Consider the following 41,151-nt stretch of genomic DNA (forward strand, 5'->3'; position numbering starts at 1 on the left):
TCGTCTCATCCGACGCCGCCAGACCGTCCGCCAGACTCAACTGACCCAAAACACGATCCGCCATCCCGAATCTCCCTGCTCCAACCTTCACCACAGAATCACCGTTCGGCTTCTGTGCAAAGGTCTCACAAGGGGAGAAGGGAGAGCGCTGGCATTCCGCGCTTCGGCCAATCTCGAATGTCCGCGATTTGCGTGACGATGGTGCTGGACGGAGCGCCAAGGCTGGGTAATCTCGCCCCATGCCGCATCAGCCCGTTGCTCCGACCAAACGTCGTTTCGCCCGCTCGATGCGCCGCGAGCCAACGGAGGCGGAGGACCGCCTGTGGCACGAACTGCGCGGGCGCAGGCTCGATCGCATCAAATTCCGGCGTCAGGTTCCTGTCGGCAAATTCATCGCCGATTTCATTTGCGCCGATCGTCGAGATCGACGGCTGCCAGCACGCGGATTCGGACTATGATCGGGAGCGAGCAGCCGAATTGAAGGCGAGGGGCTTTCGCGTGCTGCGCTTCTGGAACGACAACGTGCTGCGGGATTTGAACGCCGTCTGCGACACCATCATCGCTTATGTCCGCGATGAGAGTTTGCAGCCGTGGCGGTAGCGCGGTCTTGCCTTCTCCCCCTGTGGGAGAAGGTGGATTGGCGCGCAGCGCCAAGACGGAAGAGGGGTGTTGGCCGGAGTGCTGTCAGCGTCAAGTTGGAGCACCCCTCATCCGACCGAGCTTCGCTCGGCCACCTTCTCCCACAAGGGGAGAAGGGAGAGCGCGGCTTTTACGCCTCTACATATTCCGCCAGGCTGACGCCTTTGGGCACATCCAGCCCATCGGCACGCAAGCCTTCGATATGAAAGCGTATCGCGTCACGAATTTCGGTTTCCACTTCAGGCACCGTCGCACCGGTCGCGATGCAGCCGGGTAGGTCCGGCACGTAAGCGGAAAAATTGTTTCCAGCTTTTTCGATCACCACCGCGTAACGCATGTCATCACTCTATTGGTCGATGTCTGAAATGTCGGACTTGACGCGATATCCCTTTTTCTGAGCCTCTTTCAGAAAATCTATCACCACTCTTGGAGGACGGCGCTTCTCTCCCGAAGCCTTTCGCTTTGCTGCTTGAACTCTCTCGAACGCAATCTCAGCCGCCTGCAAACTCACTTGAAAGCGATCAGAGATCTCTTCAGGATCGTTTGCATCCCAGGCTAGTTTAGTGGGTATCAGAAAGTACGAGGCGAATATATTCGCCTCACTTTCCTCTGTTCGTTCTTTAAAAGTCACATATACGCCTTTGTCGGGATTTCGGCGGCGCCGACCTTCGTGGCCGAGAAAATAGTGGCCAAGTTCATGAGCAATGGTGAACCTCGCTCGGGGTCGGCCGGCCTTGATATCATTAAGCACACTCTCTCGAGCGACGAGTGTGCCCGTCTCGTCATCCATCGTCGCTTCGTTATCACCCAACTCATCATCAAGAGCACAACGAAATGAAAAGCGTTTTGCGTTTTGTTGAAGCCTTTCGAGCGCGCAATGCATATCAAATGCGAAAACATTGTCCATGTTTAGCTTCTCACGAACAAAATTGGCTCGTTTTTCGATAGTTTCTACCGACAAGTCAGACATATTTGTCACCGCCAGTTCAATATCAAAAAGTACTAAACGTCGCTGCCTGTCTGTTTCCGATCGACTGGAATCGGCCACCTCGCAGGTTAGCAAGAGCTAAATGATTTGTGCTTCGGGGTCTAGAGGAAAATCAATATGTAGAAGGAAATTTAAATTCAGCACCACATGTAGTGCGTTCCTTTCGAGGATGGTCATGTGCGGCACTGCTGTGACAGGACAGTAGCCCATGTTCCATGCTCATGGATCGGCCCGGTCGAGCGGCCGGGCCGAGGTCTTCCGAGACTCCTATTTTCTTTTCCCACCTTTGTTAGGCGCTTGTGTAAGCGCCGATGCGGCAACGGATTTGACCGCTTTTGGTGTGCTCGGGTTACTCAGAAGCTTGGAAGCTTTAGAGGCAACCGGTTGCGAGGTACGTTCGTTACGAGCCATTTTGATCTCCGATCGTTGGCTATATGGCCTCAGCTACCTCGACTTAGAGCCCCGACTCCCCATATAATGTCCTTGCTACAGGAGAGGGGATTTCGGTCTCTTCGCCCCGCGTGAGCTTAGGCTATTCGCGGTATCCAAAGCCGGCCCGCGCGGGTCGGCTTTGGTGTTTTTCAGGTGTAGCGCATAAAGCTTCCTTTATGTGTTTTCTCGTTTTGTTCTACTTTGTACTTTCGGCCCGATCTTGCGACCGGGCCGTTGCGTTCTAGCGCTGCAGATTGTCCTCAGCTGCACCCGCTCGTAGCCCCACAAGTATCGCACTTCTCACAAGTCCCGTTTCGCACCATCGTAAAATTCTGGCACTCGGAGCAGGAATTGCCGGTGTAGCCCTGGAGCAGCGATTTGGCGCGGCGGTCGGCGGCTAGCTTCTTCGCCTCGGCCGCCTCGAGGGCTGCGGCGTCGGTGAACAGCGCCGCCGTGGCGTCTGAAGCCTCGGCAGCAGCGCCCGCTGCCTCCTCGAAGGCGATGTCCTCGATCAGCTCCTTTGCCCGCTCCTCGAAGTCGCGCTTGTAGGCGGTGGCTTCGTCGCTGGCCGGCTTCAGCGCCAGCACGTTGGAGCCGGAGAACGCCGTCGGCGCGGAGCGGGCACTGGTCGAGCCCGAACCGGCAAAACCCTTCGGATCGTTGCCGCTCACCCTCGACACCAGTTTCACCGGCGAGGCACCGCGGGTCAGGCCCTTGGAAACGGCGTCGGTCTTGCCTTCGCTGATGCCGCGGCCAAGTGCGGTGTTGGAGAAGTCCGACTGGTCGACATGGGCGAGGTCGTTGCGGCCGAGATAGGAGATGGCGAGCTCGCGGAACACGTAGTCGAGGATCGACGTCGCGCTCTTGATGGCGTCGTTGCCCTGCACCATGCCGGCCGGCTCGAACTTGGTGAAGGTGAAGGCGTGGACATATTCGTCGAGCGGCACGCCATATTGCAGGCCGAGCGAGATGGCGATGGCGAAATTGTTGAGAAGGCCGCGCAGGGTCGCGCCCTCCTTGTTCATGTCGATGAAGATCTCGCCGAGACGGCCATCGTCATATTCGCCGGTGCGCAGGAAGATGGTGTTGCCGCCGATCTTGGCCTTCTGCGTGTAGCCCTTGCGGCGAGACGGCAGCTTCTCCTGCTCGCGCGAGACGCGCTCGATGATGCGCTCGACGATCCGCTCGGTGATCTGTGCCGCGCGTGCCGCCGCCGGTGCCGCGATCAGCTGCTCGACGGCATCGTCCTCGTCGTCTTCGACGTCGGCAAGCAGCGAGGCATTGAGCGGCTGGGAGAGCTTCGAGCCGTCGCGATAGAGCGCATTGGCCTTCAGCGCCAGCTTCCACGACAGCATGTAGGCGCCCTTGGCGTCTTCCACCGTCGCGTCGTTCGGCATGTTGATGGTCTTGGAAATGGCGCCGGAGATGAAGGGCTGGGCCGCCGCCATCATCTGGATGTGGCTGTTGATCGACAGCGAGCGCTTGCCGATCTTGCCGCATGGGCTGGCGCAGTCGAACACGGGCAAATGTTCTGCCTTCAGGAACGGCGCGCCTTCCAGCGTCATCGCACCGCAGACATGGATGTTGGCGGCCTCGATGTCCTTCTTCGAGAAGCCAAGCGCCGGCAGCATCTCGAACGAGAAATCGTTGAGCTGCTCGTCGGTGAAGCCAAACGTCTCCTTCACCCAGTCCGCACCCAGCGTCCACTGGTTGAAGACGAACTTGATGTCGAAGGCCGACTTCAACGCTGCGTTAAGTGCCGCGATCTTGTCGTCGGTAAAACCCTTGGCCTTGAGCGAGCCGGGATTGACGGCAGGCGCCTGGTTCAGATTGCCGTGGCCGACCGCATAGGCTTCGATCTCGGCGATCTGGCTTTCCGAATAGCCGAGCGTGCGCAACGCTTCAGGGACGGCGCGGTTGATGATCTTGAAATAGCCGCCGCCGGCCAGCTTCTTGAACTTCACCAGCGCGAAGTCGGGCTCGATGCCGGTGGTGTCGCAATCCATCACCAGGCCGATCGTGCCGGTCGGTGCGATCACCGTCGCCTGCGCATTGCGGTAGCCATGCTCCTCGCCGAGCTCGATGGCGCGGTCCCAGGCAGCCCTGGCGTGGGCGGCAAGCTCCGGCTGCTTCAGGTCGGAGGCGACCAGCGGCACCGGATTGACGGCGAGCTTCTCGTAGCCGTCTTTGTCTCCGTAAGCAGCACGGCGATGGTTGCGCATGACGCGCAGCATGTTCTGCGCATTGCGGTCGTAATCGGGGAAGGCGCCGAGCTCGGCGGCCATTTCGGCCGAGGTGGCATAGGCCGTGCCGGTCATGATTGCCGTGAGTGCTGCGCAGATGGCGCGGCCCTCGTCGGAATCATAGGGAATGCCCGAGGTCATCAGCAGGCCGCCGATATTGGCGTAGCCGAGGCCGAGCGTGCGGTATTCGTAGGAGAGCTTGGCGATCTCCTTCGACGGGAACTGCGCCATCATGACGGAAATTTCCAGCACCATGGTCCACAGCCGAACCGTATGCTCGTAGGCTGATATGTCGATGGTGCCGTCGGCGTTGCGGTAGGGCAGCAGGTTGATCGAGGCCAGGTTGCAGGCGGTGTCGTCGAGGAACATGTATTCCGAGCACGGGTTGGACGCCCGGATCGCACCGGCCGAGGCGCAGGTGTGCCAGTCATTCATCGTCGTGTTGAAGTGGAGGCCCGGATCGGCCGAAGCCCAGGCGGCATAGCCGATCTTTTCCCACAGATCCCTGGCCTTCAGCGTCTTCAGCACCTTGCCGTCCTTGCGTGCGGTGAGGTGCCAGTCGGCGTCCTCTTCGACGGCGCGCAGGAAATCGTCCTTCAGCGAGACCGAATTGTTGGAGTTCTGGCCCGAAACGGTGAGGTAGGCATCCGAATCCCAGTCGGTGTCGTAGGTCTTGAACGACATCGAGGTGTAGCCCTGCTTGGCGAATTGGATGACGCGATAGATGTAGTTCTCCGGCACCCCGTCCTTCTTGGCCAGCTTGATCTCGCGCTTCAGCGCGGTGTTGATCGCCGGGTCGAAGCAATCGTCGTCCTGGCCTTCACAATTGATGCAGGCCTTCATGATCGCTTCGAGGTGCTTCTTCACGATCTTGGAGCCGGTGACCAGCGAGGCGACCTTCTGCTCCTCATTGACCTTCCAGTCGATGAATTCCTCGATATCGGGATGGTCGGCGTCGACGATGACCATCTTTGCGGCGCGGCGCGTCGTGCCGCCCGACTTGATGGCGCCCGCCGCGCGGTCGCCGATCTTCAGGAAGCTCATCAGGCCGGACGAGCGGCCGCCGCCGGACAGTTTTTCGCCCTCGCCGCGCAGGAACGAGAAGTTGGAGCCGGTGCCGGAGCCGTATTTGAACAGGCGCGCTTCACGCACCCACAGGTCCATGATGCCGCCTTCGTTGACGAGATCGTCCTGCACGCCCTGGATGAAGCAGGCATGCGGCTGCGGATGCTCGTAGGAAGACTTCGACTTGGTCAGCTTGCCGGTGAACGGGTCGACATAGAAGTGGCCCTGGCTGGGGCCGTCGATGCCGTAGGCCCAGTGCAGGCCGGTGTTGAACCATTGCGGCGAGTTCGGCGCGACGCGCTGGGTGGCCAGCATATAGGCGAGCTCATCGCGGAAGGCGCGCGCGTCTTCCTCCGACTTGAAATAGCCGCCCTTCCAGCCCCAATAGGTCCAGGTGCCGGCGAGGCGGTCGAAGACCTGGCGGGCGTCGATCTCGGAGCCGTAGCGCTCGGCCTCGGGCAGTTTTGCCAGTTCGGCCCCGTCGGCGACGGAGCGCCACAGGAAGGAGGGGACGTCATTCTCCTCGACCTTCTTCAGCCGCGCGGGCACGCCAGCCTTGCGGAAATATTTCTGCGCCAGGATGTCGGCGGCAACCTGGCTGAACTGCGCCGGCACATCGATATTGTCCAAGCGGAACACCACCGAGCCATCCGGATTCTTGATCTCCGAAAGCGCCTTGCGGAATTCGATCTCCGCATAAGCCGACTGCCCCTGCTTGGTGAAACGACGCTCGATGCGCATTGGTCCTATCCTTTGTGTCTACATATAGCGCTTTTCCCAGGGGATTTCTGCCCCTTTCTGAAACGCGCATGTCCGCCGTCTGCCGGCGTTCGAAAACGGCCGGCTCCTTTTCACAGCCTCCGCCCGCCCTGTTGGTCGAACTCCTTGCGAAGTAGCCGTCCAACGCGCCGACGAACCCTGCGGATCCCTCAAGACTGAAACTTTTTTGCGACTCCCTCAATCGAGGGAACTTCACACTATCTAGCGTCGAACCTACCTGCAAACACTAAATATAGTGTTAACAGACAATTTATTCCAGTCCGACATTTTTCCCTTTCGCCCCCAAAGACCCCACAATCGCAACGCTTCCGCCAGCCTCGTAACCAGGCGGAAATGCGGCCAAAACGCACATAATCCGGGAAAAAGACCGGGCTCAGAACTTTCCGGTCGCGCTCTCAACAGGAGCGCATGGCCTATAAAAGGCGACTCGTTTTGCGCCGTCAAGGATTCGTTTGCGTAGCTTTTATGACCCCAACATCTTGTGTGTCACACATGTGGATAACGGGGATAGAAAGTGGCGCGGAGGGTTTCGATTTTTACCCGCGCAATGCGCGGGTGGCGCGACCAGGTCTCGTTCAGGAGAATTGGTGCGGGTCGGCACAGAAATAGGCGATGATCTGGCAAAGGTCCGGCTCGTTGACCATGCGCACTGCCTCGGCGGGGCTGACCCATTTGCGGGTGCGCGAGCGCTTTTCCTTCCACCGGTCGGCGATCTTGTCGACCTGCAGCGGAAATACCAGGACTTCGCAAGGCACTTCCTCGCCTGAAGACAATGCCTTGGCATAGAAGTAGCGGCCGGCTTCGTGGTGGGAGATCGTGCCGCGCAGTCCGGCTTCCTCGCCGGCCTCGCGTGCCGCCGCTTCGCAAAGCAGTTCCTTCGCCTCAGGCCAGCCCTTGGGAAGCACCCAGCGGCCGGTATCGCGGCTGGTGATCAGCATGATCTCGATGCCATGCTTGGTATCGCGCCAGGGCAGTGCTGCAACCTGCAGGCGGCACGGCGCTGTGCCGAAGAGCCGCTGGACCCTTTCGGCCAAATGGTTGTGCGTTGCTGGCGTCGTCAACATCGGAGAAGCTTGCCCCAGCCTCCAGAATCATCTGCCGTCTCGTGAATCTTACGGCTAATCATGGGCAATAAAAGTAAAAAACCTCATACGCACTGGTTAACCACGCCAAGAGGCGTCGATTCAGGAAATATCGTGCGCCGCGGCATGCTTTCAAGAAGTGGTCGCCGGCAAGAAGTGCTCGCCTGGCTGTTCCAGGAGAAAAGGCAGTTGCCGCGAATCAGCCGACGTGGTCGTCGGCGATCGGCTTCTGGTAGGTGAAGCCCATGTCCCACGGAAAATAGATCCAGGTGTCCTGGCTGACCTCGGTGACGAAGGTGTCGACCAGCGGCCTGCCTTTCGGCTTGGCATAGACGGTGGCGAAATGCGCCTTGGGCATCATGGCGCGCACGATGCCTGCGGTCTTGCCGGTGTCTGTGAGGTCGTCGATGATCAGCACGCCGGCGCCGTCATCGGCGAGCAGCGCCGGCGTGACCTCCTTCAGCACCTGCAGCTGCCCCTGGCTGGCGTAGTCGTGATAGGAGGCGACGCAAACCGTCTCGATGACCCGGATGCCGAGTTCACGCGAGATGATGGCGGCCGGAACCAGGCCGCCGCGTGTGATGCAGACGATCGCTTTCCATTGGCCTTTGTTGGCGCCGGCAAGCCGCCAGGCGAGCGCACGCGCGTCGCGGTGGAACTGATCCCAGGAGACTGGAAAGGCCTTTTCGGGAAGGGACATTTTTCTGCGCACTCCGCAGCGCGCGAGATCGCGCGCAGACACTTGAGGGAATGCGCGCGGAATTAACTGGATAGCCTAGGTGTTGGCAAGTGGCGCAACCTCCAGTCCGATCGGCACAGCCACTTCCGGCGTCAGCACAGAAGTCGCGGCCGCGATCGCCCGCTTCACATCCTGCTCGCTGGTGCGCCAGTTAACCACGCTGACGCGCATGGCGCGAAGGTTGCGCCAGGTCGTGCCGGAGAAGAAGGCTTCGCCAGTGGCATTGATTTTTTGAATCGTTTCGTCGGTAAAAGCATCGTTTTCCGCAGGTGAAGCGCCAGGCCGAGTGAACCTGAGCAGCCCTTGATTGAGCGTTGGCCTTGCAAGGATCTCGGCGCCCGGCAGTTCGCCGATCCCCTCGACGATGCTGGCGCAATGCGCGCAGCAGCGATCAACCAAAGCCTCCATGCCGCTGCGGCCGAGTTGCTTGAGGGCAGCATAGGCGGGAACGCCACGCGCGCGGCGAGAGTATTCCGGGTTCCAGTCTGACTGGTCCCGCGCAATTGTGGTCGGCGCGACATAGGATGCGCTCGATGTCATGGCAGTGCGATGTGCTTCCCGGTCCGCGACGATGGCGATACCGCAATCGAAAGGAACGTTCAGCCATTTGTGGCCGTCGGTCGCCCAGCTATCCGCCAGTTCCACGCCGTCCAGCAGGTGGCGGTACGTTCGGCTGGCGCGTGCGAATAGGCCGAAGGCACCGTCGATGTGAACCCAGGCGCCGGCTGAATGCGCCATCGATATCAACTCCCTGAACGCGTCACAGGCGCCGATGTTCAAGTCGGCGGCATTCAGCACCAGCATGGTCGGTGTGGAACTGTCGGAAAGCGCGCCGTCGAGAACCGCAGGAGAGACGCGTCCATCCCCGTCCGTTTTCAACTGATCAATAGCCTTGCGGCCGATCCCCAGAAAGCGCACCGCGCGGTCTACGGTGACGTGTCGCTGGTCGCTCGTCAGCACCCTGATCCCCGGCGCGCCAATCAGCCCGTCCTCTTCCACGTTCCAGCCGACGCGCCTCAGCAGCGCCGCGCGTGCAGCCGCAAGGCTGGTCATATGCGCCATTTGGCAACCGCTGGTGAACGCAAAAGAGGCGTCTCGCGGCAGGTCGAGCAACTCCTTGATCCATTCGCCGGCTGTTTCCTCGATCACGGCGGAGGCCGGACTGGAGGCATAGACGGTCGCGTTCTGATCCCAGGTGGTTACCAGCCAGTCGGCCGCCAGTGCGGATTCCAGGCCGCCGCCAATCACCCAGGCAAAGAAGCGTCCGCCTGCGCTGCCATGCATCCCGGGGCCGGCATCCCTGGCAAGTGCTTGAACCACTTCCTCTGCACTGCTGCCTTCGTATGGCAGTGGGCCGGCAAAAGACCGTTTGAGATCCATAAGACTGGCCGTTGCAGCCACCGAACGTTCATCCAATCCGTCGATCCAGGCTCGTGCTGCACGGTAGGCAAGATCTAGCGCCGTGTTCATTGAGTGGGTTCCTCAAGCGGTGTATTTGCCCATGCCCAGACGCAGCTAGCCGGTCACCATGCCGGCTGTGCAATTGGTTTTACTCAGTTTGGCCAAGGCTGATTGCTCCGACAAACGAAAAGGACTTACACTCGACATCAACGAAATTGGCGAATTGGGGCTTGCCACTCATGCCGAACCACGCACGCTTTGGGCCGGATTCGGGCGTTCTGTTGGGGCTGGACAACTCTCTCCTGCGTACTCTGATGGCGGTTGTCGACACAGGCAGCTTCGTCGGTGCTGCCCGAACAGTGCACCGGACGCCATCTGCCATCAGCATGCAAATGAAACGGCTTGAAACGCAGATCAGACAGCCGATCTTTGTGCATCAAGGGCGCTCGATAATGTTGACGCCAGCAGGTGAAGCGCTTCTGACCTACGCGCGGCGCGCTCTTGGAATCGCCGAAGAGGCGATAGTGCGATTCAATCGCCTGTCGCAGGGACGCGCTGTGCGGCTGGGAATGACGGACGAATATGCAGTTGCGTTCCTTCCCTCGGTTCTCGCCAGCTATACAGCGGCCTATCCGTTGGTGGAGATCAGCGTGACGTGTCGCACAAGCAGCACGATGTCGCGGATGCTGGATGAGGGCGAACTGGATGTCGCACTGGTGACGGCTGGCGCGACGGGTCGAACTGGATCGCCCGACACGGCCATCCATAGAGATCGGCTTGTGTGGGCAGGCCTTGCGCATGGAACCGCCCATCTCCGTCGTCCGCTGGCTGTCGCCGCAGGTCCAGCGAGTTGCATTTGGCGGAAGTCAGCCATCGACGCGCTCGACGCAGCCGGCATCTCTTATCAGATCGCTTGTACAAGTGAGAATCTCGCGGGCCAGCTTGCGTTGGTGGTGGCGGGGCTGGCAGTCGCGCCGTTACCGATTGCAACCTTATCGGGAGAACTGGTGCCGTTTGGGCCTGAGCAAGGCCTTCCGTCGATTGGTTACTATGACGTGGCCTTGCGGCGCAGCCCTCATGCGCCCGATGACCTGACTTCCACCGTCGTTGACCATGTCGGGGCGTATTTCGCCGCGCGCCAGAGTTCTTGATCTACGCTTCTTACCGCGACAGGAAAGCTGCCACCGGCACCGTGCGCAGCACCGTGCGCGTGACCCCGCCGAACAGAAGCTGGCGCAGCCAGGAATGGCTGTAGGCGCCAAGCACGAGCAGGTCGGCGCCGGTTTCGGCAATCCTGGTCTGGATCACGTCGTCGACCGAATGGCCGCCCGATTGCAGCACCGAGACGCTGACCGTGGCGCCATGTCTGGACAGGGCGGCGGCGATTTCGGCGCCGGCCGCCTCGGGAGCCGCGTCAAGCGTATCCGGCGGGTCGATGACGACAATATCCGTCTTCTCGGCCTCGATGATGAAGGGCAGGGCGTCGAAGGCGGCCCGCGCGGCTTCCTTGCTGCCGTTCCAGGCGAGCAGCACATGCTTGAAGCTGGTGACGAGCGGGCCCGAATGGGGCACGACCAGCACCGGCCGGCCGGCGTCGTAGACCAGCGTGTCGACGTCGGCGCTCGGATCGCCGCCGGACTCGCGCTGCGCGGCGATGATCAGATCCGCGGTGCGAACGGTTGGGATGCCGGTCAGCGCGCTATCTCCGGAAAAGCTCTCGAGGCTGCGCCACTCGAAAGACAGGCCGGAATCTTCGATATGCCTGAGGAAAACCGCCCGCAATTTTTCAGCACGCTCCTTGTTCATGTCGGCTGAAACCTGCAGGAACTCGGTGTCGGGAAAGCCGGTGGCCGAGGTGTAGGGGACGGGAAGCGCTTCGGCATGAATGCCGATGAGATGGCTCTGGAACTTATCGGCAAGCGGAATGGCGCATTCGAGCACGCGCTCCGCATCCTGTTCGTTCTGCAGTATGGCGACGATGGTCTTGAATCGCATGGTAATCCCTCATTTTACGGCGATCGAAACTCGCCCGCGAGAAACGTTACAGCACCATGCTTGGTTCCGGCCTAATGCATGTCGCCCAAAAGCATGCCCTCGGGCGTGAACCGAGGGTGCGCAGCGGTTTTGGGATAACGACATGCATAAAAACAAGAACCTAAAGAGCGTCGCATGGATCCTCTCAGACGCGACGCGCTATAGATCAACTGACCGCGCTGGCGAGGCCTGCGACCATCGCCTCGACATCGGCGCGGGCGGCGTCCAGCGCTTCCTGGCTGCGGGCACGCACGACCAGCTCCGTCCAGAACTTGCCGTCGCCATATTTCGGATAGGACCCGATGATTGTATCCGGATGCGCCTTCTGAATGTCGCCCAGCGGTCCGCCGACCAGCCCTTCGCCGAACGGACAGTGCACCGTGGCCGACAGCATAATTGTGCCGGCCTTCAGCGTCGGCACCACATTGTCGAGCATCGCCTGGAAAATCGACGGCACGCCGGCCATGACATGGACGTTGCCAATACGAAAGCCCGGCGCGATGGACACAGGATTGTCGATATGGTCGGCACCGCGCGGCATCCGCGCCATGCGCTTGCGCGCCTCGGTGTATTCGATGCCGCGCGCGGCGTAGCTCGCTTCCAGCATGGCATAGGCTTTGGCGTCGTATTCGCAGGGCACGCCGAAGGCCTTGGAGATCGCGTCCGCGGTGATGTCGTCATGCGTGGGGCCGATGCCGCCGGTCGTGAAGACATAGGTGTAGCGGGCACGCACGGCATTCACCGCGGCGATGATCTCGTCTTCCTCGTCGGGAACGATGCGCACCTCCTTCAGGTCGATGCCGATCGCCGTCATGATATCGGCGAGGTGGCCGATATTCTTGTCCTTGGTGCGGCCGGACAGAATCTCGTCGCCGATGACGAGCATGGCGGCGGTGACGATTTCGGGCATGGGAGGCTCCGGCAAAAGGTCACCTGAGGCAGACAGGATCGCCTCAGGTAGAGAGGGTCGCCTGAGATAGCGCGGCGGATGGCCGGCGGCAATGCCGTCCGAACGACGGATCCACCTGTGCCATCTCCCTTGAGCGCGCGTTCGCAGGCTGATCTCGACAGGCGGGCACGTCGCCGATCTCGCGTTGCTCAAAACTGCCGAAGCATCCCAAACCTCTTCACGCACTGGTCACAAAAAGGTGTCGAAGCTTGCGCGCCTTAACGACCTTTTCATCGGAACTTCGAGCCGGCTGATGGATTCTTTGGCGGTCGCACGAAGTCGACATCTGCAACCACATGGAATGGAGTAGTCTCTTTATGCTTACCAAAATTCTCGCAGCCTCGGTCTTCACGATTGGCCTCGCCACGTCCGCAATGGCGCAATCGTCGGATGTTTTATCCAATAGCCCAGCTCCCACGAACCCAGTTCCCACCAACGAAGAGCGGATGACCGCTGATCCCAGCGCCACCGGCAGCATCAATGGCGACGCCTCGGGTCTGAACATCCAGGGCAACCCCGGCCCGGTTGGACCTTGCGCCTCAAACTCGCCAGGACCCGACGCCAACGCCCGAATGAACGTCAACGATCAGTACTGCGGCAAGTAATCAGCCCACGACCGGACCGGCCGGCAGGATGCTCTTCAACGGGCATCCGCGGCCGCCGGGACCGAGGCAGCGCGCTATTCCTTCACCGCGCCAGTCATCGACGAAACGTAGTGCTCGACAAAGAACGAATAGAGCACGACCACCGGCAGGGAGCCGATCAGCGCTCCGGCCATCAGCGCTCCCCACTCATAGACGTCGGAGCGGACAAGCTCCGTGAGCACCCCGACCGGCACAGTCTTGTTTTCGGACGACTGGATGAACGTCAGGGCGTAGATGAATTCGTTCCATGACAGGGTGAATGCGAATATCCCGGCCGAAATCAGTCCGGGCACCGACAGCGGCAGCACGATCTTGGTGAGGATCTGCCACCGGCTCGCCCCGTCAATGAGCGCGCATTCTTCCAGTTCGAACGGGATGGAGCGGAAGTAGCCCATCAGCAGCCACGTGCAGAAGGGCACCAAGAAGGTCGGGTAGGTGAGGATGAGCGCGAAGGGCGTGTCGTAAAGCCCAAGGTTGAACACCATCACCGACAGCGGGATGAACAGGATCGAGGGCGGCACGAGATAGGCGAGGAAGACCGCGAGGCCGACCTGCCGCGCCCCTGAAAACCGCAGCCGCTCGATCGCATAGGCCGCGAACACCGCAGCCAGGAGCGACAGGAAGGTGGCGGCGGTGGAGATGATGATCGTGTTGAGCAGCCAGCCCGGATAGGACGTGTCGAACAAGAGATAGCGGATGTGCTCCAAGGTCGGGTGCACGACCCAGAACGGGTTGAAATTGGCGTAGTCGGTCATCTCGAGATTGGGCTTAACCGCCGTGATCGTCATCCAGTAGAACGGGAACAGCAGCACGATCACGAACACCAGCAACGGCAGATAGACCGTCACCACGCGCCGCGGCAGGCTCTGAAGGTAGCCCATGCCGCCTTCGTCGAGTTCCGGACGTTTCGTCTTCTTGGTCGTGGCCATGTCAGTCTCCGCCGCCCTGCTGCCATTTGCGGCGTTGCAAGCCGAAATAGCTGAACAGGATCGCCGCCAGCAGGAACGGGATCATGGCGACCGCAATCGCGGCGCCCTCGCCAAGCTGGCCGCCCGAAATGCCGCGTTGAAAGGACAGTGTCGCCATCAGATGGGTGGCATTCACCGGTCCGCCACGGGTCAGCACGTAGATCAGCTGGAAATCGGTGAAGGTGAACAGCACCGAAAACGTCATGGTGATGGCGATGATCGGCGTCAGCAGCGGCAGCGTCACAAAGCGGAACAATTGCCAGCGGCTGGCGCCATCGAGCGTGGCGGCCTCGTAAAGCGACTGGGGAATCGTCTGCAGGCCGGCAAGCAGCGTGATGGCGACGAACGGAATGCCGCGCCACACATTGGCCGCGATAACCGAAGCGCGCGCGTTCTCCGGATCGCCGAGGAAATTGATGCGATGGTCGATCAGGCCCATTTCCATAAGTGCCCAGGACAGGATGGAGAACTGCGAATCGTAGATCCACCAGAAGGCGATGGCCGACAGCACCGTCGGGACCACCCACGGCAGCAGGACGATGGCGCGGAAGAACGATTTGAAGGGAAGGTTTTGATTGAGAATAAGCGCCAGCCAGAGGCCAAGCGCGAACTTCAGGATCGAGGCGCTTATCGTGTAGAGCAAGGTGTTGAAGACGGAGAGCCAGAAGACGGCGTCATCCCACAGATATTGATAGTTTTCGGTGCCTATGAAGATACCGGGGCGGCCGATGCGGGCATCGGTGAAGCCGAGCCAGACGCCGAGCCCGAGCGGATAGGTCAGGAAGACCAGCAGCAGCGCTGCCGCCGGCAGCATGAAGCCGAAGCCAAGCGCGTTCCGGCTGTCGGCCAAGAGCGACAGGCTCCGCGACAGGATCGACGGACGCGGCTGAACGGCAGCGGACGACACGGCCATGGGACGGCTCCTCATAAGGTCTGGTGGCATGGTGGCCTGAGTGGCCGCCACGCGATTTCAGGAACCAGACCGGGCAGCGCGGTTGCGCTGCCCGGCTCGGCTGTGATCAAACGCGATAGTACCGGTTTGCGCGCTTCTCCGCCTCTTCCATCGCCTCCTGGGCCGTCGCCTGGCCCGTCACGGCCTTGGCGAACATGTCCACCAGGACATAGTCGGCCATGGTCGCCGCCGAGGCATAGCCGAGCGGCCCGGCATAGCCATTGGGACGCAGCGTCGCCGAGGCCTTGGCGTAAGCGGCATTGTTCGGGTCGGCCGTCCACACCGGATTGTTGTCGAAGGCTTTGAGCGTCTGGCAGCAGTAGCCGGCCGAGGAGGTGATCCACTCCGCCATTTGCTGCTCCTCGAACATGAACTGCAGATAGGCTTTGGCCGCGTTGGGGTAGGGTGTGTAGTCGAAGATCACGGCCGTGGTCACCTGGAACAACTCGACCGATTTTCCGACCGGACCGATCGGCAGGCTGGTCGTGCGCATGTCCTTGGCGATTTCAGCCAGTTTCGGATCATTGTCCTTGTTGGTCTTGGCCGTGTTATACACGGAAATGCCATTGGCGATGACGCCCAGTTCGCCGGCCAGGAAGGCGCGGTTGTTGTTCACGTCGAGCCAGCTTTCGGTGCCGGGGATGAATGTCTTGTAGAGTTCCTGCGCGTATTCGATCGCCTTGAGGGTCTCGGGGCTGTTGATCGCCACCTTTCCGCTCTCGTCGACCATCTGGCCGCCGTGGCTCCACAGCAGCCAGTGAGCGTAGTTGTTGCCGTCGCCAACGCCATGGCCGTGCGTGAAGCCGGCCGGATGTCCCTTCGCCTGCAAGGCCTTGCAAAGCTCGAGGAAGCCTGCAGTGTCCTTCGGAAACTCAGAGAAGCCGGCCTCCTTCACCCAGCTTTCCCGATAGACGATGGCATTGCCGATGGTGGCGAGGGGCAGGCCGAGGAATTTTCCTTCCCGCGTCGCATATTGCTTTGGTCCGTCGTGCCAGCCGCCGTATTTCGAGCCCAGATACTCACCCAGTTCCGTGACGTCGTGCAGCTTGTCGGGGTACTGGTGCGGGTCGTCGAACCAGACCAACATGAGATCTGGACCGGAGCCGACATTGGCGGCGACCGCCGCCTTGGGGCGAATGTCCTCCCAGCTTTCCTTGTCGACGCGGACCTCCACACCTGTCGCCTCGGTGAACCGCTTGGTGTTGGCCAGCCATTGATCCTCATCGCCCTGCACGAAGGGCGACCAACGCAACATCCGCAGCTTCGCGCCGTCTTCGGGCTTGTACGTCAACTCCTCCTGGGCAAAGGCGGCAGAGCCGACGAACCGGCTTCCCAAGGCTCCCGCCGCCACGCCGGCGGTCGTGCGGATCACGTCACGTCTGGTGAATTTCATGCTCGTTTCCTCCTGTTATTCGTTGCCGTGGTTCTTACTGTTCGCTGCGCGTCTTGAATCGCTTTCCGGTCTCGCCGTGGAAGAGATGGATGAGGCCGGGCTCGGCCGTGAGGCGTATGGTCTCGCCCGGCGCGAAGGAATGGCGCTCCCGGAAATTCGCGACGATCTCTTCGCCGCCAGCCGTCCGGCCGATGAGCTGCAATTCGGACCCTGTCGGCTCGACCACCGCGACCGTCACCGGAATGCCCTGGTCGTCGGACAGCCGCAAATGCTCGGGCCGTATTCCCAGCACCACCGGCTCGCCACTGCCGATGGACAGTGCTGTGGCCAATGGGACTGAAATCCCGCCGGAGCCGCGAAACGACGGTGAGCCGCCATCGGTTGTGATTTCGCCCCGCAGCATGTTCATGGCGGGCGAGCCGATAAAACTGGCGACAAAGAGATTATCCGGCCGGTCGTAGAGTTCCAACGGCGGCCCGATCTGCTCGACGATGCCATCATGCATGACCACGATCTTGTCGGCCATGGTCATGGCCTCGATCTGGTCATGGGTGACATAGACGGTCGTGGTCTTCAGGCGCTGGTGCAATTCCTTGATCTCGGCGCGCATCTGCACCCTGAGCTTGGCGTCGAGATTGGACAGCGGCTCGTCGAACAGGAAGACCGCCGGATCGCGCACGATCGCCCGGCCCATGGCGACGCGCTGGCGCTGGCCGCCGGAAAGCTGCCGGGGATAGCGTGCCAGCAACGGCACCAGTCCCAGGATTTCGGCGGCGCGCTGGACGCTAGCACTACTCTCGGCTTTCGCGACGCCCTTGAGCATGAGCGAGAACGCCATGTTCTCTGCGACGGTCATGTGCGGGTAGAGCGCGTAGTTCTGGAAGACCATGGCGACGTCGCGTTCTTTTGGCGCAACGTTGTTGACGACACGCTCGCCAATCGCGATCTGGCCGCGCGAAATCTTTTCCAGGCCGGCAATCATCCTGAGAAGCGTTGATTTTCCGCAGCCCGACGGTCCGACCAGCGTGACGAACTCGCCATCGTCTATATCCACGCTGACGCCGTGGAGAATCTCGACGGTTCCAAATGATTTGTAGACATCGCCAATCGCGACAGACGCCATCGATTTCCTCCCGAATGCTTCCTGCGACGTCTTCGAAGGAAACCGCTTTCCTAACTGGCCCGCGGCAGCTCCCAAGCTCCTCCCTGGTCACGCGCGATGATGAAACGGTAGCGCTACCAGACCGCCCTGTAAAGCGGCTGCGTGGCAAGCGCTCTTCTTCGTCGCACCTGATCGTGAGCGTTCCCAACGGGACTGAGATTCGTCATGTCCGGGATCGGAGCAAGAGAATAACTTGCCAAGCCCCAGCTCCCAAAACCGAAGGTGCGAGAAGCCATCAGCAACGACGCCAGCCTAATCGGAAACTTCGGTTTGCGGCCGGTCCCGGCCATCGGCGAGCTCGTCGTGCCATTTGCCGTCGGCGTCCTCGTACTGGATGCCGTCCGTGGTGCCGGCGACCTGCTGTTCGGCCGAAGCGATCTCGGCGGCGCGCAGCGCGTCCTCGTGAGTAGGAAACGTTTCCGAGAATGTCGCGCCGACCTTGTAGGCCCAGCCCCCGTCATGTTCGACGATCTTGTAGGTCAGCTTCGCCATGAAATCCTCCGGTGGAAAAAGCTCCGTCTGCTCAATGCAGTTTGTCTTCGGGCAGTTTGCGTTCGGGCAGCTTGCCGTCGGACAATCTCTCGTCGGGAACCAGCACGTCCGATTCCTTCGCGGCCTCGACCAATGCCCGGCGCGCATCCGCTGTCGAACGATAACCCTCCAGCACTTTTAGGCAAGTGTCGAGAGCATCGCGATGCCGAGGACCACGATTGAGTGGCCAGACCGTCATCAGGCACTCCGCTGCTTCCTGGGTGCTACGGATCTCACGGTATTTGCCGACATGGCCAAGCTCGACCACGACCGGCTTTTCAAAAGGCTTGTTGTCCATCATCGCCGGCAACGCGGAGCGACCGATTTGGTTGCAACGCCTCGGCGCAAAGGTCTCAAGTGCCGCGATTAATGGGGCCGCGGTCATTGGGGCCGCAGCCAGTGGAAACGGGGCGGTCAGCCCGCCGCCTTCATCCAGTGCTGCATCGTCGTCACCGAGCGGGCAAGCTGCGGCGCCGGGTGGATCTTCTCGCCGAATGTGGCCGCGGCGCGCCACGCCCAGCGCGGGTCGGCCAGGAAGGCGCGGGCCAGAGCCACCATGTCGGCACGGCCTTCGGCGACGATCGCCTCGGCCTGCTTCGGATCGTCGATCAGGCCGACGGCCCGCGTCGGGATGCCAGCGCCCTTGCGCACGGCTTCCGCCAGGTGCACCTGGTAGCCCGGGCCTGTCGGCAGCTTCTGCAACGGCGAATTGCCGCCGCTCGAGCAGCAGAGATAAGCGACGCCCTCCGCCTTCAGCGCCTTGACCACTTCGATCGCGTCCTCGACATCGAAGCCGCCATCGACCCACTCCTTGACCGACAGACGCGCCCCAAGCATCAGCTTGGGGACGGCTTTTCTCACCGCCTTTGCGATCTCGACGACAAAACGCATGCGGTTTTCCAGCGAGCCGCCCCAGCGGTCGGTGCGCTGGTTGGAAAGCGGCGACAGGAACTGGAAGATCAGATAGCCATGGGCTGCGTGCAATTCGATGAAGTCGAAACCGGCACGTTCGGCCCGCCTTGCCGCATCAGTGAAGCGTTCGATGATGTGCAGGATCTCCTCATCCTCCAGCGCCCGCGGCACCTGCCAGCCCGTGTCGTAAGCTATTGCCGAGGCAGACACGATCGGCCACGGGTCCTGATCGGCCTTCAGCGGTCCGCCGCCTTCCCACGGTTTCTGGTTGGAAGCCTTGCGGCCGGCATGGGCAAGCTGCGTGCCGAACCTGGTGCCGGGGGCGGCGACGCGCTTGGCGGCATCCAGCGCGCGCCGGGCGGCTGCCTCGTTGTCGTCGGAATAAAGGCCGAGGCAGCCATGCGAGATGCGGCCGCGCCGCTCGACGTCGGTCATCTCGACGGTGACCATGCCGGCGCCGGACATCGCCAGGTTCATCCAGTGGTACAGGTGCCAGTCGCTGGCGGACCCGTCATCGGCGGAATACTGGCACATCGGCGCCACCGCGATGCGGTTGGGAAAGGTGAGGCCGTCAAGCGTGATCGGCTGGAAAAGGGATGTGGTCATCAAAAAACTCCGGGGAGGGGTTGTCGCTATTTAGGCAGTGGATTGCGCCTGCGCCATACACGAGGCGGTGAAGCGCGCCTCTGGACCAATGGCTGCCGGGATTGCGCAAAGGCCGGTTCGCGGTTAGCGCATGACCCCGAAAATCAATTCCGATTTTCGGAAAGGATCATGCGCAGATCAAAAGTGCTACAGCGTCCTTTGCGCGTCCAAGAGGACGCGCGGCGCTGTAGTCCTCGCCACCGACAGCACGGAGTTCACCATGGAAGACCGCATTCGCATCCGTTCGGAGGAAGTCCTTTCCGATGACTGGGCAGTCCTGAAAAAGACCGTCCTCGATTATCGCCGGCGTGACGGGCAATGGGAGACGCAGATCCGCCAGACCTACGATCGCGGCGACGGGGCGGTGATCCTGCCTTACGATCCCGAGCGCTCGACGGTTCTGCTCGTGCGGCAGTTCCGCTATCCGGCCTACGTCACCGGCCACCGCGAGCCGCTGATCGAGGCCTGCGCCGGCCTGCTCGATGAACACGATCCGGAAACCTGCATCCGCAAGGAGGCGGAAGAGGAACTGGGCTACCGGCTGAAGGACGTTGAACGGCTGTTTGCGCCCTATATGAGCCCTGGCAGCGTGACCGAGCGGCTTTGGTTCTTCATCGCGCGCTACTCGCCCGCCGACCGCATCTCGGACGGCGGCGGGGCGCCGGAAGAAGGCGAGGACATCGAGGTTCTGGAAATGCCGCTCGATGAGGCTTTGGCCGGCATTTACGACGGCCGCATTATCGATGCCAAGACGATCATCCTGATCCAGCATCTGAAGCTGAACCCGATCCGGGCCTGACCCGTGCCGGAACCTGGACGCCGCGAAGGGGCGCGGCAAACATGAGCGCCGGAAAGCTGGGTTCGCTGAAGCGGGTTGGCGCGAAGGCGCTGCTGCTGATCCTGAATGTCGCGCTGCTGGTCAGCTACCGGCGCCTGACCCAGCGTTTCTCCGAAAGGATGCGGCATCTGCCCAGTTTTGCTGCCCCGGCGACCTTCACGGAAAAGATCCATTGGCGCAAGATTTTCGACGACGATCCGCGGTTTGCGATTGTGCTCGACAAGCTGAAAGCCAAGGAATTCGTCCGGGATCGGCTTCCCTGGCTGCTTGTCCCGGCGGTGCTGTGGCGCGGCGACGACCCGCGCGAAATCCCCTTCGTCGAATTGACGATTCCATACATCGTCAAATGCAATCACGGCTGCAACATGAATGCCGTCGTTCCGGACCCCGCAACCGCCGATCGGGACGCGATCATTGCCGAGATGTCCAGGCACCTCGCCGAGACCTATGGCAGCCGCAAGCTGGAGCGCGGCTATGCCCACATCAAGCCGCAGGTTTTCGTCGAGACGCTGATCGGCAGGGATCAGGGCTACCAGCCGGTCGACTACAAGTTCAACGTGATTGCCGGCCGTGTCGCCTTTGTCGTGGTCACGTCTTTCCGCTCGACGGTGCGGAAGACGGCACTTTTCGATCGCGACTGGCGCCGGCTGGCAGTCGTCCAGGGCGGCATCGACGCGTCGCTGGAAATTGCCCGGCCGCAAAGCTTTTCGCGCATGGTCGAGGCTGCCGAGATACTGGGCGGCGAATTCGACATGATGCGAGTCGATTTCTACGAAGACGGCGGAGAGCCGGTGTTCGGCGAGTTCACGATCTATCCCCGCAGCGGCCTGCAGCAATTCGACCCGCCGGCTTTCGATCGTGAACTGGGCGCGCGCTGGGATATTGCGGCGTCCGGCTATCTGAGCCGCCCGTCGAGCAGGTTTGCGCGCCGCTACAGGGCCGTGCTTGTCGCTGCCGGCCGCATCTGAAACAGAGCGACGGTTTCTTCGCGGTCCAAATCCACGGCACGAGGCGGCGGGCGAATATATGGGTGATGGAAACCCGTGTAGCAGAGAAACCCGCATCGCATCGCCGGCTTCGGTCAGCCGGGACCCGCCGGTCATTCCGAATTCAGGGTTCGCTTTGGCCGACGTAGCGTTGCACGAGTTCTTTCCAATCGGGATGATGGGTCACCGTCAGGACGGCGCGGTTGATGTCCTCCATGAGCGGGCTGCCGCTTGGAATGGCGATCGCGTAGTCGCGGACCGCCAGGGTTTGCGGCAGGATAAGCAAGTCGTTCCACTGGTATTCCTGGATCATGTGTCCAAGGATGGCGCGCTCCACCACCAGCGCCTCCACTTCACCGCGCTTGAGCGCCTTGCTGGCCTGAATCAGGAAAGGGTAGGTCTGCACCTTCAGGCCCTGCGCCTTGGTCCACAACTCGCCGGCTGTACCCGCCACTGTTCCCACACGGGCTCGCGGCAAGTCTTCGGGACCGTCAACGCTGCTCTTCAGGCGGCCAACGACCAAAGACGAGGCGAGCGTCGCCGAAAAGGTGGCGATGCAGAAAATGCTGGTGAACATCCAGACAAGAGCGATGGCGCGGCCGCGCCAGGTGATCGGCGTCTTGTCGCCATAGCCGGTCGTCGTCATCGTCACGGCGGCCCACCAGATGCCATCGCCAATGCCCTGCATCATGCGGGGATCAAAATGGCCGGGATTGCGGCGTCGCTCGATCAGCCACAACGACGTGCCGACAAGCAGCAGTAGACCCACGAGGCCGCCGATTGGAACAAGCAACTGCCAGGTAAACAGCCTGCGCAGGGTCGCCAGGATACCGGCGGTTGGCTCGCTGCGCACCGCGACACCAACGCCCGCGGCGAAGTAGGCATGCGAGAAATCGAAGCGCGCCTCACCGTCCGTCGTGACCGGCATGGCGGCGACCACCAGATCGATTTGGCGGGTCTGCAAGGCCTGGACCATGGCATCGGGATCATAGTCGAACTCGCGGAATTCATAGCCAAGGTTCAATTGCGAGGCCACTTTTTGCCAGAGCTCGATGCTCAGGCCGCTCCATACGCCATCATCGCCGCGCGATGCAAAGGGTGGCACCCGCATCGTGCCGACGACGAGCTTGCGTACGCGGAAATCCTCGACCCGCGGCTCGGCGAGCGCCGGCATGGAGAATGCCCAGGCGAGCACGCCGACCACCAAACCGACGACCCGGCGCGCGCTCATGGTTCGCCCGCCGCGATCTCGACATAGCCGGCGCGCTTCACCAATGCCTGTCCGGCGGGGCCGGTGCAGTACGCGATGAACGAGGCGGCAAGTCCCGACGGCGTCCCCGGATTGATCAAAAGCAAGGCGCGTGTCAGCGGGTAGGTGCCTGACCACACCGTATCGGCGCTCGGCAAGACCGAGGAAGATTGGCTGCGGATGGCCAGGACATGGACGCGGTCCGAGGCATTGCGGAGCGCTCCGAGGCCGGTGTATCCGATAGCATTCGGCTGCGCGGCGACCTCGGCGACAATGGCCTCGTTTGTTGGCAATTCCTTTGCCACACCCTCCCTTTGTCCTTTCAATACCCGCTCGGCGAACACCTCCTCGGTTCCAGACCCTTTGGCGCGGGCAAGTGGTTGGATCTCGCCGGGGCCGCCGCTGAGCTCCCGCCATTGCGATAAATCTCCGGACCAGATGGCGCGGAGCTGATCGACATCGATTTCGCGCAGCGGGTTGGTTCGGTGCACGACGATAGCAACGCCGTCCAGCGCCAGCTCGAACTGCGTCAGATCGATACCTTTCGCGGTTGCGAACCCAATCTCCTTCGGCGACAGTGGCCGTGAGATCATGCCGATATCGATCATGCCGTGGAGCAGCGCTGCCATACCGTCGCCGGAGCCGCCGCCGCGTACGATGATGTCGGCCTCGGGGTTGTCGGCCATGAATGCCTCGGCGCAGACCGTGACGACCGGCCGCATCGTTTCGGAACCCATTATTTGCAGTGAACCGCCAGCAACCGGCCCAGATGCCGGCCCAAAAGCCGGCATTGCCCGGTTGCCGTAGAAATACCAGGCGGCCAACGCAACGATGATGGCCGTCACAACGGACGATGCCGCGACCCACGCGACACCCGGTCTCGTGTTGATTGGCGGTTCCAGTCTTTGCCCCCGATCAGCGAAATGTTGGTCGCGTGTTCGGAAACTGCACCGGGACAGGTGTCAGTTTGGTGACATAGAGCCAAGCTGGCTCTTGTTTACCCCCGACCAGCCCAGTTGAGATCGCCAGCCGCGGGCCGTTCAACGAGAAATTCGTTGGTCGGCGCGATGGCGCTCACAACAGGCCGGCCGCTATCACATTCCAAACGGTCCGGGCACTGCCGGCTCGCGAAGCCATAATACAATCTGGTGCGGACGCCGGGAATCGAACCCGGATAGCCGTAGCTGAGGGATTTTAAGTCCCTTGCGTCTACCAATTCCGCCACGTCCGCAGGCCAGTCCTTTTCAGACGCCAGCCAAAGGCCGTCAAGCCATCTTCTGCCATCGCTGAAACCTGGTACAAAAAACCCGCCTTGACGGCGGGCCGTTGGCGCAATCAGCACCGCGCCCACATAGCTGCCGTCACCGAGCCAGCTCCAACCACCCACAGAGATTCAAACAAGATCGCTGGAACTATTTCGCAGCGGCTGAGTTTCGGACTAAAGTTACTGGAACCCCGAACATGGCAGAGTTTGACACAGGACGAGGGAAGTCTGTTGCCAAGGCCGTACGGCAATTGATCCGTTCCGAAGATAATCGCCGGCATTTACACGACGTGCTAAATCTGGCTGTCGACCTCCGGCTACCCAGCACTCTTGCCCCATTACTTGAGGCGCTTGATCAGACTGGGCGGGAATCATTTCCGCAATGCCGTAGGCCAAACGAGCGGTGACCGGGTAAAACGCGCTAAATCTTCTCCTCTATCCATGGCTCCACCCCCATGGCTCAACGCTACGACATTGAGAAGACACCTGAAGGCACCTGGGACATCATCGATGTGTTCACTGGCCTGCCGGTTGTCGAGGTGGGCGTCCCCTTGATCGACATGCCGATCGAAGAGGCCGACGATCTGGTCGAGCTTCTCAACTGCCGCGACAGGGAACAGCGGCAGGATACTTAACGGCCGGCGCCGAAACAAAAAACCCGCCTCGGCGGCGGGTCGTTGGCGCAAATCAGCACCATGCCGAAATCAATAGCATAACTGCCGTCACAAAGCAACGAATCGCGACCTCGCAACGAGACGCGAGAATCACAATCGATGTGAAGGCCGAGGAGCGCTCAAGCAATCCGCTGATCTCGCTGGTCAAAATCCGCGCGGCTTGGCACAGTCGGGAAAACAGGAGTCCCTTCATGGCGAAGACCGCGCGTGCGACGAAACCAAAACCCTGGGCCGAGGTGGCGACGCATCTGGTTGACGTGGCGATGGGCAGGAGGCCCGCCGATCTCGTCATCCGCAACGGGCGCTGGGTCAACGTTCATTCCGGCGAGATCATCGCCGGCACCGACATTGCCATTGCCGGCGGCCGCTTCGCCTATTGCGGGCCGAATGCCGGTCACGCTATCGGGCAGGGCACCAAGGTGGTCGACGCCGGCGGGCGCTATCTGGTGCCGGGCCTTTGCGACGCGCACATGCATGTCGAGAGCGGCATGGTGACGGTGACGGAGTTCTGCCGCGCGGTTATCCCGCATGGCACCACCTCGATGTTCATCGACCCGCATGAAATCGCCAACGTGCTCGGCCTGCCGGGCGTGCGGCTGATGCATGACGAGGCCGTCGCCATGCCGATCAACGTGCATGTGCAGATGCCGTCCTGCGTGCCCTCCGCACCGGGGCTGGAGCATGCCGGCGCCGAGTTGACGGTCGCCGATGTCACCGAGGCGATGACCTGGGAAAACGTCATCGGGCTTGGCGAGGTGATGAATTTTCCCGGTGTCGCGGCCAACGATCCGGTGATGTCGGGCGAGATCGCCGCGACGGTGAGGGCGGGCAAGACCGTCGGCGGCCATTACGCCTCGCGCGATCTCGGCCTGCCGTTCCACGGCTATGTCGCCGGCGGACCCGAGGACGACCATGAAGGCACGCGCGCCGAGGACGCGATCGCCCGCGTCCGGCAGGGCATGAAGGCGATGCTGAGGCTGGGCTCGGCCTGGTACGACGTCGCCGCGCAGATCAAGGCGGTGACGGAGAGCGGGCTCGATCCGCGCAACTTCATCCTGTGCACCGACGACAGCCATTCCGGCACGCTTGTCCATGAAGGCCATATGGACCGGGTGGTCCGGCACGCCATCAGCCAGGGGTTGAAGCCGGTGATGGCGATCCAGATGGCGACGCTCAACACCGCCCAGCATTTCAGGCTGGAGCGCGAGTTGGGCTCGATCGCGCCGGGGCGGCTCGCCGATCTGCTGATCGTCTCCGATCTGGCCGCGATGACCATCGATGAGGTCTATGGTCGCGGCGTCAGGCTGGCCAAGGGCGGCAAGCTCGAAATCGACATTCCGGCCTATGACTATCCGAAGACGGCGAAGAACACCGTCAAGCTCGGCAAGAAGCTCAAACCGCGGGATTTCGACATCGTGGCGCCCATGGGCGCCAACGAGGTAAGGGTGCGGGTCATCGGCGTGATCGAGAACCAGGCGCCGACGCGGGCGCTGGAGGCCGATCTACCGGTGGAGGACGGGCTGGTCGCCATGGACCGTCGCAACGACGTTTGCCAGATCGCGGTGGTCGAGCGCCACCGGGGCACCGGCGGCGTCACCAATGCCTTCGTCTCCGGCTTCGGCTATATGGCCGACTGCGCTATGGCCTCCAGCGTGGCGCATGATGCGCACCACATCATCGTCGTCGGCACCTCCAAGCAGGACATGGCATTGGCGGTCAACCGGCTGGGTGAGGTCGGCGGTGGTGTCGTGCTGTTCTCCAAGGGCAAGGAACTGGCGCTGGTCGAAATGCCGATCGCCGGGCTGATGTCGGACGAGCGCGCCGAAATCGTCGCGGCCAAGGCCGACAAGCTCACAGAGGCGATGCGCAAGATGGGCTGTTCGCTGAACAACGCCTACATGCAGCACTCGCTGCTGGCGCTGGTCGTCATCCCGGAACTGAGGATTTCCGATGTCGGCCTGATCGACGTGACGACGTTCCAGAAAGTCGACCTGTTCGTCTAACAACGACCAAGGGCGAGCCCCACGTCACTCATCCGCCGGTGGCGATGGTCAGCACCCTGAACGGCGTGGTGATGACGATCTCGGCGACGGAGCCGACGGCCTTGCCGATGCCCTGGCCGAGATTGTCGATCGGCTGCGCCGGATTGGCTTCTTCGGACGCCAGGCCGGCGGGCGCGCGCAGTCGGTCGCCGAGCAACTGCACTAGGAACGGATTGTCTGCGAATTTGGCGTGATTCAGGCGGTCGCCGCCTTTGGTCTTGGTGAGGTCGACCACCGAAACGCCATAGCTGGCGAGGTCGGCCGCATCGCCATAGTCGCCGACGCGCGGCTTGTCGCCGGAGATCAGCGAGGAGAGTCTAAGGGCGCGATCGTCGCCCGAAAGCAGGATGGCAAACGGCTTGTCGGGCTTGCCGTAGCGGATCATCTGCTTCTTGAAGACATCGACGTCGATATCTGGTGAGGCAAGGATGACATAGCCAAGCTTGTCGCTGAGATCGCGGTCGCCGGTGATGGCAAGCTGGCGCAGCGCCTCCATCGTCACCCAGGTGCCCATCGAATGAGCGATGATGTCGATGCTCTTGACTTTCGTCTTGGCCAGCATGCGCAGCGTCTCTTCGAGATCGTCGCGCGCGGCATTGGCGCTTTCCTTGTCGTAGATATAGCCCGTGGTCTTGCCGCTCGACGCCCATGAGAACAGAACCGGCGTGCCGGGATATTTCGTATCGTGCGCGATTTGCGTCAGCCGGTAGACGCCATCGTCGAAACCGTTGTTGAAGCCATGCACGAAAACTAGCGCGCGGTTGCCGCGCATGGCAATGTCGGCGCCGACCGCCTTGGCGAATTGGGGGGCGCCTTCATAGAAGGCGACATTCGTCGCGGTGAAATCCTTCGCTGGATTGCTGTTTGCGGAGCCTTTGACGCGCTCGATGGCGCCAAGCTGATGGACCTTCGGAACCGTCACCTCGACGCGGGCGAAGCTGGTGGTCAGCGAGCGATTGCCATCGAACACCTGCCGCGGATCTTTCGTAGCTTTCTCGCGGGTGGTGGCGACGAAGATCTCATGCGTGGCCGCGATGTCGGAGGCAGGCACCGTCACAGTTGTCGTGTTGAGAAGGTCGTGTGTCTTCCGGCCGGCGCAGCCGGTAACAGCGAGCGCCAGCGCAACGACGAGAAACATCTTCGAACGCGCGGTCACGCAGGCTCCCGAAGGGACGTCAACCGTATGACGTCTTTGGTTTCGATAGAGCCAGAGGCCGGCCTGGTCCAGTTGAAAGCGATCCGATGGTGGCGCAATCGTGTATCACGAAAGCCTGCGGAACAGGGCGTGGAACGCACCTCACTGTCCGAGCAGATGGATGCGGTCGGTCACCTCGCGGTCGCTGGCAAATCCGTCGTCCTCGCGCAGCCGCTGGCCGATCATCTTCACCAGTTCGGGGTTGTCGGCGAATTTGGTGTGGTTAAAGCGATCCGATCCCTTGACGCTGGAGAGATCGACGACGCTGACGCCATAGTCGGCGAGATCGGCGGCGTCCTTGTAGTCGCCGACGCGTGGCCGCGAACCGGCGATAAGTCCGGAGAGCCGCAGCGCCCGGTCGTCGTCGGACAGGAGCAGGATGAAAGGTTTGTCCGGCTTGCCATAGCGGCGCATCTGGCTCTTGAACACGTCGACATCGATGTCGGGCGAGGCCAGCACCACGTCGCCGAGCTTGCCGCCGAGATCGCGGTCGCCGTTGATGGCGAGCTGGCGCAGCGCCTCCATGGTGACCCAGGTTCCCAGCGAATGGGCGACGATGTCGATGCGTCGCGCGCCGGTCTGCGCGAGCATCCTCAGCGTCACTTCCAACTGGTCGCGGGCAGCACTGGCGCTTTCCCTGTCGTAGACATAGTCCCTGGTCTTGGCGCCCGAGGCCCAGGAAAACAGCACTGGCGTGCCCGGATAACCGGAATCATGGGCGATCTGCGTGACGCGGTAGACTGCGGCGTCGAAGCCGGTGTTGTAGCCATGGACGAAGACCATGACGCGGCCACCGCGCGCGGCGATGTCGGCGCTGAGCGCGCTGGAGAATTTCGGCGCGGTGTCGTAGCCGACGACCTCGGAGGCCATGAAGTATTTGGCCGGGTCATTCGACTTGCCGCGCGAGCGCCGCTCGATCTGGCCGGTTTCGTGGCTTCCCGGCACGGTGACGTTGAGGCGGGCATAGTTCAGCGTGGCCGAGCGCTCGCGGTCGAAGACCTTGCTGGGATCGTCGGAGCGCTTGCGCGTCGTGGCGATGAAGATCGAGTGGTTGCCGGCAATTTCCGTCACCGGCGCGGACACAATGGCGCTGCCGAGCAGTTCCTCGGTTTGCCGGCCGCCGCAGCCGGCAACAAGCAAGGCAAGCGCAATGATACAAATCTTCTTCAACTCTGAAATTCCACTCCGGCCGAAAGGCCTATCCAACCTCCGCGAACCCTCCCGGACAGTCGAAGTGCGGCAGAAGTAAGTCATGTCCGGCCGAAATGCGCTCAGCGTCTTGCGACGGCCATCGCACTGTTGCGCGAAAGCCAGAACGGCGGCAGGAAGGCCGGGATGTTGGAGAAGGGCAGCACCTCCGGCCTGAGACGGATGCCGAGCACGTCCGTCATGAAGGCGCGGCGCGCCTCGATGCGGCGCCAGGCTTCGGGGTGACGCGCGGCGATTTCCTCGCGCAGGGCCTGGTCGGCCAGCGCGATGCCGTCCTCGATATTGGTGGTGAAATAATCCGTCCCGGTTGCCGGAATGATGTCGACCTGCAGCGCCATGCCCGACTTCAGCGTGATGTCGGAGCCGGCGAAGATCGGCGAATGCATCCATTCGTCGATGTGGACGAGGTGGCCGGGATTGAGCGAGACGCCGAAGAACGGATCGCCGATGCGGTCGTGCACGGCTTTCCACAGGGCGCCGCCGCTGACGCCGATGCCGACGGTCTCGTACCAGTCGACGACGGCAGCGAAATAGGGCGCGACCAGTTTTTCGACGTAGTCGCTTATGTCGGGCGGAAGCTCGGTTGCGCCCTCGGCCAGGAAACCGGCACGGGCATTGAGCGAGCCGTGGAGGCCATAGGCCATGGTGATTGGATCGCCACGTTTGATGACGTCGAGGCGGGGGCTTGGCAGGCCATAGGGGGCGCGCTTGCCGGCCGACAGCATGAGGTGGCAGCATTGCGGCAGGCCGTTGATACCCATCAGCCGCGCCGCCTGCAACTCGGTCATGCCGGGTTCGATGCCTTGCAGGACGTTGCGCAGGCCTTGCGACGAATAGGTCCCGGCGAATTCGAAGGACGCGAGCTGGTCGGCTTCATTGATGGCGCGCAGGCCGTCTGCCGGGTTCATCAAAAGGTTCGCTGCATTCACCACCGTGTGCTTGTCGCCGGCAAGCGTGCGCAGCGTGTCGGCGATGAAGGAGGGCAAGTCGAGAGTTGTTTCACCAAAGCCGGCATCGCCGGGACCGAACGGCTTCCAGCCGATGGCGCCGATGCGCTGGCCGGCTTTCAGGCCGCAGTCGGCAAGGATGTCGAGGAGTGCCGGCGAGCGGTCGCGCGGCTGCGCCGGCAGCGAGAACGTCTGGTAGAGGACACGTTCATAAGGTCCATCGCAGATCTCGGCATAGCCCCAGCCCTCATTGCCGACGAGGAGTTTCGGCTGTTTGCCGGGAACGATGACCAGCAGCGTTTCCTCGAAACGCGGATCGTAGCCCGTGAGATAGGCGACATTGGCCGCGTGCTCGCGGTCGCCATAGACGACGAAAGCGTCGAAGCCGGCCTTGCTGCCGCGCGCCACCAGTGCCCCGATGCGTGCCTCGTAGGTGGTGCGCGCAACGAGCGGCATCACCGTCGGCTCGCCGAATTCCGGCAGCGACATGGTTTTCAGGGCAACCGATGCGACGGGCATGAACAAACGCCTCCAAGTGCTTGCAAGGATTCTGGGAATACCCCCGTGACGGGGCGCATGAACCGGCCGGACAATGGCTTCGCGAGATTGGATATGCAATAGGCTGGGGATCAAACGCACGCGCCGTGTGCTAGGTTTGTGACCACCGCGTCGCGGCAAACCAAATGCATGCTGCGCTACCTACAGACGATCGGGGGTGATCTTGCCATGACCAGTTTTTCCTCCCGCGTCGCTGCCGCCGCTGCCGCGATCCGCCAGATTTTCCCGGAGACGCCGCTGCAGGAAAACGACTATCTGTCGAAGAAGACTGGCGCGCGCGTGCTGCTGAAGCGCGAGGACCTGTCGCCGGTGCGCTCCTACAAGATCAGGGGCGCCTTCAATTTCTTCCGCAAGACGCTCGCCGCCGGCAACGATGCCGAGCTGTTCGTTTGCGCTTCCGCCGGCAACCATGCGCAGGGCTTTGCCTTCGTCTGCCGCCATTTCGGCAAAAAGGGTGTGGTGTTCATGCCGGTGACGACGCCGCAGCAGAAGATCGACAAGACGCGGCTGTTCGGTGGCGAATTCGTCGAGATCAGGCTGGTCGGTGACTTTTTCGATGACTGCTACCGCGCCGCGTTGGAGTTCACCGAAAACTCAGGCGCGCACATGGTGCCGCCGTTCGATCATAAGGACATCATCGAGGGGCAGGCGACCGTCGCCTACGAGATATCAGGCCAGATGCCGGGCGCCCGCATGCCGGACATTGTCATGCTGCCGGTCGGCGGCGGCGGTCTGGCCGCGGGCGTCACGCATTATTTCGCCGATCAGCGCCGCGACACGCGCTTCGTCTTCTGCGAGCCGGCCGGCGCGCCGAGCCTGCGCGAGAGCCTCACCGCCGGAAAGCGCATCAAGCTCGCCAAGGTCGACAATTTCGTCGATGGCGCGGCGGTGGCCGAGATCGGCCGTGAACCGTTGCGGCATCTCAGGGAATTTGCCACTGAGGCCGTGCGGCTGATCCCGGAAAACCGGCTCTGCGCGACCATGGTCGAGATGCTGAACGTCGAAGGCGTGGTGCTGGAGCCAGCCGGCGCACTGGCGATCGACGCGCTCAAGGATTTCTCGAAGAAGGAGATCAGGGGCAAGACTATCGTGGTGGTGGTTTCGGGCGGGAATTTCGACTTCGAGCGGCTGCCGGATGTGAAGGAAAGGGCGCTGCGTTTCGAGGGGCTGAAGAAGTACTTCATCATCCGCTTTCCGCAGCGCCCGGGCGCGCTGCGCGATTTCCTCGAATTGCTCGGACCTGACGACGACATCGCCCGCTTCGAATATCTGAAAAAATCGGCGCGCAATTTCGGTTCGGTGCTGATCGGCATCGAAACCAAGGACCGCCGCAATTTCGAGCTGCTCCACGCGAATTTCGAGGCCGAGGGCGTCCAGTATCAGGACATCACCGACAACGAGACGCTGGCCGGGTTCATCATATGAGCGCCCGAACATGAGTGCCCAAGCGAAAATCTTCGTAGCGTTGTTTTCCGGCATCAATGTCGGCGGCAACCGCATCGTCAGGATGGCCGAACTCCGGTCGTTCTTCGCGGAGCTCGGATTTCGCGACGTCGCCACCTATGTGCAGAGCGGCAACGTCGTGTTCCGGTCGGCCAAGGGTGATGCCGCCACGCTGACCAGACAGCTGGAAACGGCCTTCGAGAAGAAATGGGGATTTTATTCGCGCATCATGGTGCGCGATCTCGGTTGGTTCGAGCGGCTGGCGGCGGAAAATCCCTATCCAGAGGTCGCCGGGGAGCCGACGAAACTTCACGCCTATGCGCTGGAGCGCGCGCCGACACCTGAGGAGACGGCCCGTCTTTCGGAGAAATGCACCGGTCCCGAACGGTTCGAGATCAAGGGCGATGTGCTTTACCTGCATGCACCGGAAGGTCTGGGCAAATCGGTGTTTGCCAATCTCATCCCGCGCACACTGAAAGTGCCCGCCACCGCGCGCAACTGGCGCACGGTGCTGGCGCTGCTGGAGTTGGCTGGGAGAAGTGGCTGAACGTGGTCGCCTACGCTGCCGAAGCTCTCTTCCAATCGAAGGTCAGCTCTTCGCGGAAAGCGAAGCGTTTGATGTGATCGGCGACGACCGTTTCCAGGCGCTCCAGCGAGCCGGCTTCGTCAGCGGTTACCGCGATGTGGAGCGCTGCCGCATCGGCGTCCAGAACCGTACGGCCCAGTGAGAGATCGATTGTCCCGTGGTTCGGATCGAACTCGACGGGAAATTTGTGCGCCCAGTGCTTGCAGAGCTGCTGCAGATAGCGGCTCGCATGTCCGGTGGCGACATCGACATGGCTGGTCGGCATGAATGGATTTCTCCTGAAGCAAGCGCGCATCTTTTGGATGCGCCAATTTCGGAAGCAGGCGCGATGGCCGGACAGATAGGCGCGATCTTGAGAAACGCCATAAAAATGCCCGGCTAGGTCGTGCCCGCTCTCGATCTTGTGACTGGCTACCAGCTTCCGGTGTTCGCCATCGACGCCCAGGGCTCGGCCTTGGCCTTGGCCGGGCCTTTTTGCAAAAGCTCGATCGAGATGCCGTCCGGCGATTTGACGAACGCCATGTTGCCGTCGCGCGGCGGCCGGTTGATGGTGACGCCCTTGTCCATCAGATGCTGGCAGGTGGCGTAGATGTCGTCGACCTCATAAGCGAGGTGGCCGAAATTGCGGCCGCCCTTGTAGTCTTCAGGATCCCAATTGTAGGTGAGCTCGATCAGCGGCGCCTTTTCGGCGATGCCGCTTTGCTCGTCTTCGGAAGCGGCGAGGAAGATCAGCGTGAAGCGCCCCTGTTCGTTTTCGTGGCGACGCACTTCCTTGAGGCCAAGCTTGTTGCAGTAGAAATCGAGCGATGCATCGATGTCGGCGACGCGGACCATGGTGTGCAGGTAGCGCATGGGATTTTCCTCGAAATGTTGCGTTGCGGCGGAACATAGGGGCCAGCCGGCCAAAGGGCAATTGCCGATAGCCGGGCACGCCGGCAAACAACAAATCCGGTATTCCTGCAATCAACCGTGAAAAAAGGCACGTCAGGTCTTGCACACACCGGAAGCGGCAGTGTTAATCTAACGTCAAGAATCAGTTGCGGTATTCTTGGAAAAAGGGGGGCGTTCTTATGGGGGAAAAGGCCTCTTTCATGGGGCGGGACGGAACCGGTAACGACGCCTTGCGAAGGGACGAAAGCGGCGATGCCGCTGATCTTGTCGAGGTTGCGGGCGCCATCAAATGGTTCGATGTGGCCAAGGGTTACGGTTTCATTCTTCCCGATGACGGCTCTTCCGGCGATATTCTCCTCCATGTGACGTGTCTTCGAAAGGACGGTTTCCAGACTGCCTTGGAAGGCGCGCGCGTCGTCTGCCTCGTCAAGCATGGTGAGCGCGGATTGCAGGCGTTCCGTGTGCTCTCCATGGATGTCACCACAGCGGTCCATCCCGCGGAAATGCAGGATCAGCGCACCCACGTCTCGGTGACGCCGGAAAGCGGCCTGGAGCGGGCGCTGGTGAAATGGTTCAACCGCACCAAGGGGTTCGGTTTCCTGACCCGGGGCGAGGGCACCGAGGACATTTTCGTCCATATGGAGACGCTGCGCCGCTACGGCATTACGGAGCTCAGGCCGGGGCAGGTCGTGCTGGTCCGCTTCGGGCGCGGCGACAAAGGCCTTATGGCTGCCGAAATCCACCCGGATATGGGTACCTTGCCGGTCTCGCACTAAGGTCGCATCAGGATCGAATCGGGATGGGCCTGGTGCTTTTTGCTTGACCATGATCTTTTCCGAACTGCAGGTTCGGGATCATGGTTTAGGACGATTTCCGGCCGAGGATTTTGGATGACTCACAGGAACTGGCTGACAACGGGCGTGGTATGCGCCGCGATCGCTTTCGTCGTCGCCACGGGCGCTTTCTTCCATTGGCAGCAACCGGCTTCGGCAGATAGCCGGGCGATGATCCTTGCCGTCGACCCGCAACCGCTGGTCGCGGTGACGAAAGGCGGCGAACGCTCTTTCTCGATCGAAATCGCCGACACCTCCGCCGAGCGCGAGGCCGGCCTGATGTTTCGCGAGGAGATGGCCGACGATCATGGCATGCTGTTCGTGTTCGAGGAGCCTCGGGACGTAAGCTTCTGGATGAGGAACACGCCGATGCCGCTCGACCTGATCTTCATCGGTCAGGACGGCAGGATCCGAGCGATCAAGCAAGGCGAGCCGCAATCTGAGGCGATGATCTCGCCCGGCGAGCCGGTTCGCTTCGTGCTCGAGCTCAAGGCGGGCACCGCCGCCAGGGGCGGCATCGAGGACGGCGATTTGTTGCGCCACCCGGCAATCGGCACTGCGCACAACTGAACGTGCAGGATCCGTCGCAGATGCAGTTTTTCTCCCATGACGGTTTTGACCTCGCCTTCCTCGATCGCCAGCCGGCATCGGGGCAGGGCGATCCGGTGCTCATGATCCATGGCTTTGCCTCGACCCACTACGTCAATTGGGTGTCGCCCGGTTGGTTCAAGGCGCTGAACGATGCCGGCTACCGCGCCATCGCCTTCGACAATCGCGGCCATGGTGCCTCGTCGAAGAGCTATGAAGAGGCCGATTACACGCCCGCAAAAATGGCTTCCGATGGGGCAGCGTTGCTGAATCATCTCGGCGTCGAACGCGCCCATGTCATGGGTTATTCGATGGGTGCGCGGGTGTCGGCGTTCCTGGCGCTTTCCGACCCTGACAAGGTGGCGACGCTGGTCTTCGGCGGTCTCGGCATCGGCATGATCGACGGCGTCGGCGATTGGGATCCGATCGCCGCCGCCCTTCTGGCCGAAGATCCCGATACCACCAGCCATCCGCGCGGCCGTTCGTTTCGCGCCTTCGCCGACCAGACCCGCAGCGACCGCCGCGCGCTGGCCGCCTGCATTGCCACCTCGCGGGAATTGCTGGCCGAGGCCGACATTGCGCGCATTGCCCAGCCGACATTGATTGCCGTCGGCACCAAGGACGACATCGGCGGTTCGCCCGACGAACTGGCCGCCTTGATGCCGAACGCCAAGGCTTTTCACATCGAGGGCCGCGACCACATGCTGGCCGTCGGCGACAAGACTTTCAAGCAGCGGGTGCTGGAGTTCTATGCCGAAAATCCGCTGTGAGCACAAAGCCGATCTGTAGTGATCCTTCGCGCCCCCCTCTGTCCTGCCGAATCAACGGTTCCGCACCGCGGCAGAGCTCATGCCTCAAGCGCCTTGAGCGAACGCGCCATGTTTTGCCGAGCCTGAGCCTCGAACCGCTGCCGGAATTCCTCGGTGTGAAAGATATGTGGGCGGGCGAGGAAATTCTTCAGCACAGCACTGCGGCCGGCACGCCACATCGGCTCTTCCACCCAGCCATATTCGCGGCGAACCGCCTGTTCATAGGCGTCGAAGGCATCAGGCGTCGCACCCAGGATCGCCAGGTCCATGTCGAGGAACAGCGCTGCGTCGCGGGCCGCATTCTCGTCGCTAAAGCGCGGCAACTCATGCGTGGCGGTGGCGATGATCATCGCCGTGATGCGGCCGAGGCGCTGCGCATCCGTGCGGCCGGCGAGCTTTTTCTCGGCAAGGGCGGCACTTTTGGCTTCGTTGTCCTTGGCTCGGCCATCATAGATGGCATCGTGGAACCAGATCGCCGCCTCGACCGCCTCGGGGTCGTGCAGGGATGCCCGATAGTGCCCGGCCAGCGCCAGCATCGCCTCGATATGGGCGAGGTTGTGATAGTGGCGGCCTTCGGCCCGGTAGAGCGCGGAAAGCTCGCGCTTCAGCGGCGCGTCGATCAAGGGTTCGTTTTCCATGGCCGCTTGAATTTCCGTGAACCAAATCCATTTGACAAAGCACTAAGGAAAATTGAGTTCAACCGTGCTATGATCTGGCTTATATGTGCGGCCGGAGAATAGGCAAGCTGCCAAGCCTGAGCCAGTAGATGGCCGGAGATCATTGATGAACAGCGTTACGATTGCCCGCCCCACCATGGTGAAGCCGATCGACCCGATCTGGCGCTCGATCCGCGACGAGGCGATGGAGGCGGTCAACCGCGATCCGCTGCTGGCGGCGTTCCTCTATTCGACCATCCTCAACCAGGAAAGCCTGGAGGAAGCGGTCATCCATCGGCTGGCCGAGCGGCTCGCCCATCAGGATATCGGTTCCGATCTCATCCGCCAGACATTCAAGGCGATGGCAGCCGACGACAAGGACTGGGCGTCGACGGTGCGTGTCGACATCCAGGCCTATTACGACCGCGATCCGGCCTGCGACCGCTTCATCATGCCGGTGCTCTATTTCAAGGGTTTTCACGCCATCCAGACCCATCGGCTGGCGCATTGGCTGTGGAACCAAGGCCGTCAGGACTTCGCGCTCTACCTGCAGAGCCGGTCGTCCTCGGTGTTCCAGACCGACATCAACCCGGCCGCTCGCATCGGCAAAGGCATCTTCCTCGACCACGCCACCGGCCTCGTCGTCGGCCAGACGGCGGTGATCGAGGACGACGTGTCGATCCTGCACGGCGTGACGCTGGGCGGCACCGGCAAGGCCGGCGGCGACCGCCATCCCAAGATCCGCTATGGCGTGCTGATCGGCGCCGGCGCCAAGATCCTCGGCAACATCGAAGTCGGCCATTGCTCGAAGATCGCGGCAGGCTCGGTGGTGCTGTCGCCGGTGCCGCACAACAAGACGGTTGCCGGCGTGCCGGCCCGCGTCGTCGGCGAGACCGGCTGCGACCAGCCTTCGCGGCAGATGGACCAGCTTTTGCCGTCTCAGTCGATGGACCACGTCGTCAGCTTCGATATCTGATTTCAAGTCCGCAGGGCTGGCAACCGAACTCCGTTTGCCGGCTCTGCCGCCTGTCGGTTCTCGCATATCCGGTCGGCTTGCCTTTACATCGCCATTGTCGACGTGCCAGAAGCGCGCTCAAACGAGCAAGACCGACGATCGGAGAAGACTGTTGAAGCCGGACGAAATCAGAAAGCTGGACGCCTATTTCAAGCGCGTCTTCCAGAACCCCAAGCTTGAAGTGAAGGCACGGCCGCGCAAGGACGATTCGGCCGAGGTCTATGTCGGCGACGAATTCCTCGGCATCGTCTTCAAGGACGAGGACGACGGCGACTATAATTTCTCGATGGCGATCCTCGACATCGACCTGGCCTGAGCCGGGAGTTTGCGGTTGGCGGCAGGCACCCCGGGTTCGTCATCCCTGGGCGGAGAGGGGTTTTTGCCAATCTCCGCCGTTTGCGATTTTCCACCAAAGCGCGTCGCATAAATTCCTTTCAGACACAACGCGTTAGCGTCCGGTCCTCAGGAAACGCGTGGCCTCGGCGGCGATGGCTGCATCGAGCACCTGCCAGTCCGCCAGAAAGTCTTTGGGAAAACGGTAGGTGAGGCTGAGCTTGTCGCCGACCAGGATGTCGCGTTCGCAGGGCGCCAGCGATTGCGCAGCACTTGGGCCGCTCAGGCAGCGGGCCACGAACGGGTCCTTGCCCCGACGATTGCCGACCGCCAGCACCTCGTTGAGATAGCCTGATTTCTCGGTGAAGCCGTAGAGTGTGGTGCCGCCCGGGCCGGGCGTGCCGGGTTGGGCGATCAGGGCGCTGTAGATCGGCGTGAAGCGGCCGCTCATGTCGCGCGACATTATCTGCCGTTCGAGCGACAGGAAAATGATGTTCTTGCTCGATCCGGTGTTGTTGAAATCGTCCCGGGCAGCCTCGCTGTAGCCGTCCATCTCGGGATAGCGCAGATAGAGGTCGAGGCGCGAGGCGATGCCGTCGCGCCGGGCCTGGTCGAAGCGGACGACATTGGCCGGCACGGCGATGACGTTGTTGCCGATCACGACCTCGTGGGTTGTCGTGTCGTCGGTGTATCCGGCCATGGCGATCGAGCGGCCGAACCATTTGCCGCCAAGGCTGATCGCCACCGAAAGCACTGCCAGCGCCGCGAACACGTAGAACACCCGCCTCATCAGCTTGGAATCGACGACGGTGAGTTGCGGGCCGTTGGCGGTGGCTGCCTGCTTCATCGCGATCCCCTGTTATCGGCCGCCTGTCCCAAGATGTCCCCTTGGGTGTTCCCCTTTGGGTGTCCTCAAGCGGCACATGTGGCGCGGCACGGCTCTTGCAACGCGCCTGTCGACACGACTGTGCGATTTCATGGTAAATGGAAGGTAAAGATGGGTCCGGTCGAACACACTCTCTTCGCTTTTATGGTTGGGCTGACGGCGTGCGGACTGGTTGGATCGGCAATGGAGCTGGTATCAGGCCGCCGGCTTGCCTTCGTCGAGCCCTATGTGTCGCCAAAGCATATGTTGCGCTCGTTGGTCGCGACGGCATGCGCCGGTCCCCTGATGTTTGCCAACGACGCCCTGGACGCCTGGCGGGAAGGCCGCATTTCGGCACTGGCGCTGATCTCCTGCGGCTGCACTGCGACGATCTGGGCGTTGGCTTTGGGCATAGCGCTGATCGATATTGCATCCCGGACCGGCACGCTTCTAGGCTCTGCGAACGTTTAGTGCATGTCGCGCAAAAGCATGCCCTTGGGCTTGACCCAAGGGTGTGCAGCGGTTTTGCGATGACGACATGCAAAGCTTAGTGTGAGACGATTCGGAGGCGAAAAATGCCGCTCTATGCGATCGACGGAAAGGCCCCCGGCTTCGAGGACGCGGACAGCAACTGGATCGCGCCCGACGCCACCCTGATCGGCGATATCAGGGTCGGCCGCAACGCCGGCTTCTGGTTCGGCGTCGTCATCCGCGGCGACAACGAGCCTGTTGTCATCGGCGCCGACACCAATGTGCAGGAACACACGGTCATGCACACCGATGTCGGTTTTCCCTTGACCATCGGGCAAGGCTGCACGATCGGCCATCGCGCCTTGTTGCATGGCTGCACGATCGGCGACAACAGCCTGATCGGCATGGGCGCCATCGTGCTGAACGGCGCGAAAATCGGCAAGAATTCGCTGGTCGGTGCCGGCGCCCTGGTCACGGAAGGAAAGGAATCCCCCGCCAATTCGCTGATCATCGGCTCGCCCGCGCGTTTGGTGCGAGCGCTGGACGATGCCGCGGTCGCCGGGCTGCGCGCTTCGGCCGCGCACTACGTGGCCAACGGCAAGCGCTTCAAGGCGGGGCTGACGAAGGCCTGAGCCAGCCTTCGGCTATATGGTTCACCGGCATCGTCGCCCAACTCACCGTCCATTGGGGCCGCGCCTGATCATCGCATCGCGCAAAAACGAAGCGCCGGCTTCAAAGCCGGCATTGTCGGCGTCCTCGAGGGCTGTCGTATAGTCGTCGATGCGGGTTTCGAGCGATGGGTTGGCGCCCGCCGCCAACAGCAGGCGGATGGCATCGACGCTACGGATGGCGACCGCATAGTGAAGCGGCGTCCAGTCGTTTACGCCCCGCATGTTGAGGTCTGCGCCACCATCGATCAGGATTCGGACGATTTCCAGTCTGTCAGCCCGGTCGGTGGACAGTGCCGCAATGATTGCCGGAAAACCGCCATGGTGGTGATAGTTCGGGTCCGAGCCCGCATCCAGTAAGGTCGAGATGAAAGCAGTGGGGCTCCAATAGATCGCATATTCCAGTGGATGCCCAAGGCCGAGTTCAAAGGGCATCTGCTCGTCGAACCAGCAGGGTGAGCCGCCGAGGGCCACACCGAGGGCCTCGAAGTCGCCCGCCTTGAACGCGTCGTCGATGGCCTTGAACAGGCGGTGGCGCTCGCATCGATCTTCCGGGATTTCCAACATCGCAGCGATCCGGAGGTTGAATTGATGGTTCATACTGCATCGGTCAATTGCCCTTGGAAAGCTGGCTCTAGCCAAGAGTTTCTGGCTCTGTTCCGACGTCCGTAGCGGCCGTGGCCTTCCGATGGATCGTCTGACGCTGCATCATTTCAACAAGTGGTGACACGCGAGCGGATGCCATTTCCAGGCCGTTATTCGCTTTCGGACGTGCCGCTGGTACGTGGCCGGCGATAGCACTTTACCCATTCGATGCCGGGTTTGATTGCAAAACTTGCACGCCGCAACAAGGTTCTCTGGTCTGTCCTCGCCGCCGTCCATCCGGGGTTTCAGATGTTCCGCGGTGCAGCGGAAGCGGTTGAGCGATCTTACAGGGAGATGATAACGCTCTGAAAACAGCGTCGGGTCTCCATCCCACATCTGAAAACCGCAGTAGAAGCATCGCCAATTTTGCTTCTTGGCCTGCACGGTTCGGAGTTTTGTTAGTTTGTTTGAATTGTTCATTTGACACATCCTTTTGCTTCATCAACATGAAGCGGATGTGCAGCAACCTGTAAGCGATTGCCCCTTATTCAGGAGGGATAGCCCTCGCACTAGACGGCACCCGTAAGAGTGCCACTCCGCAGTATTACAGCGGTAGATGCCGAATTTGAGATCGGCATCCATACAGTCACCAATGACGGCTCCCAGACGAACTAGAGAACGTCTCCACAATTCTTTCAATACGTCAAAATTTGGCGACGCTCAAGTCGAGTTCTCCTATCGGGGCTTCCTCCGGTCTCCCCCGAAAGGTGGAGCCGGCCCGGGGACGGGGCCGGCTCCTAAAACCCGGTCGTTGGGGACGGGGAGGGTGGGGACTCGACCGGGTTTTCTCCTTAAGCGCGTCGCATTCATGCGACGCGCTTAACCTC

At 61.8% G+C, this 41,151-nt stretch carries 40 protein-coding genes, 1 tRNA gene and 1 pseudogene; 16 read left to right on the forward strand and 26 right to left on the reverse strand.

Going from position 1 to position 41,151, the window contains the following annotated elements:
* Window positions 1-239: 239 nt before the first annotated feature.
* A pseudogene (locus tag EOC94_RS30835) lies at window positions 240-600 on the forward strand (endonuclease domain-containing protein).
* A gap of 169 nt (window positions 601-769) precedes the next feature.
* Here EOC94_RS30835 and EOC94_RS30840 read toward each other — a convergent pair.
* The 6 genes from EOC94_RS30840 to EOC94_RS30865 form a co-directional block, all read right to left on the reverse strand.
* Window positions 770-976 (reverse strand): type II toxin-antitoxin system HicB family antitoxin, encoded by a 207-nt coding sequence (locus tag EOC94_RS30840; protein WP_024504399.1) that lies wholly within the window; start codon window positions 974-976, stop codon window positions 770-772.
* Window positions 977-985: 9 nt separating this feature from the next.
* Window positions 986-1,609: an ImmA/IrrE family metallo-endopeptidase gene (locus EOC94_RS30845; protein ID WP_148128444.1), complete on the reverse strand. Its 624-nt coding sequence runs from the start codon at window positions 1,607-1,609 to the stop codon at window positions 986-988.
* A 710-nt stretch (window positions 1,610-2,319) separates the two neighbouring features.
* The gene (locus tag EOC94_RS30850) at window positions 2,320-6,108 is read right to left on the reverse strand and encodes a vitamin B12-dependent ribonucleotide reductase (protein WP_127295287.1); all 3,789 of its coding nucleotides are present in this window, start codon (window positions 6,106-6,108) and stop codon (window positions 2,320-2,322) included.
* Window positions 6,109-6,722: 614 nt separating this feature from the next.
* The gene (locus EOC94_RS30855; protein ID WP_126106778.1) at window positions 6,723-7,211 is read right to left on the reverse strand and encodes an NUDIX hydrolase; all 489 of its coding nucleotides are present in this window, start codon (window positions 7,209-7,211) and stop codon (window positions 6,723-6,725) included.
* Window positions 7,212-7,428: 217 nt separating this feature from the next.
* Window positions 7,429-7,929 carry a xanthine phosphoribosyltransferase gene (gpt, locus tag EOC94_RS30860; protein WP_029353723.1) on the reverse strand — a complete coding sequence of 167 codons (501 nt, stop codon included), beginning with the start codon at window positions 7,927-7,929 and terminating at the stop codon, window positions 7,429-7,431.
* A gap of 75 nt (window positions 7,930-8,004) precedes the next feature.
* Window positions 8,005-9,438 (reverse strand): pyridoxal-dependent decarboxylase, encoded by a 1,434-nt coding sequence (locus EOC94_RS30865; RefSeq protein WP_127295289.1) that lies wholly within the window; start codon window positions 9,436-9,438, stop codon window positions 8,005-8,007.
* Window positions 9,439-9,608: 170 nt separating this feature from the next.
* Here EOC94_RS30865 and EOC94_RS30870 point away from each other — a divergent pair, with 170 nt between their 5' ends.
* Complete coding sequence (locus tag EOC94_RS30870; protein WP_127206297.1) at window positions 9,609-10,520, forward strand: LysR substrate-binding domain-containing protein; 912 nt, start codon at window positions 9,609-9,611, stop codon at window positions 10,518-10,520.
* Window positions 10,521-10,530: 10 nt separating this feature from the next.
* Here EOC94_RS30870 and EOC94_RS30875 read toward each other — a convergent pair whose 3' ends face one another.
* Window positions 10,531-11,364, reverse strand: a complete 834-nt coding sequence (locus EOC94_RS30875; RefSeq protein WP_095489530.1) for a universal stress protein — start codon at window positions 11,362-11,364, stop codon at window positions 10,531-10,533.
* 205 nt (window positions 11,365-11,569) lie between these two features.
* Window positions 11,570-12,313 (reverse strand): competence/damage-inducible protein A, encoded by a 744-nt coding sequence (locus EOC94_RS30880; protein WP_127295291.1) that lies wholly within the window; start codon window positions 12,311-12,313, stop codon window positions 11,570-11,572.
* Window positions 12,314-12,669: 356 nt separating this feature from the next.
* Between EOC94_RS30880 and EOC94_RS30885 the strand changes: the two genes are divergently transcribed.
* On the forward strand, window positions 12,670-12,957 hold the full coding sequence (locus EOC94_RS30885; protein WP_126106774.1) for a hypothetical protein: 288 nt from the start codon (window positions 12,670-12,672) through the stop codon (window positions 12,955-12,957).
* Window positions 12,958-13,031: 74 nt separating this feature from the next.
* On the opposite strand, the gene EOC94_RS30890 is transcribed toward EOC94_RS30885, so the two are convergent.
* The 7 genes from EOC94_RS30890 to EOC94_RS30920 all read right to left on the reverse strand — a co-directional run bounded on the left by EOC94_RS30890 (window position 13,032) and on the right by EOC94_RS30920 (window position 19,520).
* Window positions 13,032-13,925, reverse strand: coding sequence for a carbohydrate ABC transporter permease (locus EOC94_RS30890; protein ID WP_095489528.1), 894 nt, complete (start codon window positions 13,923-13,925; stop codon window positions 13,032-13,034).
* A gap of 1 nt (window position 13,926) precedes the next feature.
* On the reverse strand, window positions 13,927-14,877 hold the full coding sequence (locus EOC94_RS30895) for a sugar ABC transporter permease (RefSeq protein WP_095489527.1): 951 nt from the start codon (window positions 14,875-14,877) through the stop codon (window positions 13,927-13,929).
* Between the two features lie 106 nt (window positions 14,878-14,983).
* Window positions 14,984-16,309, reverse strand: a complete 1,326-nt coding sequence (locus tag EOC94_RS30900) for an ABC transporter substrate-binding protein (protein ID WP_095489526.1) — start codon at window positions 16,307-16,309, stop codon at window positions 14,984-14,986.
* 34 nt (window positions 16,310-16,343) lie between these two features.
* Entirely contained in the window at window positions 16,344-17,432 is a 1,089-nt protein-coding gene (gene ugpC, locus EOC94_RS30905) for a sn-glycerol-3-phosphate ABC transporter ATP-binding protein UgpC (protein WP_127295293.1), read from the reverse strand.
* A gap of 291 nt (window positions 17,433-17,723) precedes the next feature.
* Window positions 17,724-17,963, reverse strand: a complete 240-nt coding sequence (locus tag EOC94_RS30910; protein ID WP_095489524.1) for a DUF2188 domain-containing protein — start codon at window positions 17,961-17,963, stop codon at window positions 17,724-17,726.
* Between the two features lie 31 nt (window positions 17,964-17,994).
* Window positions 17,995-18,303 (reverse strand): DUF982 domain-containing protein, encoded by a 309-nt coding sequence (locus EOC94_RS30915; protein ID WP_095489523.1) that lies wholly within the window; start codon window positions 18,301-18,303, stop codon window positions 17,995-17,997.
* A gap of 113 nt (window positions 18,304-18,416) precedes the next feature.
* Window positions 18,417-19,520, reverse strand: coding sequence for an NADH:flavin oxidoreductase/NADH oxidase (locus EOC94_RS30920; RefSeq protein WP_127295295.1), 1,104 nt, complete (start codon window positions 19,518-19,520; stop codon window positions 18,417-18,419).
* A gap of 259 nt (window positions 19,521-19,779) precedes the next feature.
* Between EOC94_RS30920 and EOC94_RS30925 the strand changes: the two genes are divergently transcribed.
* Together EOC94_RS30925 and EOC94_RS30930 are read left to right on the forward strand one after the other, a co-directional pair.
* Window positions 19,780-20,358 carry an NUDIX domain-containing protein gene (locus EOC94_RS30925; RefSeq protein ID WP_127295297.1) on the forward strand — a complete coding sequence of 193 codons (579 nt, stop codon included), beginning with the start codon at window positions 19,780-19,782 and terminating at the stop codon, window positions 20,356-20,358.
* A gap of 158 nt (window positions 20,359-20,516) precedes the next feature.
* Entirely contained in the window at window positions 20,517-21,365 is an 849-nt protein-coding gene (locus EOC94_RS30930; protein WP_245465693.1) for an ATP-grasp fold amidoligase family protein, read from the forward strand.
* A gap of 142 nt (window positions 21,366-21,507) precedes the next feature.
* On the opposite strand, the gene EOC94_RS30935 is transcribed toward EOC94_RS30930, so the two are convergent.
* The 3 genes from EOC94_RS30935 to EOC94_RS30945 all read right to left on the reverse strand — a co-directional run bounded on the left by EOC94_RS30935 (window position 21,508) and on the right by EOC94_RS30945 (window position 23,863).
* The gene (locus EOC94_RS30935) at window positions 21,508-22,557 is read right to left on the reverse strand and encodes a transporter substrate-binding domain-containing protein (protein WP_185928363.1); all 1,050 of its coding nucleotides are present in this window, start codon (window positions 22,555-22,557) and stop codon (window positions 21,508-21,510) included.
* A 53-nt stretch (window positions 22,558-22,610) separates the two neighbouring features.
* Complete coding sequence (locus EOC94_RS30940) at window positions 22,611-23,477, reverse strand: phosphate ABC transporter substrate-binding protein (RefSeq protein WP_127295301.1); 867 nt, start codon at window positions 23,475-23,477, stop codon at window positions 22,611-22,613.
* Window positions 23,478-23,778: 301 nt separating this feature from the next.
* A tRNA-Leu gene (locus EOC94_RS30945) sits at window positions 23,779-23,863 on the reverse strand.
* Window positions 23,864-24,351: 488 nt separating this feature from the next.
* Between EOC94_RS30945 and EOC94_RS30950 the strand changes: the two genes are divergently transcribed.
* Together EOC94_RS30950 and ade are read left to right on the forward strand one after the other, a co-directional pair.
* Window positions 24,352-24,531 carry a hypothetical protein gene (locus EOC94_RS30950; RefSeq protein WP_127295303.1) on the forward strand — a complete coding sequence of 60 codons (180 nt, stop codon included), beginning with the start codon at window positions 24,352-24,354 and terminating at the stop codon, window positions 24,529-24,531.
* A 230-nt stretch (window positions 24,532-24,761) separates the two neighbouring features.
* Window positions 24,762-26,573 (forward strand): adenine deaminase, encoded by a 1,812-nt coding sequence (gene ade / locus EOC94_RS30955; protein WP_127295305.1) that lies wholly within the window; start codon window positions 24,762-24,764, stop codon window positions 26,571-26,573.
* Between the two features lie 28 nt (window positions 26,574-26,601).
* On the opposite strand, the gene EOC94_RS30960 is transcribed toward ade, so the two are convergent.
* The 3 genes from EOC94_RS30960 to EOC94_RS30970 form a co-directional block, all read right to left on the reverse strand.
* Window positions 26,602-27,768, reverse strand: coding sequence for an alpha/beta hydrolase (locus EOC94_RS30960; RefSeq protein ID WP_127295307.1), 1,167 nt, complete (start codon window positions 27,766-27,768; stop codon window positions 26,602-26,604).
* A 141-nt stretch (window positions 27,769-27,909) separates the two neighbouring features.
* Window positions 27,910-28,977 (reverse strand): alpha/beta hydrolase, encoded by a 1,068-nt coding sequence (locus tag EOC94_RS30965; RefSeq protein ID WP_127295309.1) that lies wholly within the window; start codon window positions 28,975-28,977, stop codon window positions 27,910-27,912.
* 101 nt (window positions 28,978-29,078) lie between these two features.
* Window positions 29,079-30,482 carry an aminopeptidase P family N-terminal domain-containing protein gene (locus EOC94_RS30970; protein WP_127295311.1) on the reverse strand — a complete coding sequence of 468 codons (1,404 nt, stop codon included), beginning with the start codon at window positions 30,480-30,482 and terminating at the stop codon, window positions 29,079-29,081.
* Between the two features lie 207 nt (window positions 30,483-30,689).
* On the opposite strand from EOC94_RS30970, the gene ilvA reads away from it, so the two are divergent.
* Entirely contained in the window at window positions 30,690-31,946 is a 1,257-nt protein-coding gene (gene ilvA / locus EOC94_RS30975) for a threonine ammonia-lyase IlvA (RefSeq protein WP_127295313.1), read from the forward strand.
* Window positions 31,947-31,956: 10 nt separating this feature from the next.
* Window positions 31,957-32,511, forward strand: a complete 555-nt coding sequence (locus tag EOC94_RS30980; protein WP_127295315.1) for a DUF1697 domain-containing protein — start codon at window positions 31,957-31,959, stop codon at window positions 32,509-32,511.
* A gap of 10 nt (window positions 32,512-32,521) precedes the next feature.
* On the opposite strand, the gene EOC94_RS30985 is transcribed toward EOC94_RS30980, so the two are convergent.
* Window positions 32,522-32,815 carry a DUF2218 domain-containing protein gene (locus EOC94_RS30985; RefSeq protein WP_127295317.1) on the reverse strand — a complete coding sequence of 98 codons (294 nt, stop codon included), beginning with the start codon at window positions 32,813-32,815 and terminating at the stop codon, window positions 32,522-32,524.
* Window positions 32,816-32,961: 146 nt separating this feature from the next.
* On the reverse strand, window positions 32,962-33,402 hold the full coding sequence (gene gloA / locus EOC94_RS30990; RefSeq protein WP_127295319.1) for a lactoylglutathione lyase: 441 nt from the start codon (window positions 33,400-33,402) through the stop codon (window positions 32,962-32,964).
* 239 nt (window positions 33,403-33,641) lie between these two features.
* Between gloA and EOC94_RS30995 the strand changes: the two genes are divergently transcribed.
* The 3 genes from EOC94_RS30995 (at window position 33,642) to EOC94_RS31005 (ending at window position 35,632) form a co-directional block, all read left to right on the forward strand.
* Complete coding sequence (locus EOC94_RS30995) at window positions 33,642-34,217, forward strand: cold-shock protein (protein WP_185928364.1); 576 nt, start codon at window positions 33,642-33,644, stop codon at window positions 34,215-34,217.
* Window positions 34,218-34,331: 114 nt separating this feature from the next.
* The gene (locus tag EOC94_RS31000; RefSeq protein ID WP_127295321.1) at window positions 34,332-34,844 is read left to right on the forward strand and encodes a DUF192 domain-containing protein; all 513 of its coding nucleotides are present in this window, start codon (window positions 34,332-34,334) and stop codon (window positions 34,842-34,844) included.
* A 20-nt stretch (window positions 34,845-34,864) separates the two neighbouring features.
* The gene (locus EOC94_RS31005; RefSeq protein WP_164547221.1) at window positions 34,865-35,632 is read left to right on the forward strand and encodes an alpha/beta hydrolase; all 768 of its coding nucleotides are present in this window, start codon (window positions 34,865-34,867) and stop codon (window positions 35,630-35,632) included.
* 77 nt (window positions 35,633-35,709) lie between these two features.
* Here the strand turns inward: EOC94_RS31005 and EOC94_RS31010 are convergent, their stop codons facing one another.
* Window positions 35,710-36,309, reverse strand: coding sequence for a hypothetical protein (locus tag EOC94_RS31010; protein ID WP_127295325.1), 600 nt, complete (start codon window positions 36,307-36,309; stop codon window positions 35,710-35,712).
* A 145-nt stretch (window positions 36,310-36,454) separates the two neighbouring features.
* On the opposite strand from EOC94_RS31010, the gene cysE reads away from it, so the two are divergent.
* Together cysE and EOC94_RS31020 are read left to right on the forward strand one after the other, a co-directional pair.
* Window positions 36,455-37,303, forward strand: a complete 849-nt coding sequence (gene cysE, locus EOC94_RS31015; RefSeq protein WP_127295327.1) for a serine O-acetyltransferase — start codon at window positions 36,455-36,457, stop codon at window positions 37,301-37,303.
* Window positions 37,304-37,454: 151 nt separating this feature from the next.
* Window positions 37,455-37,658: a DUF3126 family protein gene (locus EOC94_RS31020; protein WP_013531334.1), complete on the forward strand. Its 204-nt coding sequence runs from the start codon at window positions 37,455-37,457 to the stop codon at window positions 37,656-37,658.
* 132 nt (window positions 37,659-37,790) lie between these two features.
* Here the strand turns inward: EOC94_RS31020 and EOC94_RS31025 are convergent, their stop codons facing one another.
* Complete coding sequence (locus EOC94_RS31025; protein ID WP_095489507.1) at window positions 37,791-38,522, reverse strand: hypothetical protein; 732 nt, start codon at window positions 38,520-38,522, stop codon at window positions 37,791-37,793.
* A 150-nt stretch (window positions 38,523-38,672) separates the two neighbouring features.
* Here EOC94_RS31025 and EOC94_RS31030 point away from each other — a divergent pair, with 150 nt between their 5' ends.
* Together EOC94_RS31030 and EOC94_RS31035 are read left to right on the forward strand one after the other, a co-directional pair.
* The gene (locus EOC94_RS31030) at window positions 38,673-39,011 is read left to right on the forward strand and encodes a hypothetical protein (protein WP_127295329.1); all 339 of its coding nucleotides are present in this window, start codon (window positions 38,673-38,675) and stop codon (window positions 39,009-39,011) included.
* A gap of 104 nt (window positions 39,012-39,115) precedes the next feature.
* Complete coding sequence (locus tag EOC94_RS31035; protein WP_127295331.1) at window positions 39,116-39,643, forward strand: gamma carbonic anhydrase family protein; 528 nt, start codon at window positions 39,116-39,118, stop codon at window positions 39,641-39,643.
* A 42-nt stretch (window positions 39,644-39,685) separates the two neighbouring features.
* On the opposite strand, the gene EOC94_RS31040 is transcribed toward EOC94_RS31035, so the two are convergent.
* Window positions 39,686-40,246 (reverse strand): ankyrin repeat domain-containing protein, encoded by a 561-nt coding sequence (locus EOC94_RS31040; protein WP_164759243.1) that lies wholly within the window; start codon window positions 40,244-40,246, stop codon window positions 39,686-39,688.
* Between the last annotated feature and the right edge of the window lie 905 nt (window positions 40,247-41,151).

Source organism: Mesorhizobium sp. M6A.T.Ce.TU.016.01.1.1 (assembly GCF_003997065.1).
Taxonomy (GTDB): Bacteria; Pseudomonadota; Alphaproteobacteria; order Rhizobiales; family Rhizobiaceae; genus Mesorhizobium; species Mesorhizobium mediterraneum.

Coding starts and splice junctions, on each gene's coding strand:
- EOC94_RS30845 (WP_148128444.1), bottom strand. CDS start 1,609: ATGTCTGACTTGTCGGTAGAAACTATCGAAAAACGAGCCAATTTTGTT.
- EOC94_RS30930 (WP_245465693.1), top strand. CDS start 20,517: ATGCGGCATCTGCCCAGTTTTGCTGCCCCGGCGACCTTCACGGAAAAG.
- gpt (WP_029353723.1), bottom strand. CDS start 7,929: ATGTCCCTTCCCGAAAAGGCCTTTCCAGTCTCCTGGGATCAGTTCCAC.
- EOC94_RS31010 (WP_127295325.1), bottom strand. CDS start 36,309: ATGGAAAACGAACCCTTGATCGACGCGCCGCTGAAGCGCGAGCTTTCC.
- EOC94_RS30850 (WP_127295287.1), bottom strand. CDS start 6,108: ATGCGCATCGAGCGTCGTTTCACCAAGCAGGGGCAGTCGGCTTATGCG.
- EOC94_RS31035 (WP_127295331.1), top strand. CDS start 39,116: ATGCCGCTCTATGCGATCGACGGAAAGGCCCCCGGCTTCGAGGACGCG.
- EOC94_RS30900 (WP_095489526.1), bottom strand. CDS start 16,309: ATGAAATTCACCAGACGTGACGTGATCCGCACGACCGCCGGCGTGGCG.
- EOC94_RS30935 (WP_185928363.1), bottom strand. CDS start 22,557: ATGCCGGCGCTCGCCGAGCCGCGGGTCGAGGATTTCCGCGTACGCAAG.
- ilvA (WP_127295313.1), top strand. CDS start 30,690: ATGACCAGTTTTTCCTCCCGCGTCGCTGCCGCCGCTGCCGCGATCCGC.
- EOC94_RS30950 (WP_127295303.1), top strand. CDS start 24,352: ATGGCTCAACGCTACGACATTGAGAAGACACCTGAAGGCACCTGGGAC.
- EOC94_RS30855 (WP_126106778.1), bottom strand. CDS start 7,211: ATGTTGACGACGCCAGCAACGCACAACCATTTGGCCGAAAGGGTCCAG.
- ugpC (WP_127295293.1), bottom strand. CDS start 17,432: ATGGCGTCTGTCGCGATTGGCGATGTCTACAAATCATTTGGAACCGTC.
- EOC94_RS31000 (WP_127295321.1), top strand. CDS start 34,332: ATGACTCACAGGAACTGGCTGACAACGGGCGTGGTATGCGCCGCGATC.
- gloA (WP_127295319.1), bottom strand. CDS start 33,402: ATGCGCTACCTGCACACCATGGTCCGCGTCGCCGACATCGATGCATCG.
- EOC94_RS31005 (WP_164547221.1), top strand. CDS start 34,865: ATGCAGTTTTTCTCCCATGACGGTTTTGACCTCGCCTTCCTCGATCGC.
- EOC94_RS30875 (WP_095489530.1), bottom strand. CDS start 11,364: ATGCGATTCAAGACCATCGTCGCCATACTGCAGAACGAACAGGATGCG.
- EOC94_RS30880 (WP_127295291.1), bottom strand. CDS start 12,313: ATGCCCGAAATCGTCACCGCCGCCATGCTCGTCATCGGCGACGAGATT.
- EOC94_RS31025 (WP_095489507.1), bottom strand. CDS start 38,522: ATGAAGCAGGCAGCCACCGCCAACGGCCCGCAACTCACCGTCGTCGAT.
- EOC94_RS30925 (WP_127295297.1), top strand. CDS start 19,780: ATGGAAGACCGCATTCGCATCCGTTCGGAGGAAGTCCTTTCCGATGAC.
- EOC94_RS30980 (WP_127295315.1), top strand. CDS start 31,957: ATGAGTGCCCAAGCGAAAATCTTCGTAGCGTTGTTTTCCGGCATCAAT.
- EOC94_RS30840 (WP_024504399.1), bottom strand. CDS start 976: ATGCGTTACGCGGTGGTGATCGAAAAAGCTGGAAACAATTTTTCCGCT.
- EOC94_RS30895 (WP_095489527.1), bottom strand. CDS start 14,877: ATGGCCGTGTCGTCCGCTGCCGTTCAGCCGCGTCCGTCGATCCTGTCG.
- cysE (WP_127295327.1), top strand. CDS start 36,455: ATGAACAGCGTTACGATTGCCCGCCCCACCATGGTGAAGCCGATCGAC.
- EOC94_RS30970 (WP_127295311.1), bottom strand. CDS start 30,482: ATGCCCGTCGCATCGGTTGCCCTGAAAACCATGTCGCTGCCGGAATTC.
- EOC94_RS30915 (WP_095489523.1), bottom strand. CDS start 18,303: ATGATGGACAACAAGCCTTTTGAAAAGCCGGTCGTGGTCGAGCTTGGC.
- EOC94_RS31030 (WP_127295329.1), top strand. CDS start 38,673: ATGGGTCCGGTCGAACACACTCTCTTCGCTTTTATGGTTGGGCTGACG.
- EOC94_RS30910 (WP_095489524.1), bottom strand. CDS start 17,963: ATGGCGAAGCTGACCTACAAGATCGTCGAACATGACGGGGGCTGGGCC.
- EOC94_RS30995 (WP_185928364.1), top strand. CDS start 33,642: ATGGGGCGGGACGGAACCGGTAACGACGCCTTGCGAAGGGACGAAAGC.
- EOC94_RS30890 (WP_095489528.1), bottom strand. CDS start 13,925: ATGGCCACGACCAAGAAGACGAAACGTCCGGAACTCGACGAAGGCGGC.
- EOC94_RS30865 (WP_127295289.1), bottom strand. CDS start 9,438: ATGAACACGGCGCTAGATCTTGCCTACCGTGCAGCACGAGCCTGGATC.
- EOC94_RS31040 (WP_164759243.1), bottom strand. CDS start 40,246: ATGTTGGAAATCCCGGAAGATCGATGCGAGCGCCACCGCCTGTTCAAG.
- EOC94_RS30985 (WP_127295317.1), bottom strand. CDS start 32,815: ATGCCGACCAGCCATGTCGATGTCGCCACCGGACATGCGAGCCGCTAT.
- EOC94_RS30885 (WP_126106774.1), top strand. CDS start 12,670: ATGCTTACCAAAATTCTCGCAGCCTCGGTCTTCACGATTGGCCTCGCC.
- EOC94_RS30920 (WP_127295295.1), bottom strand. CDS start 19,520: ATGACCACATCCCTTTTCCAGCCGATCACGCTTGACGGCCTCACCTTT.
- EOC94_RS30870 (WP_127206297.1), top strand. CDS start 9,609: ATGCCGAACCACGCACGCTTTGGGCCGGATTCGGGCGTTCTGTTGGGG.
- ade (WP_127295305.1), top strand. CDS start 24,762: ATGGCGAAGACCGCGCGTGCGACGAAACCAAAACCCTGGGCCGAGGTG.